Origin of the sequence: Roseburia sp. 499, assembly GCF_001940225.2 — a bacterium.
Lineage (GTDB): Bacteria > Bacillota > Clostridia > Lachnospirales > Lachnospiraceae > Petralouisia.
Window position 1 is genome coordinate 2,133,844 of sequence record NZ_CP135164.1, and the last position, 57,671, is coordinate 2,191,514.

Below are 57,671 nucleotides of genomic sequence, written 5' to 3' on the forward strand. Positions count from 1 at the left end.
TGTATTTAGGAAATCCTGAATCTTTTGTTCATTCTTTTCCTCATACGCTGCAATTATGTAATAGTCTTTTAGTTCTGCCCGGTCAAAATAATTCTCCGTAGCATTTAAGATAGAAACCATGTTGTTGACACTGCTGGAAACAAACATGGATGCCATGGCAATAAATATCAGTAAGATAACATTCATGGTCTTTTTTCGTTTTAAATCTTTTTTCAGTATGTTAAAAAACATTTCTCTACTCCTTTCCTTTGATGGTGCTATTGTATCAAAGGAATTATTAAATAATCATTAAATGTTCTAAAAAATCATGAAAGCTGCCGCACAACCTGTACGACAGCCCTGCTTTATGCAATTTCTTCTGAATTTTTTCTAATCTCACTTATGACTCCCATGATTTGCTTTGCTGTTGCCATATCTTCCGCAAAAAGTGTAGTAATACTTCCAACTGTTCTGAACGGATCCTCCGTGAGTACAGAATTATCCACAATGTTTCCGTTTGTAACGATATAATCAACAATTAACCTTACAAACCGAATTTGATTAATATTCAATCTTTCTTCTGACAGAAATTCACTAAATGCTTCATTCACAGCATTTCTATCAACACCTACAATCTGTCTCACCAATCTTCCGATAGGCGTATCACCGTACTCTTTCTCATAATCCTTTTTAGTTCCTAATTCTTTCCACAATACCCGTTCCAGTTCTTTAAAATCACTTTCTGACAACCTTTTATTATTGCGTAATTTATATATTGCAAGCGAATCCTGATGCTCTTTCAAATAATACTCTACCTTCTTTTTATAATTCTTCAATTCATTTGCATTATAGATAGGCTCGCCTTCCTTTTTTTCCAGAATCGTATCAGTAAAGTTTGTGTAATAAATCTGCTGTTTCTTCTTTTCTATATATTTTAATAAATCTCTTAATGCAATTCGTACCTCATCCAGTTCCAGAATATTTGTATTTTCCCAAAATTCCTCTGTTTGAATCTTGTCAATGATATATTTTTGTGCTTTTACATAAGCATTACTGTTATATAGTTTTGATAAATCCTCCGCTGTTTGAATCACAATCTGAATTGGCTGATTAATATTCCTATTTTGAAGCATTCCCAAATCAATACTATATACCAGATAGTCAAATCTTCTTGCAAGTTCATTTTCCTGTTTCGGCATCACCAGTGGCGCAATATGCTCTTTAATATCTGAAACTTCTACCGATTCGAGTTGATTCCATTGCATTTTGTTTCGGTATTTTTCCACAAAGCGCAAATGCTGTTTCACACGAAAGCTCATATCATTCAGTTCTATTACTACATGATACATATCATCTACAAGTTCCCTGCGATACTGCATCATTTCTTCATCGGCACAATATGGTTTTTCCTGTAATTCTCTTGCTATCATCAACTTTGTGTTAAAAATCTTTTCAGCTAAGGACTGCTGTATTCCGTTTTCTGCTCCGTTTGTATTCACTCTGAAATACTCAAAGTTATTACAGAAATCGAAAATCAGGAATTTTTCTTTATCTGCGCCTACTCCCAATAAGTCAGGACACAATCTTGTTCCTCGTCCAATCATCTGCCAAAATTTACTATAAGAACGTACCTTTTTGAAAAATACCAGATTCAAAATTTCAGGAATATCTATACCGGTATCTAACATATCCACAGAAACTGCTATCTGCGGCAACTTTTCCTTCGTACTGAAATCATCAATTAAAGAATCTCCATATTTGATACTATAATCAATCTGTTTGATAAAATCTTCTCCATACTCCGGATATCGTTTATGAAATCTTTCTACAATAGCTTGTGCATGGTTACTGTTTTTTGCAAAAATAATTGTCTTTCCAAGCTTATCTCCACCATCCACTTTTAAACCTTTTTCCATAAGTTCGCTTAGCACCATATCAATCGTATCACCATTAAACAGCCATGTATTTACAGCTGCACTGGAAATGGTATCATCAATGCTCTCATCATCTCCAAATTTCTCCTCGAACTCCTCTTTCTCTTCTTCTGACAAATCCTGATAATGGATTCCTTCTTCCATGACCTTTGATTTGTACTCCAAGGTACTGTAAGTAACAAGGTATCCTTCTTCCACTGCCTTTTCTAACTCATATGCAAAAGTTGGCACTCCACGTTCTAAATCAAATATTCCATATGTATTCTTATCGATTTCGTTTTTCGGTGTAGCAGTCATTCCAAGGAGTAATGCATCAAAATATTCAAAAATATCCTGATACTTTTTATAGATAGAACGGTGCGATTCGTCTATGATAATCAAGTCAAAATGAGCCGGTGTAAATAATTTCTTTCCATATTTATTCTTTTTTTCATCAATAGCATTCATCATAGTCGCATAAGTTGAAAATATCATTCTGCTTTGCTCCGGATCATCCTTACTATCCAGCAAATTACAAAGTGATAAATCCGGCAACAAATTAGCATAATTTTTCTTTGCCTGTTTTACAAGTGCAACCCGGTCTGCCAAAAATAAAATATTTTTTACATAATTATGTTTTCTAAGAACATCCACAATACTGATACTTACTCGTGTTTTTCCGGAACCGGTTGCCTGAACAATCAGCATCTTTCTTTGCTTTTTCTCAATGGCATCACAAACCGCCGTAACAGCTTCTTTCTGATACGGACGATTCGTAATTTCATCATTTATTTCAATATTCTGTAACGGAATTCTTTGCTTTCTTCGATCTATTTCTAGCTGCATTTCTTCCTGAGTAAAAATCCCGGAAACTCTTCTTCTGGCATATCCCGCCGCATCATTGATATAGTAAATTTCAAATCCATTGGTAATAAAAATAAGCGGTCTCTGACCATACTGATTCTGCAGGCAATCTGCGTATAACTTTGCCTGTTGGCTTCCCACAATGGGATTTACCGCTGCCTTCTTCGCCTCAATTACTGCTAATGGCAAATGATTCTTTCCATATAAAACATAATCTACATATCCTGTACCGGTATTATTTGGCATACCTGTAACTTCAACTTCTTCTAGACAATCACTTCCGATATTCCAACCTGCTTCCTGCAAGTCAAGGTCAATATATTTCTTTCTCGTCTGTGCTTCTGTAAGTTTGTCAACTTCAAATACACGGGTCTTTTCATTGCTGATTCGAACCTTTGCCATCTGTTCCCGAAGCTGCTCATTTTCCTTACAAATTTCTTCTAATTTTCTATCCTTTGCACTTAACTTTTCATATAATCCTTTTAATTCTTCCGGCTTTTCTCTCTTATCCTCACCAAATATAAGAATACTTTCATCAAATGTTTTTTCTGTATATTGTTCTGAATAGCAGTAATCAATCCAATCACAAAATTCAAATAAATTTCGTAATGATAATACTGCATCCTCTTTCTTTATCCTGCTATTTGTATGTACTGCAATATTTCCTAATTTAATTGTATATTTTAACATGGGAAATAAACGAGGCTCTATGATTCTTCGAAATGATTCCTCGTGAATAAGACTTGAGATATTATCCCGATAAGGTAATTTCAGTTCTTTATCATATGCATATACCCAGCGAACCGCTAATTCCAGTGCTCTCCTTGCCAAAATCGCACTGGTGGATGATGAAATTGTTAGACTCTTTTCTGCTTCCATCGCCTGCTCTGCAAATGATTCAAATAATTTGTTCTGTTTTAAGAAATTAAAATTAGTGCTCATTCTATCACCCTATCTTTTGTCTTGTTATTCTGCTCTTAGATTAATTCTTCCATGTAAAACTTCCAGATATACCCATAAAATAATAATAACCTATGTTATGAGACATATGCAATATGCAATTTCTCATTGACAAATCAACATATATAACTTACAATAATCAACAAGAAACGAAGTTTACTACCGTACAGCTAGTATTGCTTATGCGGGCTGCTCGTTTCTTTTTTTGTTCTTACAAAATCATATAGATATCTCTTCCCGTCTGCATCACATCTCACAAGCATTCTGGCAGAAAAAATATTGTATCTCTCAAGTTGGCTATTTTCATCATAAACAGGAATCCCAAATCGAGTATCATATCTGTACCAGCCCCACTTTGCCTTTGATTTATGCTTTTGATTGAAGTCTTCAAATTCTGCTTTGTTACTTGCAATTTGAATCAATTCTCCAATTGCAGGTGTCATATTTGCCTTCGCTTTCTCATTCGCACCTTTTAACCTCGTTTTATCTGTTGAATGACAAAATTCATCTGGAAAATCTGAGCCAATATATATTTTTTCTGATGTTTCGGCAATTTCATAAAATTTACCAATATATTCTTTCAAATATTCTTCAACTTTATCCCATGCAATATTACGCCGTGATTTAAATCTCACATCATTTATGATAACAATACTTTTTCCCTGTTCGTCCTGAATAATATTAACATTTTTGTTATTCTTAATGGAGTTTCCTTCCATTCTGATTCTATATGAAAGAAGTCTTAGCAGATAATCTGGCATTTTTCTCCGGCCTGCCTCCCAATCTTCTACTGTCCGAAGCGGTATTCCATGCGCCTTTGCAAACTCTTTTCTGTTTAATCCAGCCAATTCTCTGAGTTTTTTTAATTTCTTTACTTGATACTCCAAATCTGTTTTATTACCAGACATATGTAACCTCCTTGGATTATTCCACGCAATGCGTGGTTATATAGTATCAAATTAAGTTCGTATTTTCAACACTATCGCCCATTTTTTCTTAAAAAACTCCTTAAGCAACCTCATCATGCAAGTTTAAATTTATTGAGTTCTTAGCTTAGATAATATCCCTTTTACTCTTTATGTCCTCCTGTAATTTCAATAGGATTACCATCAGGATCCATAAATGTAAAATACCAATAAGGTGAAAAAACATTTAAATATCTTATCGGTGTTAAATTAATTCCGATTCCCAAATCGTAAATACGCTGATACTCCTTATCTAAATCTTCTACCCCTAAATTAATAAATACTTTCCTTGAATTAGTAGAATTAGCAATAACGCTCATATTATCGTATTCTGGAAATAAAGGTCCTTTCACTTCTTTCTGCTCCGGATATTGTTCATCATAATATCCGTTCATTAGACAAATATTTACCCCCTCATTATTGAACATTGCAAATCTTTTTCCATTTGTAGCGCTTACTTTCATATCTAAAATCTTTTCATAGAAATCTAATGATTTATCAAAATCTTTTACTACCAAATATATTGATCCATATCTCATATAACCACCTCCATAATTCATTAAATTGGAAGTTATCGTTCAATACGATAATATTTGAAATCCCCATCTTCTCTGACAAGTTTGAATCCTACTTTTTCCAAGACATGCTGGCTTCGGGTATTTTTTATAATGGCATCTGCATTAATCGCAATCATCCCAAGTTCGTCAAAAGCATATTTTACTGCCTTAAGCTCGGCTTGCGTTCCAAAACCTTTCCCTTTAACAGTGTCGTTCTGCATATGAATACTCAAAGTACATTCTGCTTTTTCCCAATCTATCTGCTTTAGCTGCAATTCTCCAATAGGTCTATCACCAAGCATAATAACAAACATAATACGCGAAGACTCATTCTTTAAATCAAAATACCTATTAACAGACGCTTCACTATAGGAAAACGTTTTGAACAGTGACATATCCATGTAAATGGACTCATCATTATTCCAATCCTTATACAATTCATGACAAAGTTCCCTTGTCATTTTCTTTAATTCAATCGTTTCCATCTCCACCTCCACAAATTTCAATTTATAGGATTGGATAAATAAGAATTGACCGAGCTCTTTAGAGCGAGGGATGCTTCTTGTCCGAAGGGCAAGAAGATGGGAGAAAGATTCAGAAAAATAAGAATTTGCAAGAATTTAAGCAATATACTTCCTATGTGAAATCTTCACATTATTTTGATTTACCATAGCATAATGCATGGTGGTATCAATCTGCTGATGTCCTAGTAACTTCTGTACTTGCTCGATTGGCATTCCTTTATCAATGGCTTTTGTCGCCATGGAACGTCGAAATTTATGTGGATGGACTTTTTCAATATTTAATTTTTTACCCAAGTTTCTTAATCTTACTTCAACTCCACTTATTTTTAGCCTTTCAAATGGCTTGTCCAACGAAACAAACAATGCCGAATTACTGTCATTTCTACTCGCTATATAATTTTGCAAGTGCAGTTTTGCTCTTGCATCAAAATACACTCTCCGCTCTTTATTCCCTTTTCCATATACGATGCATTCACGTTCTTCAAAATTTATGTCATCTATATCCAGATTTACCAATTCTCCCACACGCATACCTGTAGAATATAACAAATCAATAATTGCCAAATCTCTTTTTTCAGTACATCCGTCTCTAAGTACCTCGATATTTTCATCTGAAAATGTTTCCTTTACCGTTGTTCCTGTTCTTACTTTATGAATTCTTCTGATTGGACTTTTTATAATATAATCCTCATCTTCCAACCATGAAAAAAAACTTGAAAGATTCCTTCTTATATTGTCAATCGTAACTCTTCCACAATTATTTTCTGCCTGATAGTTGGTCAGATATTCTCTCAAAACTTCTGTTGTAATTTGGCGCACCGGGATATGGACTTTTTGAAACATATTCTCAATTGTAGATTTGTAATATGCAATTGTCCTTTCCGAACATCCCTCTATGCTTTTCGCCGCCACAAACATACTCAAATACTCAAGATTTCCTAACGCTTCCACATCTGTGTTATACTCTAATCTTTTTATCAACACTTCCTGCAGTTTTCGCATCTGCTGAATGTTTAATACCTCTGACATATCTTCCAAAATACTTTTTATTTCTTTTTCCATTTTGACATACTCCTTTTTTCAAAAAGTATATCAAACATTATATTTTTCTGCTATTTTTCAAATATTTCAGGCTACTGCTAAAATCCTCCATTCTGATATGCACGTACAATAAAATATGATGGTTCATAATATGCCCCACAATTATAATCATCCAAAGTATCGCATAATTCGTCATTATACACTCTTATCATGCCGTCAACATAATTTTCATCTGACTGCAATGTATCAACAATTAAGCGCATATATACCTTTCCCATCTGTGTTTCTGTGGGAACTTGTTTTACCAATTCTGTATCTACTTCTGTGATATCGAAGTCGCCCACTTGCAATTCATATTCCTGAATCCATTCCTCTTCTATTTTTTCCGGATTCTCACAGTGCAGTACATCAGCCAGACTAATAAGGCGCATCCACTCTTCTCTTGAAATTTGATTTACCACATACTTATTCCTTTGATGTAACCTTCTTGCAATCCGCTCAATCATATAGCACAAAAAGTATAAGTCATTCTCTGTAATTTCTTCATTTTCAAAGAAAATATTTGTCATATCGAATAGCTCCTTTCATACTGCAACGTACTGATTGCCTTTTCTGTACAAAAAACTATTTGATGCGTAGGATATTTAAACTTTACCAATACCCAGAATGCTTCCCTTGTTATTGTTCCCCTGACATAATCTTCTATGTAATCCCAAATGGTATCATCTGCCATCGGACCTTCTACAATATCATAATTATGTTCAATACCTCTGCGACAAGCTACTATAAAGTCTAGCCACTCTTCTGACATTTCAGGGAATTTCAAAATGTTTAACCCACTATCTTCGGTATATTCAAAAACATTAACTATATGCTTTTGCTTCCTTGTTAATGCCCATTTTTTCGCCTGATGTTCAAAATTTGTGCAGTAAAATCCATATCCAAAATCTTTGTAGTGTCCATTTGATAAAACCCTTGGCTTTTCTACGCAAACATTACTACCGTGATATAGTTCCATAGAATCCCTCCCTCATAAAATTTAATCTCTTAACCAAAATATTTTTGCATGAGACTGTCAAACAATTCCTGTGTTTCATCCAATGATTTTTGTACTGCAAGTTTCAATTTGTCGGTTTGTTCTACAAGACTAATATATTCATCTACCATATCATCTGGCGGACAAATTATAGGAAAATCTTCAATATGATTTTTATTTAACTGACGCTTATCAATTCCACCTACGCAAACACTTCTAATATAGTCTCTATACTCATCCGACACTAAAATTCTAAGAATAAATTTATTATTTACACCTGGTTTTAATCTAATAAAATACACATGACCATTAACATTAGCTGCATCGTCTTCACCCATGTATAACGCAGCTCTTCCTAATGAACTGTTCTCAGTATTAATTCTTCCAGTCTTTGTCATAAGAATATCACCATGCTTCAAGCTACTTCTACTCATACTCGCATGAGTTTCTTCATCGATATAAGCAATATCATCCATTTCAATTCTATCTTTCCAAACATTCTGGCTTCTAAAGAACATAATGCCTTTTTCGACATAAACCTGTTCTCCCCCCTTAGGAGTATTTCCGCTATTTATTTGTACTGACAATTCGCCTAACGGCTTCACCGTCCAACCTTTAGGATTATGAACAGGGTCACCAAAGATTTCTATAAATCGGGATTTGATTAGGTCATTTAGAGCAGTTAATTCCTGCTTTCTTTTTTCAATCACCAACTCTACTTTTTCTAAAACTCTCACAATCTCATCTTGCTCTATCAATGCTGGACATTCTATCTCTAACTTAGATAGGTCTTCTTTATTAAACCCAGCTTGTGCAGCTCTTACACCAACATTCAATATTGCATTTTGAAAATAAGGTGACTTTAAGTAATAATACAAATATCTTTTCTGAACTTTACTTGTATCAGGAATTGTACGCATTATTGCAACATTGTACGCTCCTGCTAACCCCGTTAAAATTTTGCCAATCGAAGCACCATATCTTGCAATTAAGATATCATCTGCTTCGCATGTTTTTGTACTATTGCTTACTTTAATATATTCTGGAACCACTCTTTCACTCTGTGTAAAATCTCGTATTTGAAGCATACGAATATATCCATCCTGTTCTTCAAATGACCACTCCTCTTTTGGTGGTTGTGAACCACCTTGAAAATCACAAATATCTGTTAATTTTACTTTTTCCATCTCATCATCCTCTATATGCTACTCGCTTCGCCATTCGCATTCCGCTTCGCTTCATGCTCATGTTCTGCTGTCGCACAATACATCCAATCCGTTCAAAGCACTTATGTAAACAAGCTTCCAACGTGCTTTTGCCGTCTCGTCTGTACTCTACTCATAGCCCTACAACGCTTTCTTTTTCGACTGGAATATTGACCTTCGAACATTTGTTTGGTACAATATATTTGGTGCTACCCTATTCGGTAGGCGGTTAGCCTTCTCCAGAGAGTTATAGCTCTGTTTACATAGAAATCCACTTGTGGAAATCTAACGAGGAGGTTTGTGCTTATGCTTACAACGGAACTTTTTATAGCCATTATCAGCTTATGTTTAACTTGCTTTGCTCTTGGTTATGCCGTTGGGTCTAAGAGCAATGATAAAACACAAAAATAACCGCCCTGTCCTGAGAAAACTTGGCGGTCATTTTTGACTTAAAATAATATCAGGCTAACCGTCTATCGGTAGCACTCTTTGTTATTATACTAGCATCTAACCGCTTTTATGTCAAACAAATATTCTATTTTCAATCATCCCTACGGGCTACTCGCATCGTCCATTCGCATTCCGCTTCGCTTCATGCTCATGTTCTGCTGTCGCACAATACATCCAATCTGTCCAAAGCACTTATGTAAGCAAGCTTCCAACGTGCCTTTGCCGTCTCGTCTGTACTCTGCTCATAGCCCTACAAATCTGAATTTGTCCAATAATAGTTACTGTTTCAATAACTTCTTTAATTCAGACATTTCCTTTTGAATTTCTGTTTCTAGTTCCTCTATACGCCCAATAATAACCTCTGGCGCATCATACTCTATTTTTTCATACTCAATTTCTTTGTACTTATTGATTGATAAATCATAATCATTTTCAATAATCTCTTCCACTGGTACGAAAAAGCTCTGTTCTGTTCGTCTTCTATCTACTTCATTTTCTAAATGATTATATCGTTCAATAATATCCGGAATATCATTTTCTTTTACTTCCTGCCGCTTATCATCCAGACTATAACCATCCGCTTTCATATCATAGAACCAGACTTTATCTGTTCCACCTGAACCTGTTTTCGTAAATATCAAGATTGCGGTAGATACTCCTGCATATGGCTTAAATACTCCACTTGGCATAGAAATAACTGCTTCCAATTTATTATTGTCTAAAATTTCTTTTCTAATTTGTTTATGAGCCTTACTACTTCCAAATAGCACACCATCCGGTACAATAACTGCAGCACGCCCACCCAATTTCAATATTCTAAGAAATAGTGCAAGGAAAAGAAGTTCTGTCTTTTTGGTTTTCGTCACCTTTAATAAATCTGCTGAAACTCCATCATAATCAAGACTTCCTTTAAACGGCGGATTTGCCAACACCAAGGTATATTTTTCAACATCTGTATTTTGTTCGGATAAACTATCCCGATAGGAAATATTAGGATTATCTACACCATGCAACAACATATTCATCGCACCAATACGAAGCATGGTTCTATCCATATCATTTCCATAAAACATCGTATTATTGAAATGTTCTTTTTGCTTTGCATTTAAAAACAGTTCCTTGTGATTATCCCTCAAATATTGTTGTGCTTCAATTAAGAATCCGGCACTTCCCATGGCTGGATCAATGATATAATCTTCGGGTGTAGGTTTTACTAAGTTCACCATCATTTTTATAATATGTCTCGGAGTTCTGAACTGTCCATTTGTTCCGGCAGTTGCTACTTTAGAAAGCAGATACTCATACAAATCTCCTTTTGTATCGGCATCTCCCAATTGCAATCCATCGATACCATCTACAATTTTTGACAACATAGCAGGAGTGGGAATCTTAAATATAGCATCCCCCATGTATCTTGCATAAGCAGACTCTCCATCCTGATGAAGATTTTTAATAAAAGGAAAAACTCCATTTGCTACAATATCATACATTTCTTCCGCTGAACCAAGGTTTTTAAATTTATTCCAACGATATTTTTGACATTCCTCTGGAAATAATCCTTCGTATGGGATTCCTAAGAAATTAGCTTCATTCTCCTTTGTTGTCTCCACGTCATCTAACTGCTTAATAAACAATAAATATGTAAACTGTTCGATTACATCTAACGGATTCGTGATTCCACCAGTCCAAAACGTTTCCCATATTCTGTCTATTTTATTTCTCAATTCTCCAGTAAGCATGTCTTTCTCCTCTTCCAACATATAATATTTTTTATTGTATCACATATCCACAAGTTTTCACACAAAAAATCCCTTGCATTTTATCATTAATGCAAGAGATTTTTACCTTTCCATCCTCTCAATTATCCTTCCACCATTCTCTTTCAGCCACTTCCTTCGCTCCCTATAATCAGGCTGCACTTTCTCCACCTCATCCCAAAACCGCTTAGAATGATTCATCTCCTTACGGTGACACAATTCATGTACTACTACATAATCCTGTATCTCTGGTGGTGTCAACATTAAAAGACAATTAAAATTCAAATTGCCCTTTGCACTACAACTCCCCCAACGTGTTTTCTGATTTCGAATGGTAATTTTGTCATAAGTAACCCCTATACGTTCTGCATAATAGGCTACGCGCTTCGGGAACACTTCCAGAGCCTGTTCTGCCAGTTCCCTTATCTGCTCTGTGGTCAACTTCTCCTGCATTGGCTCTTTCTGCTGCTTTTCCAACATTTTTTGTATATGCTTCTCTATCCAATCAGACTTTTCATTTACAAATCTCTGAATCTCAAAAAGAGGCATATGGTATGGTGCTCGCACCAAAACTTTTGCACTTTTTGTTATTTCGATTATCATGGTTTTTCGATTACTGCGTCGCACCTCAATCTCCATGTTTCTCGTTTCCTTTCCAAAATGGCACTGCATACATCTGTCGCAATGTCTTTGCCACCTTATCATTCTCTTCTTTTTTTACAATTATATCATATTTATCCGGAATGGAGCCAAAAGTTACCGTTTTTTCAAGTCCAGTCATTTTCTTTAAATAATCAAGCATATTTTCTCTGGATGTATTTTTATTATAAATCTTAATATAAGAATATCCCGGATAATCCTCCGATGCATAAAATAATATTTTTAGAGACTTTCCATATCCTTTTTCCTGTAAAAGTTCATAAAACCGCTGAAGACGTTCTGTCTCTGCCAACAGCATAAAATAGACAACACAAACATTTTCTGGCACATTGGCATTAATATAGTTCCGATAAGGAGACGTATGCATTGTCTCAAATACCTTTTTTTCCACTTCATTTTTGAAATCCTGATAAAAAATCAACAGACAATCATCTATAATAACATTAGCAAAACAATTAAGTCCTTCCGCTTTTATAAGCTCTGATATTTCTTTTGATTTTTCACTGGAAATCACAAAACTTTTCACATATGTATTGCTTGAGAAGTCATATAACACTGCTCCATCCATAGCAATAATCGGTATTTGTAGATGAATGCCGTCTAAAACTTTCATCAATGCTGCCGGCGTTCTCATTGTTGATATAGTAAAATTTGCCCCATCATCAATCATTGCATTCAATTCACGTTTACTATAAGTAGAAATCTGTTCTTGTTTTCCAATCAATGTATCATCTACTCCGGATACAAACAATATATCTCTCCGCTTTCTGGTTGGAAGTCGAAAGGAATTAATTCCAATCCCTACTCCAATACCAATCATAGTATCCAGCACACGCTGCCATACAAATAAAAATGGACTGGCATCCCCAATATGAATTACTACAATGCTCAAAAATACTACACAGGAAAAATACGATGCATTCTGTTGATTTAAAAGCAGTGTGGTCTGAATAATGGGTATAATTGTCAAAGAAACCAGTAGAAAATACCCTAATTCATATTGTATTCCCGGCTGACTTAAAAAGGCCTGCTTTATCATAATTACAATCAATCCATACAATGCTCCCACCAACGTCCCTGTTGTTCTCTGAATAGCCATTTCCAAAGTATTTCCAATATAAGGACGAATACACCAAAGTGCAGCCAGCATGGAATAAAAACAGATTCCCTGATGTCCTCTTAATATATAAATAATATAGCAAAATAAAACACTAAGTGCTGACTTTTGAATTCTAAGCCCAATTCTTGGTATTTTTATGTTGCATAATCTCGATTTCATAATCTCTCTCCCACAAAGTCATTTTTTGACACACAATGTTCCCATTATAATTCTTCCGTTCTAAGTATGCAACACCCTGACGTACCATTTTTTTCTACTACTTTATCCACACTTTTATCCATTTGTGTAACATGTTCTTTTCTAATTAATCTTTTACATCAAAAAGGCTATGTCTGCTGTTTCATTCAGACATAGCCTTTTATGTTAACTTCTTTAAATAATCGTTCCGCCACCTACTACAATATCGCCATCATAAAATACTACAGCTTGTCCCGGTGTTATTGCACGAACAGGCTCATGAAACTGACAGACTACCTTGTCCTCTTCTACCTTTCGTATGGTACATGGGGAACCCTTATGACTATAACGAATCTTACCGATTACTTCCATTTCTCCGTCTAAATCCGGAATAGACATAAAGTTAAGATTTTTTGCATACACTGTGGTTCCGAATACGTCCTCGTTGCTACCAATGACTACCTCATTCGTGTCAGGACGAATTGCTGTTACGAATACCGGTTTTCCAAGGGCTATGCCAAGTCCTTTCCGTTGTCCTATGGTATAATGAGTGATTCCTTTGTGCTTTCCAATCACTGTTCCATCTGCCAACACAAAATTACCGGGTGGTGGTACCTGCCCCTTTGCCTCTCTGTCTATAAATCCTGCATAATCATTATCCGGAATAAAGCAAATTTCCTGACTGTCCGGCTTATTTGCTGTCCGAAGTCCGATTTTTTCTGCAATAGCACGAATCTGGTCCTTAGAATAATCTCCTACCGGCATCAGAGTATGAGAAAGCTGATACTGAGTTAGATTGTAAAGTGCGTAGGTCTGATCCTTTGCTGCTGTTACAGACTTTTGCAGTGCATATCTTCCATTGGAAAGCTCCGTAATCTTTGCATAATGCCCGGTAGCAATATAATCCGCGCCAATTTCCATGCTGCGTTTCAACAAAGATTCCCATTTTACATAACGGTTACATGCAATACATGGATTTGGTGTATGTCCTTTTAAATATTCTGCTACAAAGTAATCCATGACATTTTTCTTAAATTCCGCTTTAAAATTCATAACATAATATGGAATATCAAGACTTGCCGCTACTCTTCTCGCATCTTCTACTGCACTTAAGCCACAGCATCCGCCATTTTCCTCTTGCACGAATTCTTCCTCATCCTGCCAAATCTGCATGGTAACTCCAATTACCTCGTAACCCTGTTCCTTTAAAAGATATGCCGCCACGGAGGAATCTACCCCTCCGGACATACCTACTACAACTTTTTTCTTCTCCATACCTTAGTAGTCTTCTTCCTCTTCTTCTTCACTGATATCTGTCTTAGGCTTCTCTAATCCTTCAATTGTAATTCCATTTTTCTCTGCGTAATCCCACAAAGCTGCATGAATTGCTTCTTCTGCTAAAAGAGAACAGTGTACCTTTACTGGTGGAAGTCCGTCTAAAGCTTCCATAACAGCTTTATTTGTTACCTGTAATGCTTCCTGAATGTTCTTTCCCTTTACCAATTCAGTTGCCATGGAACTAGTAGCAACTGCTGCTCCGCATCCAAACGTCTTAAACTTTACATCCTGAATAATTCCATTATCATCAATATCCAGAAAAATTCTCATAATATCGCCGCATTTTGCATTTCCAACAGTTCCTACACCACTGGCGTTTTCTATCTCCCCCATATTTCTCGGGTTCTGAAAGTGGTCCATTACTTTTTCACTGTACATAATTTTTCCTCCAATTTCCGTAATTCTTAAGCTTGTTTCTTCATGTAATCCTCATACAATGGGGACATTTCTCGCAACTGTGCTACGATTTCCTTTATAGCATCAACGGTATAATCAATATCTTCTTTGGTGGTGTCTGCTCCTAATGTCAAACGAAGGGAACCATGTGCTATCTCATGCGGCAGTCCGATTGCCAATAATACATGGGACGGGTCTAAAGAACCTGACGTACATGCAGATCCGGAAGAACCGCAAATCCCCTTCATATCCAGCATAATCAATAAAGACTCTCCTTCAATAAACTGGAAACAAAGGTTTACATTATTCGGTAAACGATTTTTTCTGTGACCATTTACACGAGTAAAAGGTACTTCTTTCAATACACGCTCTATCAGATAATCACGAAGTTCTGCTTCCTTTTCTGTACGTTCCTTCATACTAGCCACTGCCAATTCTGTAGCTTTTCCAAATCCTACAATTCCCGGAACATTTTCAGTTCCTGCACGACGTTTCCGCTCCTGAGCACCTCCATGTACGAAGGAACGAATCTTTACACCCTTTCTAATATATAAGAAACCAATTCCCTTCGGTCCATTCAGCTTATGTCCACTGGTACTTAACATATCAATATTCATTTCGTCTACATTGATTGGTATCTGTCCGAATGCCTGTACTGCATCGGTATGGAATAAAATATCATGTTCCTTTGCAATCTTTCCAATTTCCGCAATTGGCTCTATGGTTCCAATTTCATTATTGGCAAACATAATACTAATCAAAATGGTATCCGGTCGGATTGCCTTTTTCAACTCTTCTAATTTTACCACACCATTCTCGTCTACGTCCAGATAAGTTACTTCATAACCATTCTGTTCTAACCACTGACAGGTATGAAGAATTGCGTGATGTTCTATCTTACTGGTAATAATATGTTTTCCCTTACTCTTATAAGCCTCTGCTGTTGCCTTGAGTGCCCAGTTATCTGATTCACTTCCACCTGCAGTAAAGTAAATCTCATTATCCTTTGCACCAATCGCATTCGCAATCGTTTCTCTCGCCTTAGAAACTGCCTCCTTACTCTTTCCACCAAATTCATACACGGTAGAAGCATTTCCATAAAACTCCGTAAAATACGGAAGCATTGCCTCTACTACTTCAGGTGCGGTTCTGGTAGTTGCCGCATTATCCAGATATATCATTTTTCCCATTTTATTCACCTCTACTGTTCTTTCTTACTTTCCTTTACTAATTCCCCTATATATATGCTGTCCACGGTATCATTAATACTGTCATTAATCTGTTTCCATACAATCTTACTAACACAATGAGCAGAGCCATTACAATGAGTTGTTGCCTTATTGCTGCCAATTCCTGCACAATCTACTGGAGTAAGGTCACCCTCCAGTGCTCTCAAGACATCTCCTACGGAAATCTCCTCTGCCGGCTTTGCAATGACATATCCACCATTTACACCACGGACACTGTTTACAAGTCCTGACTTTTTCAACTTTGCCATAAGCTGTTCTAAATAACTTATGGATATGCCCTGACGTTCCGCAATACTGGTGAGGGATACCGGTTCTTCCTCTCCCCAGACTGCCAAATCAATAAATGCCCGCAGACCATATCTTCCCTTTGTTGATAACTTCATTGCTATCACCTCATTCTTAATTCCGAGTATTTTAGTCGGGTTTTGTACAATCGCATAGTACCACGCTTTGTTTTTTCTGTCAATAGAAGTTATTGGTATTTAGAAGTATTTTTTTACATACATTAAACAGAATCACTTTTTATTTCGGAGGACTTATGAATTCCAAATCCCTGCAAAGCCACCCTCTGCTTACCGGTACGCTCCTTTTAACAATTGCCGGACTAATTTCCCGAATTATCGGTTTCTTCTATAGAATATTCCTTTCCCAAACCATTGGTGCGGAAGGTGTGGGTATTTATCAGTTAATTTTTCCTCTTTACGCCCTTACCTTTTCTCTGACTGTTTCCGGTATTCAGACCGCTATCTCTCGTTTTACTGCCCAAGCAGTCGCTGCTTCTGACAATACCGGCATTCCTCAAAAAAACACAGGACTATGCAATGACCGATGTTATCTTACTGCCGGTCTTATTCTTTCACTGTTTTTGTCCTTTTTATGCACTATTTTTCTTTATCACTTTGCCGAACCTCTGGCAATCTCTTTTCTGGATGAGCCACGTTGCAAGGTCCTATTAGAAATTCTCTCTCTGACAATTCCTTTTGGTGCTATCCATGCCTGCATCAACGGTTACTATTACGGTTTAAAAAAAACCTTCGTTCCTGCTACCTCCCAGCTAATAGAACAAATTGTCCGCGTAGGATGCGTTTTTGTCCTTTACCAAATTTGTCTGGAACAACACAAAACTGTCACTGTCAGTATTGCTGTTTGGGGATTAGTAGCCGGTGAAATTGGTTCTGTACTCTATTCCATTTCTTTTTTGGGACGCGGGAAAAGTTCTGGCAACAGACTTTTAGGATTGAAACAGATTTTTCTTATGTCTACGCCACTATGTGCCAATCGAGTACTCGTAAATCTATTACAAAGTGTAGAAGCCACCATGATTCCGGGACAACTAAAGCACTATGGTTACTCTGTATCTGAAGCATTAAGTGTTTACGGTGTACTCACAGGAATGGCAATGCCTATGGTTCTCTTTCCCTCTGTTATTACAAATTCTGTATCCGTAATGCTACTCCCTGTCATTGCAGAAGCACAGGAAAAAAAAGAACAGCACTACATCCGTAATGCTGTCCGTAAAACATGCTTTTATTGTCTGGTACTTGGCTTCACCTGTACCTTTGCCTTCCTACTCCTTGGCAAATGGATGGGGCGAGTATTATTCGCTAATGAATTAGCCGGTACTTTTATCGTAACCCTTGGCTGGATGTGTCCATTTTTATATCTTTCTACTACATTAAGCAGTGTCTTAAATGGACTTGGTAAAACAACCATTACCTTTCTCTTAAATATTATTGGCCTTGCTATCCGCATTGCTTCTGTGATATGGGGAATTCCCCTGTTCGGCATAAAAGCATACCTTTGGGGAACCCTTATCAGTCAAATTGTAATGGCAATTTCCTCCATTGCTATCCTCGGTAAAAAAGGTTAGACTTCTTATTCCTCTTCGCCAATTGCTTCTAACAATATCTTTTTCGCATAAGAAATTGCCTTTGCCACACTTCCTTCTTCAAATGGTACGGAAAGATTAGCTACCTTTAACAATTCAAGATAACTCTTGCTTCCACCTGCATTACAAAGATTCAGATAATCTTTCCATGCCTGTTCCTTATCCTCTTCATAACGCTTTTTAAACTCCATGGCTCCCATGGTTGTTAATGTATAGTTGATATAATAGAACGGATACAGGAATATGTGAAGTTTATGATACCAGTAGCCTCCACGCTCCATGAATTCATCATCCTCATATTTTCTCCATGGCATGTATTTTTCTTCCAGCTTGTGCCATTCATAGGTACGTTCCTTTGGAGTCAGTTCCGGATGGGCATACACAATATGCTGGAATTCATCTACTGCTACCCCAAATGGTACAAAAGTAATAGCTTCCTGCAAATGTGCAAAACGATATTTATCTGCATCTTTTCCAAAGAACTGTTCTGCATATGGATACGCAAACTGCTCCATTGACATAGAATGAATCTCCGCAATATCTGTAGATTCACTATAATATGCCATGATAGGCTGATGGCGCATTGCCTGATATCCGGCAAACGCATGTCCCAACTCATGACTTAAAACCTGCATATCAAAAATAGTATGATTAAAGCAAGAGAATACATATGGTGCCTTGTAATCCTGCAGATATGTCATATATCCGGTAGATGCTTTGTTTGCCTTATTCTTCAAATCCATCAAATGATGATCAATCATAAAGTCAATGAATTCTCCTGTTTCCGGGCTCATATCATGATACATTTTTCTTGCCTGCTCAATCATGTAATCATCATCTCCGGCTGGCTCTGCATTTCCATCCGGGAAAACAAATTTCTCATCATAGACTTTGATTTCATCCACTCCGATACGCTTTGTCTGCGCTTTGTATAATTTTTCACAAAGAGGTACTATCTCCTTGCGCACTTGTTCACGGAAAGAAGCGACTTCTTCCTGTCCGTAATCACTTCTTCCTTGCTGCTTATAACCCAATGGAATAAAGTTCTCATCGCCAAGAGCCTTTCCCATTTCATTTCGTACGGTTATCAACTCTGCAAAAATCTCTTCCAATTCTGCTTCATTTCCATGATAAAAATCAGAATATGCCTTGAATGCTTCCTTTCTTGTCTGGCGGTCCGGATGCTCAAAGAACTTTTCTATTCCGTATAGATTGTAAGTTTCCCCGCGGAATGGAATCTGAGCAGTTGCCATCATTTTCTGATATCTTGTTGTCAACTCGCCCTCTTTCTGCATAAATGGTACCAATGCGGGATTGAAACTATCCACTTCACGTTGCATAGAAACCAAAACTTCCTTACCATACTCTGCTTCAATGTCCTTCTTAAAAGAACTTTCCAATATTGCCTTATTATATTCCGTCCCAGTTTCTACAATTGTTGGATAAGTATTCTGAATATATTCAATTTCCTTTTCATAGAATTCATCTGTTGTGTCAAGTGTATTTCTAATGTTACAAATAGTCACCAATGTTTGCAGATGACATTCCATCTCTTCCACGCTTTTCATCGCTTCTTTTACTTCTGCATAGGATTTTGCACTTTTTATCTGTTCCGTTGCCTTTTCCCATACTTTCTTCGCTCCTTCAAAATCCGGGCGAACATATTCTAATTCTTCAAATTTAAATGCTTCCATCTTTTTCCCTCTATTTCTCGTCTAATTTTCGAAATTCATTAATATCCTGCACTAGTTCCTTAATACAACGTATCTGATTGTCAAAGACGCCTGCTTTATACAGATTAATCAGTATCATCCCAATAGGAACTGCTATAATCATTCCAATGATACTGCTAAATTTATATCCAATGTACATAAAAATCAAGGTAGCTAACGGATTCATTCCTATACTGTCTCCTACCATCTTAGGCTGAATCAGCTGACGTACCAATTGTGTCACCAGATACAGTATAATCAGTCCCACTGCCATAGTATAATCTTTGGACAATATTTTCAAAATGGCCCACGGACCTAACACTGTTCCTGTTCCAAAAAAAGGAAGTGCATCTAAAAATGCAATCAGCAGTCCTACTAAAAGCACATAGTCAACCTTCAATATCAAAAGTCCAATCACAAGAATGATATACACCACTCCCATAATTTTGAACTGTGCCTTAAAGTAACCACCTACTACATGCTTCAAATCACTAATCACTGTAGAACACCGCTTCCATATTCCATCCGGTATACTTTTTTCAAGCAAATTCAAAATATTTTCCCGATCTGCCGTAAAAAAGTATGCTGATATAATACACATAATAATTCCTATCAATGTTCCCGGTACATTTTTTGCAAAATTTCCGGCAGCTTCAAAGGTCGGTTCTCCAATTGCCTGCACCGCTCCACTGATATATCCTGAAAGATTTTCTGTCGCATTTGATATGCTTTTCTGCATGCTTTTCGGTAATCTATCGTAAAAAATCTGCAGGTTATCTCCAATTTCCTCAAAATCTTCCTGAAAATTTTCATATATCTGGGGAACACTATCAATCAAATTTATAGCTTCTGAAACCAATTTTGCCCCTGCCAGATATCCTACCAGAATCACTGCTGCCAACACACCAATAATTGTAATCATTGAGCCATGCTTTCTCACTACTTTTAATTTTTTTTCCAAAAAATGCACCAACGGATTAGCAATCATGGAGATAATCCATCCGATTACAAATGGCATAAAAAATACCAATAATTTTGGAACTGCAACACACATTAACAGGATTACTAATAATGCCACTAATAAATTAACCAATATTTTTAAATATTTCGTGGACTTTTTCATCTACTCACCCCTTCTTTCGTTTTTTGCATTACTTAGACATCTTTACGTTCCACACCGTACTTTGTTTCCAATTCCTTTACCTTCGCATCATATACTTCTTTCTGCTTATTCTGGATCAACTGCTGATGAATCTGATCTTTCACCTGTTCAAAAGGAATGACAGAACCTTCTTTCTTATCCTCAACACGAATCAGATGATAACCAAATTGTGTCTGAACCGGTCCGATTACCTTTCCAATTTCTCCTTCGAAGGCTGCCTTTTCAAATTCCGGCACCATCTGTCCTCTGGAAAAATATCCTAAATCTCCACCCTGTTCCTTAGAAGGACAGGTAGAATATTTCTTTGCTGCCTCTTCAAATGCAAGACCATCTGCAATTTCTTTTGCAATATCATTAGCAGAATCCTCTGTCTCCACCAAAATATGTTTTGCACTTACCTGTGGCTTTGCTGCAAACAAATCCGGATTCTCTTCATAAAACGCCTTTTCTTCTGCTTCTTCTACTTTTATTCCTTCAATGACACTGGTAGCTGCCATATGGCTTGCTAACTCCACTTGCATCTTCTCTATCATCTCTTTATATTCTTTTGATTCCGGGATTTTCTCATCAATTGCCATTTTATGAAATAAATGGAATGCAATAATCTGCTCCAATACCTGCTGCTTTGCCTGTGGACTAGACATATAGATCTGCTGTTCCGGTGGATAGTTCTTGATTAAATCATTTACTTCCTTTTCTGTAATTTCATGTCCTGCTGCTACTGCTAAAACTTTTTCACTCATGTTCTTTCTACGCGTACTAAAACGCTTCCTTTCTATTAAATACTTGGGAAATTCTGTTATTTTTCGCCTGTTTCTACTCTAACATATCAAGGTTTGTTCGTAAAGAAAAAAGTACCTTTTCTCTTACTTTTTAAGGAAAAAGATACTTTTACTTAAGAAAAAATTTCATTCATGCTTCCAGTTCGATATCCTGCCAAATCCATAGAAACATAGGTAAACCCATATTCCTTTAATTTATTTACAATTTGTTCCCGACATTCTTTTTCTATCAATTTTGAAAATTCCTCCGGCATAACTTCAATTCGCGCCATCTTATCATGAATTCTCACACGCACCTGGTGAAATCCCAAATCAAGCAACAACTGTTCTGCCTGATCTACCATTTTTAACTTTTCTTCACTAATTGTTTCACCATATACAAAACGTGAAGACAGACAAGCAAAGGACTGTTTATCCCAAGTAGGCAATCCAAGTTTCTGGGATAAGTAACGAATCTCTGCCTTAGAAAGTTCTGCATATCTTAGAGGACTCTTTATGCCAAGTTCTGCAACAGCTTGCAATCCCGGGCGATAATCCCCATTATCATCCATGTTAGAACCTTCTGCAATATTTTCCAAGTCATATTCTTTTGCAATTTCTTGAATCTTTTGAAATAATTCCTTTTTACAAAGATAACATCTATTTTTTGGATTTTGACAGAACCCTTCTATTTCCAATTCCTCTGATTTACAAATAATGTGCTGAATCTGCTCTTTTCGGCAAAACTCCTTTGCCTCATTCAGTTCTCTCTTCGGAAAAGAACAGGATTCTGCTGTTACTGCAATCACTTTATCTCCCAATACGTCATGTGCTACTTTTAGCAAAAAAGTGGAATCTACACCACTGGAAAAGGCTACCGCAACACTATGCAAATTTCTCAGATATTCCTTTAATTTTTCCAGTTTCTCTTCTGCATTTTGCTGTTCTATTACTGAAAAATCGCTCATACTTAACCTACGTTTTCCTCCTTCATACCAAAATCTACTTCACTGCCAAACGATTAATCTGAGCTGCCAGATAACCTGCACCGTAACCATTGTCTATATTGACCGTAGCAATTCCATTGGCACAGGAATTAATCATGGTAAGCAACGCCGAAATGCCATTCATACTTGCTCCATATCCTACGGATGTTGGCACTGCTATAACGGGATTGCTTACTAATCCACCAATGACACTTGCCAATGCTCCCTCCATTCCTGCTACTGCCACAACACAATTGGCTTCCTGAACCACATCCATTTCTGATAATAGACGATGAATTCCACAAACTCCCACATCATAAACACGCTCCACATGAGCTCCAAAATACTCCGCGGTCTGTGCTGCCTCCTCTGCCACAGGTATATCTGCTGTCCCGGCAGAACAAACTGCAATACTGCCAATACGCACTTTATCTGCTTTTTCTATCTTCAAGATATGTGATACCTTATCATAATCAATCTGCGGCAATGCCTCTTTTACTATTTCATACTGATGTTCACTTGCTCGGGTACCAAATACTTCTCCGTGCATTTCAAACATTTTTTGATAAATTGATACCAGGTAATCATCTGTTTTCCCACTACAATAAATTACTTCAGGGAATCCTGTACGAACCTCTCTGTGCACATCTAACTTTGCAAATCCCATTTCTTCATAGGGTTGCTTTTTGAAATATCTTTCAGCCTCCTGTATTGAAATTTCTCCGGAACGAACCTTCTCTAATACTTCTCTGGTCTCCATACATTTCACTTCCCATCCAGTCTCTTAAAATTAGACATATAAGTTCTTAAATGTTATGTTTTCTGCCCCACACATAGGTCACAAAATAAATAATTGAAGCAACAATCACTATCATTGGTCCCGTTGCCACATTGGTATAGTAAGAAATAATCAACCCTGTCACCCCGGAAAACATGGAAAACAATACAGAAAAAAAGTGATATTCTCGCATATTCTCTGAAATATTACGGCTGGCCGCTGCCGGAAGAATTAATAATGCATTGATAATAAGAATTCCTACCCACTTAATGGATACCATAACAATCAATGCCGTTAAAATCGCAAATAAATTTTCCATCAATTTCACTGGAATATGTCTGCTCTTTGCCAACGTCCGATTCAAACTTACTGCTAATAGCTTGTTAAATCCAAATATCCAGAAAGCTAATGTAACCGCAAAAATAACAATCAAATATATAATTTCTTCCGGAGTGATACTCAAAATATCCCCAACCAGAATGCTAGAATACTTACTAAAATTGCCACCTTTCGACAATATCGCAAGACCGATTGCCACACTGCAGGAAGAAAAGACAGATATCACCGTATCGGTAGACGCTACTACCTTGCTGCTCAACTGATTCAATAGTACTGCAAACACGATAGCAAACAAAATCATGGATATATTGGTGTTGCTGACTCCAAGCACCACTCCAATGGCAATTCCTGTCAACGCAGAATGTCCCAATGCATCAGAGAAAAAGGCCATTTTTCGATTTACTATCATCGTTCCCATCATCCCAAATAACGGTGTAATAATTAAAATTGCCACAAAGGCATACTTCATAAAGTCATACTGTAACCAGGAGAAAACTTCCATTTATGCCTCCTCCTTTCCACCAAATACCTCTGCAAACTCTGCGCTAGAGAAAACTTCTTTTACACTTCCCTGCTTCAAAATAGTCTCATCTAACAACACCACTTTATCTGCATACCTTTTTACATATTCCAAATCATGCGAAATAAGAATCACCGCTAAGTCGTAGTTCTCTTTTAAATGGTAAATGGTTTTATAAAAAAGTTCCATACCATTTTGGTCTATTCCAGAGACTGGTTCATCTAGAAGAAGTAGATTAGGTTCGTCCATAATTGCCATGGACAACATTACTCTCTGCAATTCTCCACCAGACAGGTTGCACACCTGCTTATCTATCAGATATTCTGCTTCAAATACTCGCAAATGTTCTAGGATGCGTTCTTTCTGTTTCCGGCTTTTCACAGCAAATACTGGTACATTGCTCTGATATGCTGCAATCATATCATATACACTGACCGGTGTCTGTTTTTCAATATTTAACGCCTGAGGCACATATCCAATTTTTAATTTCTGAATCTTGCCATTTTCACTATCCTTAAATTCAATATTTCCGCTATGTGGAATATCTCCAAGAATTGCTCTTATCAAAGTAGATTTTCCTGCACCATTACGTCCAATAATGGCATTTAAGCTTCCACAGTGAATATGAAGATTGATGTCCTTTAAAATCTCCTGTCCGCCAAGTGTCACGCCAAGATGATTTACTTTTATACAATGCAACCCACAAGGCTTTATAATCTTACGCAAACCTGTCATTCCTTTCCTGCTATCTCTTTCATCAGGTCTATGTTTTCCTGCATAGCATTCAGATAGCTATCCTTTTCATATGTTCCACGCACCAGAGCATCCAGATAATACACCTTACAATCGCCTTCTTTTTCCACGGTATTTCCCATGTCTTTCCCATACAGTTCTTCTGCAAAAATCACCGCCACCTGATTGTCACGAATTTGTTCCATTACTTCCGCAACTTCTCCGGCACTGACCTGACGTTCTTCATCCAAATCCATACAATATGTCACATGCATTCCATACTGCTGTGCAACATACTCATATGCTTCATGAAAAATAATAACATTTTTCCCTGAAAGTACTTCCTTTATCTCATCAATCTGATTTGTCAGTTCCTGAATCTTTTCACAATATACGGCAGCATTCTCCTGATACTCCTGCTTATGCTCCTTGTCAACCGCTGAAAGTCCTTGTGCAATATTTTGCACCATTCCTGCATAAAGCTCCGTATCCATCCATGCATGGGCATTTTCATCTCCATGGTCATGCTCTTCTTCGTGAGCGTGTTCTTCTTCTGAATGCTCCTCTTCATGATCATGTTCTTCCTCTTCTAGAAGTTTCAGCCCATCCGTTGCCTGAATAATGGTAAGCTCCGGATAAGATTCTGCCACTTCCGACAAAAAACTTTCAATTCCACCGCCATTTACAATAAAAACATCTGCCTCAGACAAAAGAATCATATCCTGAGGAGTCAGCTGATAATCATGCATACATCCGGTCTGCGGTTCGCTTAAGTTCTTCAAAATCACATCCGGATTGTCACCTATTACATTCTCTGTTGCAATATAAATCGGATAAAAAGAAGTCACTACCTTGATGCTACCATTTTCTTCTCCCGATTTTTCTAATTTTACATATGCAGTTGTAAAAATACCGCCTGCCATAGCAATGGCAAGCAGCATAATCAATACAAAAATATATTTATTCTTTTTCATTCTTTTCCTCAGAAAATCCAAGCAGTGAATCCATCAAATCCCAAATTTCTTCCCTACCCTGCTTTGTTAATGCAGAATAAGGCATAATTGGTGTTCCCGGCTTCACATTCAATCCTGTCCTTAACATCTTTACATGCTTTTGTATCTGGCTTCGATTAATCTTGTCCAGCTTCGTTGCAATAATAATGGGATCATACCCCTGATAAACAATCCAATCATACATCTGCTTATCATTGGCAGATGGCTCATGGCGAATGTCAATCAGTAAAAATACTGCTTTTAGCTGCTTTGAAGTATGCAGATAATTTTCAATCATCTGTCCCCATTTTTCTTTTTCCTTCTGGGACACCTTTGCATAACCATATCCCGGCAAATCCACCAGATACATTGCATCATTGATATTATAATAGTTAATGGTCTGGGTCTTTCCCGGCTGTGCAGAGGTTCTTGCCAGAGATTTTCGATTCATCAGTCCGTTAATCAAGGAAGATTTCCCTACATTGGACTTTCCTGCAAAAGCCACCTCCGGCTTATCGGTATCTGGCAGCTTACTGGTGATTCCGCAGACAATTTCTAATTCTACTGACTTAATTACCATTGATTTCTCCTATTCCTTTACAAATGCGACCTCCAGCACCTGTTCCATCTTTTCTACAAATACAATTTCCAGTCCCTGCTTAATTTCTTTTGCAATTTCCTGAATATCCGGCTCATTCTTCTTTGGAACACAGACAGTCTTAATTCCGGCATTCTTTGCAGCAAGAATCTTTTCCTTCAATCCACCGATTGGAAGCACTCTTCCACGCAAGGTAATCTCTCCTGTCATTGCAACATCTTTGCGCACCTTACGCTTTGTAATTGCAGAAAGCATCGCTGTTGCCATGGTAATTCCGGCAGAAGGACCATCTTTTGGCACTGCACCCTCCGGAATATGAATATGGATATCATGTTCCTTGAAAAATTCCATGTCTATCTGATACTGTTCACTGACAGAACGAATATAACTGATGCCCGCCTGTGCGGATTCTTTCATGACATCTCCAAGCTGTCCCGTCAATTGGAATTCGCCCTTTCCAGGCATAATATTTACCTCGATTTCAAGAGTGTCGCCACCTACGCTGGTCCATGCCAATCCACGAACAATTCCAATCTCATCTGTCTCGTTAATCAAATCATAACTATACTTTTCTTTTCCAAGAATCTTCTCCAAATTACTTTCCGTAATCTTTACCGTTGTTTTTTCCTTCTTGTAGATTTCTTTTGCTGCTTTTCTGCAAAGCTCACCAATCTTACGCTCTAGGTTACGCACACCGGCTTCTCTGGTATAGCCACGAATTAACTTTTCCAATGCTCTGTCACTGATGGAAAGTTCTCCTTCCTTCAGACCGTTCTTTTTCATCTGTTTTGCAATCAAATGCTCTCTGGCAATGTGGCATTTCTCATTTTCTGTATAACTACTAACTTCAATCACTTCCATACGGTCCAAAAGCGGTCTTGGAATGCTCTGTAAATCGTTGGCCGTAGCGATGAAAAGTACTTCAGATAAATCCAAAGGCAATTCCACATAATGATCCCGAAACTTTGTATTCTGTTCTGAATCTAATACCTCCAACAATGCAGATGCGGTATCACCTTTATAATCACTACTCAACTTGTCAATCTCATCCAATAACATCAATGGATTCTTCACACCTGCATATTTCAATCCATTGGCAATACGTCCCGGCATCGCTCCTACATAAGTCTTACGATGTCCGCGAATTTCTGCTTCATCTCGTACACCTCCGAGACTGATACGCACATACTTCTTATCCAAAGCCCGTGCCACTGACTTAGCAATACTAGTCTTACCGGTTCCCGGTGGTCCCACCAGACAGATAATTGGACTTTCACCCTTCTGAGTAAGATTACGCACTGCTAAAAATTCCAGCATACGTTCTTTCACCTTTTCCATGCCATAATGATCTTCATTCAGAATCTCTTCTGCTTCTTGAAGGTTCTTATTATCCTTAGATTCTTTATTCCATGGCAATTCCAAAATGGTCTCAATATATCCGCGAATCACTCCACTTTCAGAAGAATTGGAAGATATGTTTTTGAAACGATCGATTTCCTTTTTCAGTTTGTCTTTTACTTCTTTTCCAGCCTTCAACTTCTTGGTCTCTTCTAAAAAGTGTTCTGCCTCAGAAACCGTATTATCTTCTCCAAGTTCTTCCCGAATCAATTTCATCTGTTCCCGCAGAATATATTCCTTTTGATTCTTATCAACCTTTTCCTTGACTTTTGTCTGAAATTCTTTTTTTATCTGAATGACATTGATTTCATTCATCAGCAAAAGCATCAGAGTCTCATATCTCGCTTCTAATGTCTCAGCCTCTAAAATCTTCTGCTTTTCTTCATATCCTACCGGTAGATTATTGGCAACATAATCAAGAAGCTTATTAAGCTCCTTGATTTCTCCCATCTGACGTGCTATTTCCTTGCCAGGTTTTGGATTTGCGAGACAATAACGTGTAAAGGTTTCCTGAACTCCACGCTTCATAGCCTCCTGCACATCCGTTGGAAGCTCTTCTTCTTCATTTTTATTTGATATTATTTCAACTTCTGCTTCCAGATATTTTTCATATTGGCTAAATCCAACGATTTTAGCACGTTCCATTCCTTCTACCAGAACACGCACAATATTATTCTGTAACTTAATTACCTGTTTTACAATCGCTATTATTCCAACACTATATAAATCTTCCATTCCAGGTTCTTCCTGTTCCACATCTCTTTGTGCTACCAGAAAGATATTCTGATCCTGAAGCATGGCATTTTCCACCGCTTTAACAGACTTCTCACGACTCACATCAAAGTGTGCTACCATTCCTGGAAGAATCGTCATTCCTCTAAGTGCGACTGCTGGAATTTTCCTTTGTTCTTCCCTCATCTTTTGTTCTCCTTTAAGCGGTTTTACTCTCTTTATACTGAATTTCCGGCTCTTCTTCTTCCTCTACTGCTCCTTTTGTAATATTGCAACGAACAATAGATTCATCTGAAGGTACACGATACATAAGATCCAGCATCACTTTTTCCATAATTGCACGAAGACCTCTTGCTCCGGTCTTTCGTTTCAAAGACTTTTCTGCAATTGCTTCAATTGCATCCTCATCAAAGGTCAACTCTACACCATCTAATTCAAACAGCTTTTCATACTGTTTTACTAACGAATTCTTTGGCTCTTTTAGAATACGCACTAATGCTTCCTGGTCTAAAGCATCCAAAGAAACTGTCACCGGTACACGACCTACGAATTCCGGAATTAATCCAAACTTAACAAAATCCTGCGGTAATGCCTGTTTCAACACAACACCGGGATTTTTCTCTCGCTTATCTGCTATCTGTGCATTAAATCCCATGGACTTCTGATCCATTCTAGTCTCAACAATCTTGTCCAGTCCTTCAAAAGCTCCTCCACAGATAAATAAGATATTTGTGGTATCAATCTGGATTAATTCCTGCTGTGGATGCTTTCTTCCTCCCTGAGGTGGAACACTTGCAACAGTTCCTTCTAAAATCTTTAAAAGTGCCTGCTGTACACCTTCGCCTGATACATCACGAGTAATGGACGGATTTTCAGACTTTCTGGTAATCTTATCAATTTCATCAATATAGATGATTCCCTTTTGTGCACGCTCTATATCATAATCTGCTGCCTGAATAATCTTAAGCAGTATATTTTCTACGTCTTCACCAACATAACCAGCCTCTGTCAATGCAGTAGCATCTGCAATGGCAAATGGCACATTCAATATTCTTGCCATTGTCTGGGCAAGCAAAGTCTTACCGGAACCAGTCGGTCCCAACATTAAAATATTACTCTTCTGTAATTCCACCCCTAAATCCTGCGGAGCCAAAATTCTCTTATAATGATTATAAACTGCCACAGAAAGCACCTTTTTTGCTTCCTCTTGACCAATTACATACTCATCCAAAAATGCCTTCATTTCTTCCGGCTTTAACAAATTAATTTCTTCTTCCTCTACTGCTACTGTTTCTTCGCCTTCTAATTCTTCTTCTATGATTTCTGCACAAATATCTACACACTCATCACATATATAAGCACCATTTGGTCCTGCTATCAGCTTTCGCACCTGTCCATCTGTTTTTCCACAGAAGGAACAGCGGATTCTGTCATCCATTCTTCCTGCCATATTTTCACCTCACTAATTTCATTTTAAACTCTTCTTCTATAATTATTATGATGTAAAAAAGTAATTACATTCAACATAAGGGACAGTGGCAAATGCACGCTGTCCCCTGATTCTTTTTACTGTCTGTTTGTAATCACACGGTCAATCAATCCGTATTCCATTGCCTCTGTTGCAGACATGTAATTATCTCTTTCTGTATCTGCCGCAATAACGTCGTATGGCTTTCCGGTATTTTCCGCTAAAATTGTATTTAACTGTCTCTTGGTCTTTTGAATATTATCTGCAACAATCTGAATATCTGTTGCCTGACCTTTTGCACCGCCGGATGGTTGATGAATCATAATCTCTGCATTTGGCAAAGCAAGACGTTTTCCCTTTGTTCCGCCTGCTAATAAAAATGCTCCCATACTTGCGGCAAGTCCGATACAGGTTGTTTCCACATCGCACTTAATATACTGCATAGTATCATAAATTGCTAATCCTGCGGTAACGACTCCTCCCGGAGAGTTAATGTATAAATGGATATCCTTTCCCGGGTCTTCTGACTCTAAAAAAAGGAGCTGTGCAACTACAAGACTTGCAGTTGTCTCATTTACCTCTTCTCCCAAGAAAATAATTCTATCCTTTAACAGTCTGGAATATATATCGTAGGACCGTTCTCCTCTGCTGGTCTGTTCAATGACATAAGGTACTAAACTCATTAATATTCCTCCTTATTTCTTGCCCTGTTCTTGGGGCATTGATTTGCCAAATTTATTTTTCAGCTTCTGCTGCTTCTGCCTCTTTTTCCTTCTTGCTCTTTGGCTTTGCTCTTTCTTTGATGTTTTCCATGATTAAGTCAACAGCCTTCTGAATTGCCATATCTTTCTTCATGGAATCCTTTTCAGCATCTCCCATGTACTCTTTCAGTTTCTCAACTTCCATTCCGTACATCTCAGCCATCTTCTTTAATTCTTCATCGACTTCTTCATCAGAAACTTCGATGTTTTCTTCCTTTGCAATTGCTTCTAATACCAGGCTAGACTGAATACGTTTCAAAGCTTCCGGTTTCATCTGTTCCATCATCTTCTCTACTGTCATACCGGTAAACTGCATGTACTGCTCCATAGATAATCCCTGCTGTGCAATTCTATTTGCGAAGTCATCTACCATAGAACGAGTCTGTGTATCTACCATTGCATCCGGAATCTCCATCTTGGACTTATCAATAATCTTCTGGATTGCTTCATCTTCCTTAGTACGCTTTGCATCTGCTTCTTTTCTCTCAACTAACTTCTTCTCAACACTTTCTTTGTACTCAGCTAAAGTATCGAATTCAGAAACATCCTGTGCGAACTCGTCATCCAATTCTGGCAATTCTTTTGCTTTGATTTCGTTGATTTTTACTTTGAATACTGCTGGCTTTCCTGCTAATTCCGCTGCATGATATTCTTCTGGGAAAGTAACATTTACTTCCACTTCTTCTCCTGCATTCTTACCAACTAACTGTTCTTCAAAAGTATCGATGAAGGAATGGGAACCAATTACCAATGAATGATTTTCTCCCTTACCACCTTCGAATGCAACACCATCAACAAATCCTTCAAAATCAATTACTGCAGTATCGCCATCAGCTACTGGTCTGTCCTCAACAGTAATCATTCTTGCATTGCTTTCTCTTTCTCTATCAATTTCAGCCATAACTTCTTCTTCTGTTACAGATGTATCAATCTTAGTTACCTGTACACCCATGTACTTTCCAAGAGTTACTTCAGGCTTAACTGCTACTTCTGCTGTAAAAATGAAAGACTTTCCTTTTTCAAGCTGTGTAATATCAATAGTAGGACGAGATACAATATCTACACCAGATTCATCAACAGCTTTTGGATACTCCTGATTAATCAGCATATTTGCAGCATCTTCAAAGAAAATCTCTGCGCCATACATTTTTTCAATCATATGTCTTGGTACTTTTCCCTTACGGAAACCTGGAAGGCTAATCTGGCTCTTCTGTTTCATATATGCAGCCTGAATTGCTTTTTCTAATTCTTCTGCGGAAACCTCGATAGTGAGTTTCGCCATATTCTTTTCTAAATTTTCTACCTGTACGCTCATTACAACTATTTCCTCCTTAATATATATCTTATCCTTTCCCATCCATTTTAAGAATGGTGTGCAGACGTACTTTTCTTTTCATATTAATAGGACACAATGCTAGAGCATAATGTCCTACACTACAGTCATTCTGAAATTATAACACACTGTTTTCTAAAATACTAGTGTTTTTTTGATATTCTTACTTAGAATTTAAACTTCCGCGTCTGCTCATTCAAGTTCTCGCTCAAATTCGATAACAAAGAGGTCTCCTCACGGCACTTATCGATACTTCCAGTAAGCGAATGCATTGTTGTACTGGTTTCTTGCGTAGAAGCTTCATTTTCTTGCGCGATTGCTGCAAGCTGTTCAATCACACTGCTAACATCTGCCTTCAACTCATTAATCTTACTGGTCTGTTCAAAAATATTCTTCGAAGCTTCTGATACTTCTGAAATTTCTACCTTCAAACCTTCAAATGATTGTCGTGTTCCATTCAGCTTTTCATGCTGGCATACTGCATTGTTGCTTAGTTCCTCCATTTTAATCACACTGTCTTGAGAATTGCTCATCAGTTCCATGGCAATGCTGTCAATTTCAGCAGCACTTTGCGCCGAATTCTCTGCAAGCTTGCGAATCTCTTCTGCCACAACCGCAAATCCCTTGCCGGCCTCTCCTGCTCTGGCAGCTTCAATACTTGCATTTAAGGACAGTAAATTCGTCTCTTCTGCAATCCCCTGAATAATTGATACTGCTTTCTTAATTCTTTCAGTAGATTCGTTCGTCAAATTCGCCTGATCCATAACCTGTTTGATATTGCCGGTTGTCTGGTCATTAATCTCTACGAGTTCTGCCAACATCATATCTGACTCATTTGCTAATCTATTCATCCTATCAATGGACTCTTCCAAAACACTCACAGCACTGCTATTTGATTCGATTGCCGCTCCAATATAATTTACCTGATTTCCCGCCGAAGTAGTCTCCTGAGTCTGTGAAGTACTTCCCATGGCAATCTGCTCTACTGCGGTATTGACATGAATAATGTTATCTACAATCTCGGTAAACTCCCGTTCAAACTCTACATTACTATTTGCAAGTTTACTTCCCTGTATTTGAATTGCTTCAATAATTTTGCGCAATTCCACATACAGGTTACTAATTGCTCGACTCATCAGACCGACTTCGTCCTTTCGCTTGTTTAAGGTTCCCTGTCCTCTATTTTCTGTAAAATCAAGCATTGCAACCTTATTCACAATTCCTGTCAACTTATTTAGCGGTGCTATCATTCGTCTGGTCATAATCACGCCAAACACCAATAATACAGCCAAAGTAATCAAACCACTCACCAAAATAATAATGGTCATCTGATGAGTTGATTCGAAAATTTCTGCCGAATCCACAGTGATTACCAAAATAAAATCTCCGGTGGAATTTATATAATAAGAAGCATATTTTTCCGTTCCGCCTTCTTCATATTCCGCACATGACGGCTTACTTATTTCATCATTCTCCATATCCTTTAACAGCCCCGTAACAACCTTATCTTCAACAGGCTGCCCTATCAGTTCCTCTGTCGGATGGTACAACACTGTTCCGTCAGCTGAAACCAGATATGCATAACTGGTAGTGGTATCTTTTATATTAACTTCCTCTAGAATACTTTTTAAAAATAGAGGTTTGTCTAAATTTTTCGGATTCTGTATTACCTGCAAACTCAAAATATAGCCATACGCTTTCACTTCATCTAGCATATAATTCTGTGTTACTCTTTTCATGTTACTGCGGACCCTTGGAAGTGTCGTAACCAGACTAACCACTGTAGATAAAATAATACCAACTATCAAAAGTACCAACATTCTAAATTTCATGGAATGCGTAAGTTTAATTTTTTCTTGCATAAGATTAGGGTGTCAAAAGACACATTAATTAATATCTGATTTTGTTTGTACCTTGAAAATTTAACACGAATTGAGTTGTAGCTTTGCTTTAGACCTGTTTGCCAGCGATTGTACAGATGACTTTCTTTGTTGTTTTTATGCTGTTTTAGTTTTTGGAGCACAATTATCTAAGTTATTGATATAATCCAATAACTTTTGAAAATTTAATGCTGCTATTTTAAATCCAAAATGAAATCTGGTTCGATTCTTGCCGCGCGTTGGAATCTTATCTACGTTATATCTTCTTCGTAGAAGGGATGGAACTGCCTCCACTCCATTTCGAAAGCGAGAGTACCGGCTGAATTCTTCGGTCTTCATGTATTGCAGCTGTTTTGCTCTTCCTACTGCTTTCCATGAAACTTCCTTACGGACTTTTGTTTTCAGAAAGCGTGGTTGACAACGGTCTTTATACGGGCATGAACTGCATTCCTCTGTTTTGAAGTGGGCAACTGAGCGTTCATTTCCAGAGTCATAGGTACATTCCTCTGGTGTACATCCATTGATACATTCAAGTAAAAAATGTCCATCATCGGAAAATTTAAAGTCAGCATATATTTCATCTGGCTTACGACCGGTAAAATTTGTTGTTACCAGCTTGAGATTATGTGATGCAGCTATCCGCGAATTCGTTTCGCCGCTATAAGCACCATCCGCTACCATGAAGGCTCCTTCATCAAAAGTATCCTGTTGTTCCAGATAATCTTTCATAAACTGATTGTCAGCATATATATTTTTCTCGTACGCGTAGTCAGTTATAAGGCTTCCTTTTTCACCAACGGATTCAACAACATTTCCAACGTAGCCTAAGTTCTTTCCACCGGCTTTGTATCGAAAAGTAGCCTCTGGATCAGATGGGTTTAATAAAACTTCAGATGGATTTTCAACTTCTTCCTTTTTCCGAAGACGTCTGGTTCCGTCATCATCAATGATTGTTCTTTCTTTTAAGAGGCGAATGAGAAGCTGGTATTCACTGGTATCATCAAGATTACCTGTTTTATCGCAAAGCTCAATAAGTTTTTCGGCGTCATGCATCACAACAATTGTTCGCTCTGTAGCATCAAGATTTCTTTGGTGATATATGCAGCGATTATAATCATCTTTTTCGATGTAGTGGTATTGTTCCTCCGGAAGAGTGATTTCACGTTGATTCATTATTTTCGCAAGGTTGGCAACACATGTATAAAACAGTTCTAACAAAGAAAGATTTTTTATATTAGCTGCAATCATTAAGCTGTCCATTCGTTGCATGTTTGGAGATATATTCATAAATTCAGCTATCTCTTTTGCCATCTTCACAATGCATTCATGAATCAGATCAACATCATGCTCTGTCTCATATGCTAATACTCTTGCCCTAAATCTGCTTAATGTACGATCACTGAGAGGCTGTTCTTCAAAGCTTGTTGTATGAAGAGCATACTGATAACGAACATCAAACATAAGTGCTTCCACTAATTCATCATCAGTATCACCAAGAGCTTCTTTCAGAATCAGTGCCCCAACAATTACATTTACAGGTGTATTGGGACGAGAAGCTTTATCGCTATATAGAACAGAAAAAATACTTTCATCAATAGCTGGAAAAACTTTTTCTGCAAAAGTATTTGCCCATGATTTTTCCAAAACCCTTTTTTCTCTTTGCGTGAGATTAAAAGTGCTATCTGTCAGAGTTAGTTGTTGATTATCATTAGTAACAAAAGCCATTTGAATCACCTCGATATTTGATATTTATATTTTATCAGATATCGTTATGATTTGATATATCGTGTTAAGTTTTCAAGGTACAAATATATATCAAAGGTCAGTAACCTTTTGACACCCTAATCTGCATAAGGAAATCCTCCCACTTGTGCATATTTCTATATAATTAGCTTTATCATACCATTTTATCGACAATATGTCTAAATATTTTCTACATTTTTTGCATTATTTTGACGTTATATTCTCTTCAAGAAAAAATATTCCGAAAATCCATCTTCTTCATTACAATAACTTCCCACCATTTCATAGGAAAGACTTTGGTAAAAATCTTTTCCCTGCCAGTCAAAAGTATCTAAACGAATCATATTCGCTCCAAGTACCTTGGCTCTTTTCTCCAGTTCTTCTATTAATTTTCTTCCGATTCCCTGACGACGATATTTTTCATCCACAAATACGGTAGATACATATAAAATTTTAAACGCAGTCATGCAGGCATCTAATCCTGCTATTAATTCGCCATCTTTTTCCATTCCAATGCTGATGCTTCCTTCCATTTTGTATGTAATATGTTTTTCATCATAGGCATCCAGTCTTTCTTCTATTTCCGCTATCTGATTTTGATTTAGTTCTATTATTTTCAATGTATCCATATTCATTTTTCCTCTCTATTACCGCACTTTCTCATATCAATCTGGCTTTCTTCTTCACTTGCCTCAAACCCAATACTTTCATACAAATGAATTGCTCCCGCGTTCTGCTCATCTGCTGCAAGAAATCCTCTGGTTGCTCCATGACACTTTCCATAATAAAGTGCCTGATTAATTAATCTTCTGGCACCCCCTTGATTTTTCCTTCTGCATCGCGTTCTATAAATACTGTTCTATTCTGTGCATAATCACCATCCTGACTAAGCCACTCCAAGAACCACTCTTCCGTCTGCCCGGTAAAACCACGGCTCAGTCCTCTACAAGTCATAGTAACTTCTGAAGCTTCTTTACAATCCTTCTTTTCTAATAATTCAGTTTCTATGGCACTTTCTCCAATAGATTCCATTGATTTCAGAAAATACTCGTGCCATGCATTACGAACCACAAATCCTTCTTGTTCCATTTCCGGTACCCAAGCATGTGGTATAAAGGTAACAAGTCCTTCCTTCTTTATATTTTGTATCAAATCTTTTGATTTATTTGCAGCCCAATGATACTCCCTTTCCTTTGCTTCCGGATTGTAACCACTTACTAAAATCATTTCCAGATTCATACAAAGAATTTCATATTCCATGACCTCTTCATATTCTGCATATTCCATAGAGGAATACTGAAAATCTTTTAACTTGCTTTTAATTTCTTCAAATTCTTCTCTTTTCATAATATTCTTTCTCACCTATCAAACTTTTTTAACAACTTATCTTTTTTGTATTTTCTTATGGTCTCTTCGATTTCATTATAATCTCGTTCGAAAAGTTCTCCACTTATCTGCTCTTTCAACTGTTCTTTTTCCACTTTGAGAAGTATCTTTTCAATCACAAATGACTTACTCTTTTCCTTATATTTTGGCAATTGGTTCAATTCCTGTATATGAGCAAGTTCCGGTCTCCACAGCAGACTCATTTTATGACTCCAATTCACTTTAGGATTTTCCTTTGGTTCACGCAAAAGATAAAAGTCCGGTATACCATCTTGTAATTCTACTGTAATGATTCCCCACCATTCCGGTACATGCTCTGCAATGTGACCTGCATGACTTGTCCCTGCCACAATATAATTGTAGTCATAATACTGATTGTAGTCTCTCACCTGCCGGCTTAAACGGGCATAGGTGTCAGCATCACTTTTAATTTCAATACCACATAGAGCAGACGGCATAACCATCACCACGTCTGCCCGAGAGCGTCCCATCTGTTTTTCTTCTATAATTCTGATTTTTCCGTAGGTTTCTTCTAAGAAATCAAAAAGTGGTTCCCGAATGTCTTTATCGTATAGCATGAATTACCTGCTTTCTTTTATAAACCTGGTAAGCTGTTTCTGATTTTTGATAACAATACTCTTTTCACTATATTGTCTCATAATATTCTCAAACTTTTCTTTTTTCTCCTTCGTGCGTCCTTCATGAAGAATCCACCAGATAAACTCCATATCCATCTTTTCTTTACATCCTTCTCCCATGGATTCTCTGGTCGTCCCCCGATATTTGAAATATCGGCGAAATGCACGGAAAAGACAAGAAAAACGATTAAAACTTAAAAAGATAATTCTGTCTGCTTCTTCCATACGTCTTTCATATTCCATATAAGAATAATTTCCATCTATTACCCATGAAACATTGGTATCAAGAAAGTTTTTTACAATATCCGCAGACTCTTCTCTTTTTCTGCCTTTCCAGCCGGGCAACCAAAATACACTGTCTAAATATAGCACCGGAATCTGATATAGCTCGCTTAAATATCCGGCAAGGGTGGATTTTCCACAGCCGCTGTAGCCTATAATCGCTACTTTCATGATTCCTCTTCCATTCCAAATGACTCCGGATATACCTCAATTCCGAGTTTTCTTCCAATTGCCACTGCCCATTTTACAAATCCATATGCTACGGATGTAATGATATTATCAGAAACAATATAGCCTTCCGGAATAGGTGATTTCAAATTATCATCCCAGCCTTGCATTCCAGACATATCCTCCATAGTAAATCCTTCTTCTAGCAAATCTTCTTGATTTGCTCCAATCATAAAACATTTTCCTTTTAGCATTCCGGCTTTCAGCAAAAGAACCGGTGCAATAGAAATTGCTCCTATTATTATATCTTCTCCATCAAATTTTTTCACAAATGAAATGATATCCTCATCCTCTACTGCTTCTCTGATATCCATAGCACCTGTCAGTATCAGGCTATCGTATTCTTCTATTTCTAACTCGTCTATTGTTTTATCCGGAAGTACTCGTAAACCTTCTTCACTTCTTACCGGATTTTTATCTTTTGCAAATATGACAATCGGCTTTTCTGCCATAGCAAACATCTCCAGCGCTACACTAAATTCAAAGTTGCAAAATTGATCATAAATTAATACGGCTGTTTTTTTCATAATTGCACCACTCCTTAAGTTGCTTTTCACTATACCTGAAGAATTTTTAAAGAACACTTTTCCATTGTCATACGATGCGTATCAATGGTTAATTTATATCCTTCTTTTGGAAATAAATACTCATAAGAAGCCTCCACAGAACCCAGACATCTGTTTTTGCGTTCTTTCTCTCTTTGTTTTAATATCTCTAAAGGACATGTTACATGTATCAGATGAATACGGTGGGAACAAAACATTTCTTCCAGTTGGTTAAAAATTCGTTCACTGGTAATCACATGATCAATAATAACACCCTGTCCTGCTTTAAGCACTTCTAATGCCTTTTCACATAGCTTTGATGATACTTCAAATACATCATCTTCATATATTACATCTTCGGTTGTCATTTTCAAGAAATCGTCAATGGAAATAATCTCATATCTCTCATTTCTTTTTTCTTCTATAATTTCCTGCAATGTTTTTGCTAATGTAGACTTTCCGCTACTGGATGGACCATTGAGCAAAATGACAAGCGGTTTCCGAACATCTTTATCGTGTAGCATAAATTACCTACTTTCTTTTATAAACCTGGCAACTTGGGATTCATTTACTTATCCATAAAATGTAATAGTGCATTATATTCTCTTAAATACGCACCTCGTTTCATTTCGTTTTCTCTGGCATAATCTTGATACTTAGAAAATATATCTATTGCTTCCTTTATAGAAATCCATCTTGGCTCAAGTCCTACCTCAACTTCTCTTTCCGTTAATTTTCTTTCTGTTTCACCAATATATTCACATATATAATAGTGACTTACAAAAAGCGTTAGTAAGGATATTCAGGTAATAAGTCTCCCAACAACATAACTTTATCCTCACTAACAAGAACTTCTATGTTCTTTGCGTTGATTCCTGTTTGCATCATAAACTCTCGGCAAGCTCCACAAGGAGGCATAATTGTCCCATCTAAATAAACGGAACAAATCCTGTCAATTTCAAATTCTCCATTTGAAAACATTGTTGATATTGCATTTCTCTCTGCACACATCCCAAGAGAACTACTTGTATCTATACAAATACCTGTAAAAATATTTCCACTTTTGCTTAATACTGCCGCACCGACGCTTCCGACCGATATAGTATCTGATATATCTTTAGGATTCGTTGCTTTCTTTGCTAAATCATATAATTCTTTCCATTTATTATCCATTTTAATATTTTCCTCCTATAAATTAGGATTTACCGAGTTCTTTCATATTCATCATTCATAGTGTTTTCCCATAATCTTTAGATTGGTAGCTGCATACATCCCAAATCCCTTATAAAAATGCATATGGTGTTCATCATTAACACTAGTTAGTTCGATATGTTTGGCTCCATATTCCAATACACGTTTCTCGATTTCATTAAGTAACTGTTTTCCATATCCTTTGTTTTGATAACCTGCAAATATAACAATTTCCTCAAGGTAATAAATAGATATATCATCATATTCTTTAAAATATCCAATAACAAATCCAGTTGTATTGGATTCGTCATCTTTTTGGATTAAGCAAAGTGAATCTTCTATCGTAACCATTTGATGAATTCTTTTACATGCCTTTTCATATTTCCAACATCCATCCTCATTATTGTTGTAGTAGTCCATATATAGCTTGGCTATTTCTTCAACGTCAGACTCATTCATTAATAAATAATTCATTTGTTTCGTCTCTCCTTCATAAATTCTAATTTTCTTTATCTCTGCGCCCATACAATTGTCCAATTCTATAACTTTGGCGTTAGCATACTCTTTTCAAATAAACCATATCAACCAATTGTATACCATCCTCGAACATTAGATGATCATAGTTATCTACAAAAAAATTTTTTACTCTATGTGATTCTGTAAAGCCACAGTTATGATAAAAAGAAAGGGTTGAAGGACAATCTCCTGTTCCTACAAACAACACATTGCAATCTGAAAAATGCTTAACAAGAAATTCTATCAAATATTTTCCATAACCCTTACGCTGATAATTCGGTAATACAGCAATGTTTTTAAGTTCATAAACTCCTTCAGATTCTTTTGTAATAACACATTCCGCCTTTACACCATGGTCATCTAAAACAAACATTTCACCACGCTCAAGATATTTATCAATCATATCCTCTTGTTCATCTGCCAATAACAATAAATCCAAATATTGTTTTTTTTCACCCGTTACTTTTTCTATATTCATAGTTCACCTCTACATCTTCTTATTTGTTTACTTCTACAATTTGAAATTTCAATATTCCTTTTTTATTTCATTCAGCCCATAAATTGCCTTAAATCTTTTCTCATCTTCAGCATCTCTTATCAGCATTACTTCAGTAAAATGTGCATCATCATAATTCTTAAAACCTGCCACCTTTTCAAGAATAAATACAATCAGAAATGCTACAAGAATAACTACACCTACAGGATTATAGGCCTCCATAATATCATATGTTCCTATCTTTACCTCCGACGCAATATCTGAAATCATGCATTGCAATGAACACATGTTCAAAAGGAGCAAAAGGTGTCACCGTTGGCTGCTGATTCCTCTACTTTATTTCGCCAATTTGAATACATTTCTTCATAGGAACCTGAAATAGAATCTTTGGAAGGCTCTTCCAAATCTTTTTCTCGCAAAGTGTAACTTTCCGCATATAAAATAAGTAATTTCATAAGATTCTGTAATTCCGAAACATCTTTGCTTTTGGATATTTTTCGCATATTATCTAAAAATGCTGAGTCTATAGGAAATTGTGAGAGTTCCTCAAAAATTCTTTTTACACCTTTGAAAGCTGTGCATGATGGCAACCTGCATCCCACTGCAATCCATCCCAATTTGTACAGTAGAATAAATTCCTATGAGTGCCAATGAATTAGGACATATTATCTCTGCCTTAGCAATACTGCATCTATTATTTTCTGATTTACACTATTCTAGTGTTAGCATCTAATTAGTACAAAATAAAATGAGATATTCCCTTGAAAATATTATATAATACCAAGAGGAGGTACTCATTATGCCAAGAAAACAACACACTAAGCAGTTCAAGTTGGATGCTGTCAACTATCGTAAGGAACACCCTGATCTCACTCAGGCTGAATGTGCCAAGAATCTCGGAATAGGTGTTAGCACCTTAGCCAGGTGGGAAGCTCAATATAGAGACTCTGATGGCGACATCCCAGTTAGAGGATCCGGAAACTATGCCTCTGACGAAGAAAAGGAAATCGCTCGTCTGAAACGGGAGCTTCGTGATGCTCAGGATGCGCTCGATGTGTTAAAAAAAGCCATCAGCATTCTGGGCAAAGACTGACAGAAGCTATCTATACAGAAGTTTCTGCAAAGGTAGAGGCATCTAAAGTTACTAAACGCCGCGTCTCTACTTCTGGAATGCTGAAATTTTTAGGCGTGTCTCGTTCTGGATACAGAGCCTTTCTAAACCGTAAGCTCTCTCCTACTCGACAGCGAAAAGAATCTGTCAAAAAGGAAATCCAGAAAATCTATGATGATTCTAAACAGAATTACGGCGCTCCTAAAATAACACAGGAACTTCGCAAATCTGGCGAAACCATTGCAGAGCGTACTGTAGGTAAATATATGCGCGAAATGGGTATAAAAGCTCAATGGGTCAAGCCTTGGACCACTACTACCAGAGACTCTGATTTTAGCAGTGAACTCCATAACATCCTGAATGAGCAGTTCAACCCTGAACGTCCTAACGCTGTCTGGTGCACCGATATCACTTATATCTGGACACAGGATGGATTTGTCTATCTTAATTGCGTTATGGACTTATTTGCCAGAAAGATTATTGCATGGACGCTCTCTGACACTATGGAAGTATCTTCCGTAATTGAAACAATCAATAAAGCAAAGGCTGTTCGAAATACCGATTTGCCTTTGATTATACATTCAGACCGTGGCAGCCAGTATGTTTCTAACGCATGGCGTGAAGCCACAGAAAATATGCAGCGTAGTTATTCTCACAAGGGCTACCCTTATGACAATGCCTGCATTGAATCCTTCCATTCCCTGATTAAAAGAGAATGGCTTAACAGATTTCATATTCGAAACTACAAGCATGCTTATTCGCTTGTCTTTGAATACATTGAAACCTTTTATAACACCGTCAGAATACATAGTCACTGTGACTATGTGTCTCCTGATGAATTTGAAAAACTGTATGAGAGGGCGAAATTACTGCCGGCAGCTTAGCTGGCAGAACTTCTCATTTTAATTTGTGCTAAATCTTGACATAGGACCATTCATCCTTTTATATCTCCATCAACCTCTAATTTATAAACATATTCGGGATATACAATCTCTGTTCCACTCTTTTGGAAACTTTCTTCTCTTTCCACATGAAATCCAAGCTTTCTCATAATTCCATTAGACCCCGGATTTTCCTTTGCCACATTTGCAGTAAAAACATGTCCACCATTTTGACGACCATACTCGATTAAAGCTTCTACCATTTCTGTTCCATAACCTTGACGCCAATACCTTTTATGTATACAATATCCCAAATCCCATTCTGTTTTATCTTCACTACATCCTATACTGCATGTTCCAATGAGCTCCCCAGTTTCTCTGGATTCAGCCACAAAATAATACCAGTTTTCCTCTGGTTGCGATTCAGGATTAAACTCAAGATAAGTCTCACTCGCTTTTTCTCTGGGTGGATCTGCCAGATATTTTCCCATTTCAGCATCTAACCAAATACTGAAACAGAAAGGCATATCTACCCCTCTGGTTCTTCGAATAATCAGACGTTCCGTTACAATATTGTTTTCCATTATTTATCAACCTCCGCCGGATTCAAAACCGCATACACATAAGTATCCCAGTAAATCGGCTTTCCGTTCTCATCTGCATAAAAAGTTGCATTTTTTATAAAATGCCCTTCCCGTTTCATTCCGATTTTCTCCATCAGTTTCCAAGATGGCGTATTTTCAGGCGCACACTCTGCATAAATTCTATGTACTCCTTCCTGAAATGCCCATGCAACAACGGCTTTTGCTGCTTCGCTTCCATACTCCTTTCCATGATAATGTTCGTTTAATACATAGCCAAGTTCCTTTCCATGAAACTCTCTTTTCCCCAAGTATACATTTCCAATTACTTTTTGTTCTTCTTTTAGCTCAATGGCAAAAAATTCATCACTTCCACAACGAAATTTGATTTCTTCCTCTGCCTTTTCCTTTGTAAAATCAGGATATGCCTCAAACTTTGCATCTACTCGTTGCAACATGTACTCGCACAAATCCTCTTTATCTGCTAATGTATAATTACGAATTATCAAGTGCTCTGTTTCTATTCTCATATTCTTTCTCCTAATTTTTCAGTTCTCCTTTTTACTTTCCCATTGACCTAGGCGTTTGCGAAACGCCAAAAGCCGCATAAATACAGCATTTTTTTGTTGCCAAAATAAAATATCTCCTCAAGGTTTATGGTAAAATAGAATTGTCGAGAAACTAATCAACCATCCACCTGAAAGGAGATATACTCATATGATAACACATAAGCAGCTCACTTTGGCAGAAGTTTTTGAAGATTGTCAAAATAAATTTGACAATGACAAATATCAGTTTCTAATACTTCTTGATGAAGCCATTAACCTTGATGAAATTGTTCCTGTTTCTTTTGTGTCTCATTTTCACGCTCGTACCGGAAGACCTCGCAAACATCAGCTTTATCCTATGCTCAAAGCTCTTCTGATCCAGCGTATCTTCTCAATCCCGACTGATATGCTTCTGATTGTCTTTCTCAAATACTCTCAGGAATTGCGTGATTTCTGTGGATTTGATGTTGTTCCCGATGCCTCAAAATTCACTCGTTTTAAACAGGATTTCTTACTGGACTTACAATCTATGTTCGACCACTTGGTTGATCTGACCGAACCGATCTGCCAAAAGATTGATTCTGCTCTTGCATCCATGACCATCTTCGATACCTCCGGTATAGAAGCCTGGGTCGCTGAAAATAATCCCAAATATGCTAACCGTATTATCAAACAGCTGAAAGCCTTTAAAAAATCCCATAACCTTGATGATTCTTACGACCCTTATAAGGCTGCCTATGGTTCCATGCCTTCCCATGCTGCTTCTAATCAGGCTATCCAACAAATGTACATTAATGGACATTTCTGTTACGCTTACAAGTTTGGCATTATTACAAATGGGCTTGGCATTGTTCGTGATATCACTTTCTATAACAAAGACTTTCTGAATGCTCATCCTGATATCGTTGTGGAGAAAAAATCGGATTCTCCGGACGAAGATAAGTCACTCGCCGACTCAAAAGCATTACTTCCTGTTTTGATTGATTTCTTCCAGAAACATCCGCTTATTGAGCCAAAGACTTTTCTGGGCGATGCAGCCTTTGATACGATTGAAATCTACAAATCTCTTTTTGAAGAAATCGGATTTCAAAAAGCTTTCATTCCCCTTAGAGTAAAACTCTCCATGGAAGAAAACGGCTGCACATTCAACGAGAACGGCATTCCCTGTTGCCCTCACGATCCTTCACTCCCAATGAAAAGAGAAGGAAGTAAATCTCATTTAAAAAGCAAGATTCCAACCATGAAGTTTGTATGCCCCAAAATGAAATGGGAATACAATCCGGCAGATAAATCCAAACGTCGCGTCTGCCACTGCGATAACCCCTGTACAACTTCTTCCTGCGGACGAATGATCTACATCTATCCGGAGAAAAACCTCCGCGCGTATCCGGGTGTCGAACGCGGTTCCGCCGAATGGGATGAAACTTACAAAATCCGAGTCAATGTAGAGAAATCTATCAATCACTTTAAAGATAGTTTCTGTATTGCCGGACGTAAAACTCAAAATGAGAAAACGCTCCATGCAGATCTTCTTCTCGCCGGTATTACCCAGCTTGTTACTGTGATGGTTGCTGATAAAATACATAAACACCAGTATCTTAGAAGTTTGAAACCTCTCATCGCATAGGGCTTACCAATTCCATAAATCCATGGGATTTATTTCGTGTGCCAAAAAATACCTGGTATCCACTTTTCATACCAAGAATCCTGCATTGCAGGATTCTATCCTTGTATTCAATCAGGATTGCGAACTTGTTTCGCAATTACCTATTCCCATTGACCTTTGCAAACGGAATCCTCTTCTTCTGTTTTAATGTCTGATCAAATACAATATGTTCTCTTTTCTTTTTTCCCATATGATTATACCTCCTTCGTATCTCTATAGTGCTAAAGGCCCTTTTTGATTTCCTCCTCTAATAGCCGAAAAACTTTCGCTACCAGATAACCATCTGCTGCTGCATGATTCATTCTTACACTTACCGGCATCACATACCTTCCATTCTCCTCTTGATATCTGCCCCAATTTACAATAGGCATAAAATGCAGATAACCGTCTGGCAATTCTATATGCAGAGACTCATAGGAAAGCCATGAAATGTAGGATGCATCAAAATAATTTGGGTGATTTACGGAATCCAATCCGTACTCACGAGTCTGCTTTGCCTTCTCGATGTCTAATACACACTGCTGATAAAACTTCTGATAATCTTCCTGAAACTCAGTGTATACCACCGTACAAGTTTCTGTATCCTCATGAAATACATAATGTACCGGATTTACCTTATCAAATATTACCAACTGCTGCTTCTCATACAAATATTGCATCCGATAATCTTCTCTTGAATTCAACACTTTCGACAGTACATAAAGAAAATTCACATAGAACTTTGTGTTTGTTTTTTTTGAAAATTCCACTAACTCTGTCACATCTACCTTGTTTGTAATGGACACAGAGCATTTACAATCTTCCGTAAAATGACGATATACGCCCTTACGGTAATATTTCTCCATATCTACAACTTTATAATTCATGTCTAACCTCCCAATTTAACCCTATCCATTTTTACTGAAAAATTCTCTGCATACACTCTACTACTACTTCAACTTCTTCTTTTCCGGGCATAATACCACACGCTGTCCTTACCAGTTGAAAGCCAAAAGCTTCATAAAGTTTACGCGCTGGTAGATTCCCTTCCAGAACTTGCACATTGAGCGGTCGCTTTGACGCATGCTCAATGACATACTGTGTAAGAATTCTTCCAACTCCTCGTTGTGCATAAGCCGGATCCACATACAACCAAGCTAATTCATCCTCTGTGTATGCAGAAAATCCTACTATTTTTTCTTCCATGCACGCAACACAAATCTCATGTTGAAACAATCTTTCTCTGATGGAATCTTCCTTTAACGAAACAAATGCCTGTTCACATTTTGCCCATCGCAGTTCCTCTTTTCGCGCAGCATCATGAACCTCTATCAGTTGATTCCAATCCTTTTCTTCATAACTTCTTATGGTAATCTTCTCTTTCTCCACTTTTCATTCCTCCATGAGAAAACTACTAAATCATCAATTCCATATTAATAGACTTCTCTGTGAATCCACATTTCTCATACATTCGCTTTGCTGCTGCATTTCTGGCATTTACCTGTAACTCTATTCCGTCACACTTCCTGTTTTTCGCCACCTCTTTCAGATAGTCGAACATTTCTGTACCGATTCCTTTTCCACGATATTCTTCGTCCACTGCCATAGTATCCACAAACAATACTCTTCTTTTCACATGAGTAGAATTCTGATATGTACGCTCCAAAAATACAGAAACTGCACATACCATTCCTTCCTGTTCTGCTACTATGATTGCTTCCGTTTCCATCATTTCACGATACTCTTCCACAGGAAGCACTGTTTCTATGGGCTGATAAATATCTGGTCGCCATGCAACATGAAGATTCTGCACCTGCTGCATAATTCTTTCCACTTCTTGGTAATCTTCCATTCTGGCGTTTCTTATCATCGTACTGCTCCTTTATCTTTCTAGTTTTTCACATAACTTTTCAAAATCATATTCCTTGGCAGGCAAGCAAATACAATTCTCTTTTATTACCTCTTCTATAATCATCTTTTCCAACTTTTCTCTTCTCTTAAAATGCTCTATCAAATCTGAAAATTCCTTACATCCATGTTCTTTCCCATAAGGAGAGGTCGTAAAATAATTCATCATAAGAGGATACCACATTTCGTTTCCCTCTTCGTCAGAACGTTCCTTTTTGATTTTCAAAATATCCTGTTCTATGTCCTTAGAAACAAGATATATCATCCGAAAATGTTCCTGCTCCATTTTTTCATAAGCACCACGATAAAATTCTAAAATTTCTTCATCCGAAAGCTGATAAAATAACATCATATCTTCCATTGTATTTTGTAAAAAAGAACATTCAAACAGGTTTCCTGCTCCTCTAAAATTCTGATATCGCTCATAAATAATCTTACGAAACTCCTCAAAAGTTCTTCTTCCATTGTAAATCTCATACTGCTCCATGTATTCATAGAACCTTCTGTCTTCTGCCAAAATCAAGGTATATGCGGTGATATATCTTTCTCCCTCCTGTACGGTATGGGATTGTATTTCCTGCCTTAAATCCGGAAATTCTTCCAAAGCCTTTCCAAATTCTTCCTCTGTCATGCAACTGCACCAGGCAAGCTCTACGGGTGAAATATCCCCCTCCCGATAAACCTTATAATCCTGATACTTCTGGGACAATTTGGCAAGCAAGGTACTCTTTCCAGAACCTTGTAATCCTTCAATAAAAATATTTTTTTCTTTTGCCATAAAACTTCTACCTCCTGCCTTGTGTACACACCTTGTTAGTATTTTTCTGAAAACATTTCTAAAAATACTGGTATAAATCCTGCCTGAATCGCAACTTTTTGTGATTTGATATGAGATTCTACGGTTCCGTAAAATGGCACTTTTCCCTTCTCTAATACTTTATTTTTTAAAACAGAAACCACATAGGTTCCCACACCTTTTCCTTTTCCGGCTTCCGTTACATTCACTCCGAGTTGCCACATATTTTCAGAATCTGCCGTAGCACCAGCCATTCCCAGAATCTCTTCGCCCTCCATGGCACATACTGCAATCATATCCGGCGTATCTTCCTCAAATAAAAGAGCTTCCCCAAAACGCTCGTCCTCTTCGAACTGCATGATTTCATCACCCTCAAAACATTTTATAGGAAACCGCTCTTCTATTTCAGATTCTCCTACCGGAAGATAATAATGATGTACATCTGCAAGACAATGTCCAAATTCTCTCAATTTTTCATTAATTCCACAAAGAACCTGCGGTTCAGAAACCCAAGCCGCATCGCGTCTCAATAACTTTTCCCTACACCAATCAAGAATTTTTTCATCTGCCATGATTAACAACTTTCCCCCGTAACATACGGCTTTAAACATACAATCATCTTCGCCTATCGGTCTCGCGCCAACATTACGTTTCATTGGCTTAATGATATTCTCATTTCCTTGTACTTCTTCTAATGTACAGTTATAATCGATTGCTAATTGTTGTTCTAATACTAATTTATAATTCATGCTATTTACCTCCAAACTCCGCATTTAAATATTCTTGAACTGCGCCATATATAGATTATAGTAATGTCCCTTCTTTTCCATCAGTTCTGCCGGACTTCCCTGCTCTAAGATGCCTCCCTTATCAATCACAAAAATCCTGTCTGCCTTTTGAATCGTAGACAATCGATGTGCAATAACAAAACTGGTACGTCCTTTTAACAGTGCCTCAATTCCCTGCTGTACTAAAATTTCCGTATGGGTATCAATACTTGAGGTCGCCTCATCCAAAATCAGTATTTTGGGCATGCTTACCATAGTTCTTGCAAAAGCAATTAACTGACGCTGTCCAATGGAAAGCCCTGCACCGCGCTCTTTTAATACAGTGTCATAGCCCTTTTCCATTTTCATGATAAAATCATGGGCATTTACTGCCTTAGCTGCCGCTATGATTTCTTCTTCCGTAGCATCCATTTTTCCATAAGCAATATTTTCTCTTATGGTTCCTTGGAAAATAAAGTTTTCCTGAGTCATGACCCCCATCTGTTGGCGAAGACTCTGAATGGACACTTTTTGCACATCATAACCATCTATGAGAATTCTTCCTTTTTGAATATCATAAAAACGGCTGATTAAATTTACAATGGTACTCTTTCCAGCTCCTGTCGGCCCTACTAATGCAATGGTCTCACCCGGCTGTATCTGAAAACTTACATCTTCTAACACCTTTGTTTCTGCCGGTGTTCCCTCATCATAAGTAAAAGACACATGTTCAAATTCTACCTTTCCCTGAATCTCAGGTAATTCTTCTACTTCTTCGGCATCTGTAATATCCGGCTGCGTATCCAAAATCTCAAAAATACGCTCTGCTGCCGTCAGGTTTGTAATAATCTGATTGTAAAAGTTACTCAGATTCATGACCGGATTCCAGAACATACTAATATAAGTTCCGAATGCCACCAGTGTACCTACACTGACATATTCTGCACCAATCATTTTAATACCTGCCCAATATAAAACCATTGCTCCAATTCCCCAACAAAAATCAATTGCACCACCAAACATATCTGCCAGTCGGACTGCCCCAACAAAAGACTGCTCATGCTCCTTTACCAGACCGGAAAAAACTTCCTTTGTCTCATCCTCTGCACGAAAACTTTGTACTACGCTCATTCCTGCAATACTTTCATGTACATAAGCATTCAGATTAGAACCTTTTTTTCTAAAAATCTGCCAACGTACATGGGAAAATTTCTGTATAAACCAGATTGCCAATATCATCAACGGAATGCTACACAAGGATGCCAGAGCAAGCCGCCAATCCTTTACCACCATAATTAACACCACTCCGCAAACAGTAACAAAATCAGGAATCAATGTTGTCACTGCATTGGTAAGCACTTCCTTTAATGAATTTACATCCCCGATAATTCTTGCCAAAATCTTTCCGGTGGGTCTGCTGTCAAAAAAAGAAAATGACAAAGTCTGAATGTGCTCATACAGTTCCTGTCGAATATCCAACAAAATTTTATTCGATATCCTTGCCATCACATACATTCTTATCTTTACCATGATGATAAAAATACCATTCAACACTATTGTAAATATTGCAAGTCTCATAAGTCCTGCCATATCACTTTTTGAAATATATACGTCAATCGCTCTTTCAATGATAAGAGGATTTACCAAAGATATCACTACGGTAATCAACATACAGACTAATACACCAATAACCGCCGTTTTATATTTAAAGAGATACGAAAACAGTCGTTTGAGGGTTTCTTTTTTTCCCATTCCTTCTAACTGTTCATCTTCTCGAAATGAATTAACTGCCACTCTTACACCTACTTTCTCTTTTCAAACTCAAAAAAATGCTTTACATTTTCCTCATTGGCACCCTATCCATACTGTGCCTGATAAGTATCATAATACAGCCCTTTTTGTGCCATCAATTCTTCATGTGTTCCACGTTCTTTTATTTTTCCGTCCTCTAGGAAAATGATTTCATCTGCCCTACGCACCGCAGAAATACGGTGAGCAATAATAATTTTTGTAGTATCTTTCAAAGAATCCAACGCCTTTTGTATTTCATATTCTGTCTCCATATCAAGAGCAGATGTAGAATCATCTAATACTAAAATTGGATTATGTTTTGCTATTGCTCTGGCAATACTAATACGCTGCTTCTGTCCTCCTGACAGACCAACACCACGCTCTCCGATAATGGTATCGTATTCCGAGGGCATCTCCTCAATAAATCCCTTTGCCTGCGCCAGTTCTGTTGCATGCACCATAACAGGATTTTCCATGGTCTCTCGCTGTCCCATCTTGATGTTCTCTTCGATGGTATCGGAAAACAGAAATACATCCTGCATTACGGTAGAAATATTACTGCGAATCTGCTGCAAGCCTAATTCTTTCACATCTACACCGTCCAGTTTGACACTTCCTGCATTTACGTCAAAGAAACGCATTAAAAGATTTACAATAGATGTCTTTCCTGCTCCCGTTGCCCCCATAATTCCAAGGGTCTTTCCTGCCGGAAGTGTAAAGGAAACATCCTCTAAAATTTTCTGATTTCCACGTTCAAAAGAGACATGTTCAAAAGCAACTGTTCCAGTAACTTCTGATAATTTTACCGTTTTTTCTGCTTCCTTGATGGTAGATTCCTGCTGATAAATCTTGTTGATTTTCTTACAGGAAGCAATGGCAGAAGACAAATCATTGGTAAGCCATCCCAACATCTCCATTGGCCACACAATATTGCGGCAATACTCTGAAAATGCTACCAGACTTCCTAATGACATCTTTCCATCAATCACCTGCATACCTCCTATAATAACCATAACAACCGGAAGCAGCTTTCCGGTAAACTGGAAAATAGGATAATACCGCACCAACATTTTGGACTGCTGCATGTTCAAGTCATAATATCGCTTGTTGTGTGACAAAAACTTATCAATCTCAAATTTTTCTCTGGCAAATGCCTTTACGGTACGAACACCTGCAAGATTTTCTTCTGCAATGGTGGTAAGCACTGCGTTTTCCTCGCTGATAGACTCATATACTTTATCCAATTTCCGCTCCATATAAATAGCAGTAAATCCCATAAGAATCATAGCCCCTAACGGAATAAAGGCTAGTTTCCAGTTCAAAGTAAACATACAATACAGCACAATGGATACATGAATAACAACCTCAATAATCAACATTCCCACATATCCAAGGGCGTTCCAGATATGATCTACATCATCTTTTACTCGTGCCATCAACTCTCCTGTATTGGTATCATCAAAATAATCCATAGAAAGACTCTCGATGTGAGCAAACAAATCCTTTCTCAATCTGGATGCTATCTTAACGCTGACACAATCAAAGGTAAATTCCTTAAAATATCCACCCAATGCCCTTCCAATTCCAATTACAAAAATGGTTACAAGCAAACCACCCAGTAATTCTATTTTTCCGTCTATGATAACATCATCCACAATACTTTTTGTAATCATTGGATACAGCATATCCAAAATAATTGCGGTTACCATACATGCGATAGCAAATACATAGGCATACCAGTATTTTGCTATGTATTTCAATATCTTCTTCATGTCTTTTCTTCTCCTTCTGCAACATTTTAAAATCTTTCTCTCATTTGCAGCATCTCCTGTACAGAATTTCTATTTCTTTCAAATTTATTCCACACTGTCTGCTGTTCTAACATATTCTCCATAGTATTTTCATAATATGTTTTCTTTCTCTTCACTCTTTTCACTTTTCTTATCACACCTTCAATTTGAAAAGGTTTGATAAAAAAATGTATACATACGGTATCTCCATACTGTCTAGTTTCCATACTTTTTCCTCCTGTGTCGCTTCCCCGATGATGTTTCTGCTTAATCACGCAAAAAACCCCGCAGTAGATAAATCTACCACGGGGTTTCATTCCGTAAGAATCCAATTCACAAATTTTCATGTAAATTGACACATATTCTATTTTCTTCGCAACTCAACTAAAAATAAAATATGCTATCTCCGTTCTACAACCATCGAGGTAAATTTCTGATTATTGTTTATTAAGTTTGCTGTTGTGTACGCTAAATTAATCATGTTTTTTACCTCGCTTTCTTTTATATTTTTAATTCAGTTTACTAACTCAGTAAATCATATCTGCTAAAATTTGTCAACACATTTTTTTCCAACATACAAAAAATGTTGACTCATGCCGTAAAGTTTTTCGTCTTCTGCTAATGCCATTCCAAGCTCCAACCACTTCTTTTGTTCTTCTTCCGAACGCTTTAAAATTTCTTGTTCTTTACATCCCAACAGATTCTCTACTCCTGCAAATGCCAGTTCCTTCAATCCATACTCATTCATAAGGCTTCTTGCTTCTTCCACACTGGTAAAATAAGCTGTAGTAAATCCAGAACCGTCCTTATTTTCACCATTTTTCAGATAATGCAACAACTCATTTATCTCCCCCTCGTAACCCTCAAAATCAAGATAAGCAAAGCAGTCCTGAATAGGCGCATACTGAGAAATAAATGCAGCCACCAAAATACCATCCTTTTTCAAAAGTTTCAATGCACCTTCTAAAGCTTTCTTCCTGTCCACTTCCTTCGTTAGATGATAAAGCGGTCCCATTCCTCATATTCGTTGTCATACCAGTTTTCAATTTCGTTCATACTCATCCTCTATTCTCCCTTTATTCCATACTCTTTATAAAACTCTTTTACAATCTCCTTCATAATCTCAAGACTTCTTAACACATCTTGCGTATCCTCCATGGAATGTCCCACTCCCTCGAACTGTCGATAAGAAATTCCATGTTCTTCACAATAACTCTGTAATTCTTCTGCCGCTAGATATTTATCTTTTGTCCCTGCAATTACTTTGCATTTTCCCCCTTTAAAAAATGGCAAAGTCTGAGGCAAAGGAGTCAGAAAAATATCTTTATCGTATTTTTCCCACTCTACCTGTGCCAACTCTGATAATACTTTCTTTTTGATATTTTCTCGCCGTTCCTCAATGGAATAACGCTCGTCCTGTGCCAAATTGTCATAAGAAAACAACGTTTTCTCCTGTCCATATCCCCACCGGGAAATAATACAGCTAACTTTTTCATTATTTTTCCTCTCCCGCAAGAAAAATAATAGATTTTTTCAAGCTTTCCGCCTTCTGCTCTGAAACAAGATACGCTGTCAGTCTTAATGCAAATGGAATTGCAGTTCCCATTCCGCGGCTGGTAATCACATTTCCAGCTTCTGCCACTTCTTCAAAAGTTACTTCTGCTCCCAAAAGCTTTTCTTCAAATCCCGGATAGCATGCTGCCTTTTTCCCTTTTAAAATTCCATTTTCGCCCAAAACACTTGGTGCAGCACAAATTGCCGCAACCAATTTTCCTTGTTCTGCAAATGCAACAATTTGCTCCTTCACACCTTCATGTGCACCGAGATTGGTAGTTCCGGGCATTCCTCCCGGAAGCACTACACCATCTAATTCGTCGAAGGCTACCTCTTCATATAATGCATCTGCCAATACGGTAATCTGATGTGCTCCGTGAATCTCTTTTCTTCCCATAATAGAAATAGTATTTACCTCCACACCTGCCCGACGCAAAATGTCTACTACCGTAAGACCTTCAATTTCTTCAAATCCATCTGCTAAAAAAACTCCTATTTTTGCCATAATTCCCTCCTAAAAGCTAAAATCTATCTATAGATTATCACTTTAAGTCGTTCATGTCCATAACCCCAGCGCAGTAATATTTCCTATGCCTTTAGCTTATTTATTATTTCCATATCCGGCCAATATCCCCAAGACTCTGTTACCTTTCCGTCTATCAGTTTAAAATGTTCCAGCGCTTCAAAAGCAATTTCTTTCCCGGTAGGTGCAATCCCTGCAAATTCTCCAACATGTATTCCCCGAAACAGCAGTCTGACTGCAACCATTCCCTCTTCTTCAAATAAATCCAATACCTCTACCCGCATGTTTTCAAAAGTTTTTGCTGCTCCCTTTAGTATTTCCACTGCATCTTTATTGCTTTTCGCCCCTGCTGGACTATGATCTAAATAGTCCTCTGAAAAATATTCCATTACAAAATCATAATCCTGTTCTTCGTATGCCTTTTGAAAAAATCCTTTTACAATTTCCTTATTTGTCATTTTTCTTCCTCCTAATCTTACTCACACTCTAATACAATCACTTCACAGCTTACCAATTTCAGCGTCTGCTCCGGCTTCTGCATTTTTTCCTTTGCTGCGCTCTCCTGATTCGATAACACAACGCGCTTAACCGGATATTCCAACTTTACCTCTGCTACTTCTTTTCCAAAGTTTGCAGCTACCAACATCCTCTTATTTTCGTCCACACGGTAGTATGCCATAATCGTCTCCGTATTCTCATATGCCGGAGCAAATTCGCCATAGGTAAATACTTCTCTATATTCCGCAGATTTACGCAACGCTACCAGCTTACGGTAATAATTCAATACAGAATCCGCATCTTTTTCCTGACTTTCCACATTGATTTCTTTATAGTTGGAATTTACCTTAAGCCATGGCGTTCCGGTAGTAAATCCTGCATTTTCCTTATCACTCCACTGTACCGGAGTTCGGGCATTATCTCGACTCATTCTGCCACAAACTTCTAATGCCTCCTCATCAGAAAGCCCTGCTTCTCTTGCAATATGATACTGATCCTTGGTACTAATGTCATCATATTCCTCAATACTATTCCATACTGCGTTCTGCATTCCGATTTCTTGTCCCTGATAGATAAATGGGATTCCTCGAAGCAGGATACTTACAGTTCCAAGCATTTTAGTTCCGGCTGGAGTTCTGGCATATTCCGGTAAAAATCGGGACGCCCCTCTCGGCTCATCATGATTCTCAATAATGTTTGCTTCAAATCCACTTTTTTGTACTTCAAGCTGAGAGTTTAATACTGTTTCCCGCCACTTCTTAAAATCCACCTGTGGCGCATCATACCATCCATGTTCTCCATCGCTTAAAGAATGAGCACTGAAATCAAAAATCGTAGAAAAATGTCCATCTTCTCCAATAAACTGTGGAAGTTCTCCCTCCTTCATGTTAAATACCTCTGCTACGGTAAAGGCATCATGTTTCTGGAAAGTATTTTTCTTTAAATCCTCTAAAAACTCTCCTACACCATCCACACTTTCTACCATTTTCCAGCAACCAGCCATTCCATCCGTTCCATCCGGCTCAAAATCAGGAAATTCCAGATTCTTCTTAATATTGATAATAGCATCAATACGGAACCCAGCCAATCCCTTTTCCAACCACCAGTTCACCATGTTGTAAAGTTCTTGTCGCAGTTTCGGATTCTCCCAATTCAAATCCGGCTGTTCCTTTGCAAACATATGAAAATAATATTTGTCAGTTCCCGGCACCGGCTCCCAACAACTACCGCCAAAGTAAGAACGATAATTACTTGGAGGATTTCCATTTTTTCCTTTTCTGAAATAAAAATAATCCGCATATTCTCCGTCCGGGTCTGCCAATGCCTTCCGGAACCATTCATGCTTATCGGAACAGTGATTGATAACCAAGTCCATGATAATGTACATATTCCGCTTTTTTGCTTCTGCCAGCAATTCATCAAATTCTTCCATGGTTCCGAATTCTTCTGCTATGGCATAATAATCTGCAATGTCATAGCCCTGGTCTACAAAAGGAGATTTGTAGATTGGGGAAAGCCAGATAATATCAACTCCCAATTCTTTTAAATAATCCAACTTTGAAATAATTCCCCGCAAATCTCCGATACCGTCTCCGTTGGTATCTAAAAAGCTCTTTGGATAAATTTGATATGCTACTTTGTCATGCCACCATTTTCTTTTCATTTTTCATACCTCTCTTCTCATTTTTCATAAAAATTTTTTTCACGCTTTATTCTCTGTTGAGATATTATGTTCTTTGTATTATACTGCTATTATAGATTGTATTTTTCACTTTTTCTTGCAATATATTTGCCTATTATAACACGATACTGCTCTATTGGATTTTTTAGAAAAAAGGAGAAAACTATGAAAAAACTACATTCACTTGCCTTAGAACAAAAGGAAGATGCCAAACACGGAGAATCTTTTTTCCCAGTGCAAAAATACCTTACCCGACTAGCTTCTGATTATCCGGTAGTCACTACCCATTGGCATGAGGAAGCAGAACTTACCCTAATTACAAAAGGCAACTGTTTTTATC

The 57,671-nt window shown here is 37.5% G+C and carries 61 protein-coding genes and 1 pseudogene (2 of these 62 only partly in view); 5 read left to right on the forward strand and 57 right to left on the reverse strand.

From position 1 onward, the window contains the following. The 16 genes from BIV20_RS10485 to BIV20_RS10560 form a co-directional block, all read right to left on the reverse strand. Positions 1-231, reverse strand: the beginning of a protein-coding gene (locus tag BIV20_RS10485; RefSeq protein ID WP_075720687.1) for an ABC transporter permease. Its footprint begins 2,139 nt before the window's first position; only the first 231 of its 2,370 coding nucleotides appear in the window; its start codon is at positions 229-231; its stop codon lies off the left edge, out of view. Between the two features lie 113 nt (positions 232-344). Then, entirely contained in the window at positions 345-3,698 is a 3,354-nt protein-coding gene (locus tag BIV20_RS10490) for a DEAD/DEAH box helicase family protein (protein WP_075720688.1), read from the reverse strand. 188 nt (positions 3,699-3,886) lie between these two features. Beyond that, on the reverse strand, positions 3,887-4,624 hold the full coding sequence (locus tag BIV20_RS10495; RefSeq protein WP_075720689.1) for a helix-turn-helix domain-containing protein: 738 nt from the start codon (positions 4,622-4,624) through the stop codon (positions 3,887-3,889). Between the two features lie 161 nt (positions 4,625-4,785). Further along, on the reverse strand, positions 4,786-5,220 hold the full coding sequence (locus BIV20_RS10500) for a VOC family protein (RefSeq protein WP_075720369.1): 435 nt from the start codon (positions 5,218-5,220) through the stop codon (positions 4,786-4,788). A 32-nt stretch (positions 5,221-5,252) separates the two neighbouring features. Continuing rightward, a complete protein-coding gene (locus tag BIV20_RS10505; protein ID WP_075720691.1) occupies positions 5,253-5,723 on the reverse strand; it encodes a GNAT family N-acetyltransferase in 471 nt (156 codons plus the stop codon). 135 nt (positions 5,724-5,858) lie between these two features. Next, positions 5,859-6,824: a site-specific tyrosine recombinase/integron integrase gene (gene xerA, locus BIV20_RS10510; RefSeq protein ID WP_075720692.1), complete on the reverse strand. Its 966-nt coding sequence runs from the start codon at positions 6,822-6,824 to the stop codon at positions 5,859-5,861. A 77-nt stretch (positions 6,825-6,901) separates the two neighbouring features. After that, a complete protein-coding gene (locus BIV20_RS10515; protein ID WP_075720693.1) occupies positions 6,902-7,372 on the reverse strand; it encodes a hypothetical protein in 471 nt (156 codons plus the stop codon). Further along, positions 7,369-7,821 (reverse strand): DUF3990 domain-containing protein, encoded by a 453-nt coding sequence (locus BIV20_RS10520; protein ID WP_075720694.1) that lies wholly within the window; start codon positions 7,819-7,821, stop codon positions 7,369-7,371. Before BIV20_RS10520 ends, BIV20_RS10515 begins: the two co-directional genes overlap by 4 nt. 29 nt (positions 7,822-7,850) lie before the next feature. After that, positions 7,851-9,026 carry a restriction endonuclease subunit S gene (locus BIV20_RS10525; RefSeq protein ID WP_083655185.1) on the reverse strand — a complete coding sequence of 392 codons (1,176 nt, stop codon included), beginning with the start codon at positions 9,024-9,026 and terminating at the stop codon, positions 7,851-7,853. Between the two features lie 746 nt (positions 9,027-9,772). Then, complete coding sequence (locus BIV20_RS10530) at positions 9,773-11,233, reverse strand: type I restriction-modification system subunit M (RefSeq protein WP_075720695.1); 1,461 nt, start codon at positions 11,231-11,233, stop codon at positions 9,773-9,775. Positions 11,234-11,335: 102 nt separating this feature from the next. Further along, positions 11,336-11,890, reverse strand: coding sequence for a M48 family metallopeptidase (locus BIV20_RS10535; RefSeq protein WP_083655186.1), 555 nt, complete (start codon positions 11,888-11,890; stop codon positions 11,336-11,338). Next, the gene (locus BIV20_RS10540; RefSeq protein ID WP_075720697.1) at positions 11,880-13,190 is read right to left on the reverse strand and encodes an HAD hydrolase family protein; all 1,311 of its coding nucleotides are present in this window, start codon (positions 13,188-13,190) and stop codon (positions 11,880-11,882) included. The genes BIV20_RS10535 and BIV20_RS10540 overlap by 11 nt, the downstream gene beginning before the upstream one ends. Before the next feature lie 213 nt (positions 13,191-13,403). Further along, positions 13,404-14,483 carry a tRNA 2-thiouridine(34) synthase MnmA gene (gene mnmA / locus BIV20_RS10545; protein ID WP_075720698.1) on the reverse strand — a complete coding sequence of 360 codons (1,080 nt, stop codon included), beginning with the start codon at positions 14,481-14,483 and terminating at the stop codon, positions 13,404-13,406. A 3-nt stretch (positions 14,484-14,486) separates the two neighbouring features. Then, entirely contained in the window at positions 14,487-14,924 is a 438-nt protein-coding gene (nifU, locus tag BIV20_RS10550; protein ID WP_075720699.1) for a Fe-S cluster assembly scaffold protein NifU, read from the reverse strand. Between the two features lie 26 nt (positions 14,925-14,950). Beyond that, entirely contained in the window at positions 14,951-16,132 is a 1,182-nt protein-coding gene (nifS, locus tag BIV20_RS10555; protein ID WP_075720700.1) for a cysteine desulfurase NifS, read from the reverse strand. Positions 16,133-16,143: 11 nt separating this feature from the next. Beyond that, positions 16,144-16,575, reverse strand: coding sequence for an RrF2 family transcriptional regulator (locus tag BIV20_RS10560; RefSeq protein ID WP_075720701.1), 432 nt, complete (start codon positions 16,573-16,575; stop codon positions 16,144-16,146). A 155-nt stretch (positions 16,576-16,730) separates the two neighbouring features. On the opposite strand from BIV20_RS10560, the gene BIV20_RS10565 reads away from it, so the two are divergent. Beyond that, a complete protein-coding gene (locus BIV20_RS10565) occupies positions 16,731-18,062 on the forward strand; it encodes a polysaccharide biosynthesis protein (RefSeq protein ID WP_075720702.1) in 1,332 nt (443 codons plus the stop codon). A 5-nt stretch (positions 18,063-18,067) separates the two neighbouring features. On the opposite strand, the gene BIV20_RS10570 is transcribed toward BIV20_RS10565, so the two are convergent. The 26 genes from BIV20_RS10570 to BIV20_RS10690 form a co-directional block, all read right to left on the reverse strand. Next, positions 18,068-19,774 (reverse strand): M3 family oligoendopeptidase, encoded by a 1,707-nt coding sequence (locus tag BIV20_RS10570; protein ID WP_075720703.1) that lies wholly within the window; start codon positions 19,772-19,774, stop codon positions 18,068-18,070. Between the two features lie 10 nt (positions 19,775-19,784). Then, on the reverse strand, positions 19,785-20,915 hold the full coding sequence (gene ytvI, locus BIV20_RS10575) for a sporulation integral membrane protein YtvI (RefSeq protein WP_075720704.1): 1,131 nt from the start codon (positions 20,913-20,915) through the stop codon (positions 19,785-19,787). A 32-nt stretch (positions 20,916-20,947) separates the two neighbouring features. After that, positions 20,948-21,697: a peptidylprolyl isomerase gene (locus BIV20_RS10580; RefSeq protein WP_075720705.1), complete on the reverse strand. Its 750-nt coding sequence runs from the start codon at positions 21,695-21,697 to the stop codon at positions 20,948-20,950. 152 nt (positions 21,698-21,849) lie between these two features. After that, positions 21,850-22,683, reverse strand: a complete 834-nt coding sequence (gene larE / locus BIV20_RS10585; protein WP_075720706.1) for an ATP-dependent sacrificial sulfur transferase LarE — start codon at positions 22,681-22,683, stop codon at positions 21,850-21,852. A gap of 34 nt (positions 22,684-22,717) precedes the next feature. Then, positions 22,718-23,461, reverse strand: coding sequence for a nickel pincer cofactor biosynthesis protein LarB (gene larB / locus BIV20_RS10590; protein ID WP_075720707.1), 744 nt, complete (start codon positions 23,459-23,461; stop codon positions 22,718-22,720). A 46-nt stretch (positions 23,462-23,507) separates the two neighbouring features. Further along, the gene (locus BIV20_RS10595; protein WP_075720708.1) at positions 23,508-24,320 is read right to left on the reverse strand and encodes a metal ABC transporter permease; all 813 of its coding nucleotides are present in this window, start codon (positions 24,318-24,320) and stop codon (positions 23,508-23,510) included. Continuing rightward, positions 24,321-25,073: a metal ABC transporter ATP-binding protein gene (locus tag BIV20_RS10600; protein ID WP_242939822.1), complete on the reverse strand. Its 753-nt coding sequence runs from the start codon at positions 25,071-25,073 to the stop codon at positions 24,321-24,323. After that, the gene (locus BIV20_RS10605) at positions 25,070-26,044 is read right to left on the reverse strand and encodes a metal ABC transporter substrate-binding protein (protein ID WP_075720709.1); all 975 of its coding nucleotides are present in this window, start codon (positions 26,042-26,044) and stop codon (positions 25,070-25,072) included. The genes BIV20_RS10600 and BIV20_RS10605 overlap by 4 nt, the downstream gene beginning before the upstream one ends. Next, positions 26,031-26,642 carry a ribosome biogenesis GTP-binding protein YihA/YsxC gene (gene yihA / locus BIV20_RS10610; protein WP_075720710.1) on the reverse strand — a complete coding sequence of 204 codons (612 nt, stop codon included), beginning with the start codon at positions 26,640-26,642 and terminating at the stop codon, positions 26,031-26,033. Before yihA ends, BIV20_RS10605 begins: the two co-directional genes overlap by 14 nt. A 9-nt stretch (positions 26,643-26,651) precedes the next feature. Beyond that, positions 26,652-28,976, reverse strand: coding sequence for an endopeptidase La (gene lon / locus BIV20_RS10615; protein ID WP_075720711.1), 2,325 nt, complete (start codon positions 28,974-28,976; stop codon positions 26,652-26,654). Between the two features lie 13 nt (positions 28,977-28,989). Then, the gene (gene clpX / locus BIV20_RS10620) at positions 28,990-30,240 is read right to left on the reverse strand and encodes an ATP-dependent Clp protease ATP-binding subunit ClpX (RefSeq protein ID WP_075720712.1); all 1,251 of its coding nucleotides are present in this window, start codon (positions 30,238-30,240) and stop codon (positions 28,990-28,992) included. A gap of 116 nt (positions 30,241-30,356) precedes the next feature. Continuing rightward, complete coding sequence (gene clpP, locus BIV20_RS10625; RefSeq protein ID WP_075720713.1) at positions 30,357-30,941, reverse strand: ATP-dependent Clp endopeptidase proteolytic subunit ClpP; 585 nt, start codon at positions 30,939-30,941, stop codon at positions 30,357-30,359. Between the two features lie 52 nt (positions 30,942-30,993). Beyond that, complete coding sequence (tig, locus tag BIV20_RS10630) at positions 30,994-32,334, reverse strand: trigger factor (RefSeq protein WP_075720714.1); 1,341 nt, start codon at positions 32,332-32,334, stop codon at positions 30,994-30,996. Between the two features lie 185 nt (positions 32,335-32,519). Then, positions 32,520-34,091: a methyl-accepting chemotaxis protein gene (locus BIV20_RS10635; RefSeq protein ID WP_330554292.1), complete on the reverse strand. Its 1,572-nt coding sequence runs from the start codon at positions 34,089-34,091 to the stop codon at positions 32,520-32,522. Positions 34,092-34,349: 258 nt separating this feature from the next. Continuing rightward, positions 34,350-35,957 (reverse strand): transposase, encoded by a 1,608-nt coding sequence (locus BIV20_RS10640; RefSeq protein WP_075720716.1) that lies wholly within the window; start codon positions 35,955-35,957, stop codon positions 34,350-34,352. A gap of 233 nt (positions 35,958-36,190) precedes the next feature. After that, positions 36,191-36,604, reverse strand: a complete 414-nt coding sequence (locus tag BIV20_RS10645) for a GNAT family N-acetyltransferase (protein ID WP_083655187.1) — start codon at positions 36,602-36,604, stop codon at positions 36,191-36,193. A gap of 2 nt (positions 36,605-36,606) precedes the next feature. Beyond that, positions 36,607-36,828, reverse strand: coding sequence for a GNAT family N-acetyltransferase (locus BIV20_RS16750; protein WP_083655188.1), 222 nt, complete (start codon positions 36,826-36,828; stop codon positions 36,607-36,609). Beyond that, positions 36,777-37,322, reverse strand: coding sequence for a hypothetical protein (locus tag BIV20_RS10650; RefSeq protein ID WP_075720717.1), 546 nt, complete (start codon positions 37,320-37,322; stop codon positions 36,777-36,779). Before BIV20_RS10650 ends, BIV20_RS16750 begins: the two co-directional genes overlap by 52 nt. An 11-nt stretch (positions 37,323-37,333) precedes the next feature. After that, complete coding sequence (locus BIV20_RS10655) at positions 37,334-37,939, reverse strand: sce7726 family protein (RefSeq protein ID WP_075720718.1); 606 nt, start codon at positions 37,937-37,939, stop codon at positions 37,334-37,336. A gap of 3 nt (positions 37,940-37,942) precedes the next feature. Next, complete coding sequence (locus BIV20_RS10660; RefSeq protein WP_075720719.1) at positions 37,943-38,452, reverse strand: DNA topology modulation protein; 510 nt, start codon at positions 38,450-38,452, stop codon at positions 37,943-37,945. Beyond that, entirely contained in the window at positions 38,449-39,036 is a 588-nt protein-coding gene (locus BIV20_RS10665) for a DJ-1/PfpI family protein (protein ID WP_075720720.1), read from the reverse strand. Before BIV20_RS10665 ends, BIV20_RS10660 begins: the two co-directional genes overlap by 4 nt. A 29-nt stretch (positions 39,037-39,065) precedes the next feature. After that, positions 39,066-39,578, reverse strand: coding sequence for a phosphotransferase-like protein (locus BIV20_RS10670; RefSeq protein ID WP_075720721.1), 513 nt, complete (start codon positions 39,576-39,578; stop codon positions 39,066-39,068). Between the two features lie 265 nt (positions 39,579-39,843). Beyond that, entirely contained in the window at positions 39,844-40,227 is a 384-nt protein-coding gene (locus tag BIV20_RS10675; protein WP_075720722.1) for a cytidine deaminase family protein, read from the reverse strand. Between the two features lie 51 nt (positions 40,228-40,278). Continuing rightward, positions 40,279-40,770 (reverse strand): GNAT family N-acetyltransferase, encoded by a 492-nt coding sequence (locus BIV20_RS10680; RefSeq protein WP_083655189.1) that lies wholly within the window; start codon positions 40,768-40,770, stop codon positions 40,279-40,281. Positions 40,771-40,798: 28 nt separating this feature from the next. Beyond that, positions 40,799-41,239 carry a GNAT family N-acetyltransferase gene (locus BIV20_RS10685; protein ID WP_075720723.1) on the reverse strand — a complete coding sequence of 147 codons (441 nt, stop codon included), beginning with the start codon at positions 41,237-41,239 and terminating at the stop codon, positions 40,799-40,801. 48 nt (positions 41,240-41,287) lie between these two features. Then, a complete protein-coding gene (locus BIV20_RS10690; protein ID WP_143524535.1) occupies positions 41,288-41,527 on the reverse strand; it encodes a hypothetical protein in 240 nt (79 codons plus the stop codon). A 529-nt stretch (positions 41,528-42,056) separates the two neighbouring features. Here BIV20_RS10690 and BIV20_RS10695 point away from each other — a divergent pair. Beyond that, positions 42,057-42,350 (forward strand): transposase, encoded by a 294-nt coding sequence (locus tag BIV20_RS10695; RefSeq protein ID WP_075720726.1) that lies wholly within the window; start codon positions 42,057-42,059, stop codon positions 42,348-42,350. Between the two features lie 8 nt (positions 42,351-42,358). Then, positions 42,359-43,252, forward strand: a complete 894-nt coding sequence (locus tag BIV20_RS10700) for an IS3 family transposase (RefSeq protein WP_192848870.1) — start codon at positions 42,359-42,361, stop codon at positions 43,250-43,252. 50 nt (positions 43,253-43,302) lie between these two features. Here the strand turns inward: BIV20_RS10700 and BIV20_RS10705 are convergent, their stop codons facing one another. Both BIV20_RS10705 and BIV20_RS10710 read right to left on the reverse strand, forming a co-directional pair. Continuing rightward, complete coding sequence (locus BIV20_RS10705) at positions 43,303-43,833, reverse strand: GNAT family N-acetyltransferase (RefSeq protein WP_075720727.1); 531 nt, start codon at positions 43,831-43,833, stop codon at positions 43,303-43,305. After that, positions 43,833-44,360, reverse strand: coding sequence for a GNAT family N-acetyltransferase (locus tag BIV20_RS10710; protein WP_075720728.1), 528 nt, complete (start codon positions 44,358-44,360; stop codon positions 43,833-43,835). The genes BIV20_RS10705 and BIV20_RS10710 overlap by 1 nt, the downstream gene beginning before the upstream one ends. A 187-nt stretch (positions 44,361-44,547) precedes the next feature. Here BIV20_RS10710 and BIV20_RS10715 point away from each other — a divergent pair. Then, positions 44,548-45,943: pseudogene (locus tag BIV20_RS10715) on the forward strand (transposase). 322 nt (positions 45,944-46,265) lie between these two features. Here BIV20_RS10715 and BIV20_RS10720 read toward each other — a convergent pair. From BIV20_RS10720 to BIV20_RS10780, 13 genes are all read right to left on the reverse strand, one after another. Then, a complete protein-coding gene (locus BIV20_RS10720) occupies positions 46,266-46,910 on the reverse strand; it encodes a CatA-like O-acetyltransferase, family 3 (RefSeq protein WP_075720729.1) in 645 nt (214 codons plus the stop codon). 31 nt (positions 46,911-46,941) lie between these two features. Then, positions 46,942-47,412 (reverse strand): GNAT family N-acetyltransferase, encoded by a 471-nt coding sequence (locus BIV20_RS10725; RefSeq protein WP_083655190.1) that lies wholly within the window; start codon positions 47,410-47,412, stop codon positions 46,942-46,944. Between the two features lie 25 nt (positions 47,413-47,437). Further along, complete coding sequence (locus tag BIV20_RS10730) at positions 47,438-47,893, reverse strand: GNAT family N-acetyltransferase (protein ID WP_075720730.1); 456 nt, start codon at positions 47,891-47,893, stop codon at positions 47,438-47,440. A 12-nt stretch (positions 47,894-47,905) separates the two neighbouring features. After that, entirely contained in the window at positions 47,906-48,709 is an 804-nt protein-coding gene (locus tag BIV20_RS10735) for a hypothetical protein (RefSeq protein WP_075720731.1), read from the reverse strand. A 35-nt stretch (positions 48,710-48,744) separates the two neighbouring features. After that, positions 48,745-49,476 carry a GNAT family N-acetyltransferase gene (locus BIV20_RS10740; RefSeq protein ID WP_083655191.1) on the reverse strand — a complete coding sequence of 244 codons (732 nt, stop codon included), beginning with the start codon at positions 49,474-49,476 and terminating at the stop codon, positions 48,745-48,747. A gap of 24 nt (positions 49,477-49,500) precedes the next feature. Then, the gene (locus tag BIV20_RS10745) at positions 49,501-51,288 is read right to left on the reverse strand and encodes an ABC transporter ATP-binding protein (protein WP_075720733.1); all 1,788 of its coding nucleotides are present in this window, start codon (positions 51,286-51,288) and stop codon (positions 49,501-49,503) included. 62 nt (positions 51,289-51,350) lie between these two features. Then, positions 51,351-53,057, reverse strand: coding sequence for an ABC transporter ATP-binding protein (locus BIV20_RS10750; protein ID WP_075720734.1), 1,707 nt, complete (start codon positions 53,055-53,057; stop codon positions 51,351-51,353). A 26-nt stretch (positions 53,058-53,083) separates the two neighbouring features. After that, the gene (locus tag BIV20_RS10755) at positions 53,084-53,302 is read right to left on the reverse strand and encodes a hypothetical protein (RefSeq protein WP_075720735.1); all 219 of its coding nucleotides are present in this window, start codon (positions 53,300-53,302) and stop codon (positions 53,084-53,086) included. Positions 53,303-53,619: 317 nt separating this feature from the next. Further along, positions 53,620-54,090, reverse strand: a complete 471-nt coding sequence (locus BIV20_RS10760) for a hypothetical protein (RefSeq protein ID WP_075720736.1) — start codon at positions 54,088-54,090, stop codon at positions 53,620-53,622. 50 nt (positions 54,091-54,140) lie between these two features. After that, positions 54,141-54,518 carry a hypothetical protein gene (locus tag BIV20_RS10765; protein WP_075720737.1) on the reverse strand — a complete coding sequence of 126 codons (378 nt, stop codon included), beginning with the start codon at positions 54,516-54,518 and terminating at the stop codon, positions 54,141-54,143. Positions 54,519-54,570: 52 nt separating this feature from the next. Further along, positions 54,571-55,134 (reverse strand): DJ-1 family glyoxalase III, encoded by a 564-nt coding sequence (locus tag BIV20_RS10770; RefSeq protein ID WP_075720738.1) that lies wholly within the window; start codon positions 55,132-55,134, stop codon positions 54,571-54,573. An 83-nt stretch (positions 55,135-55,217) separates the two neighbouring features. After that, a complete protein-coding gene (locus BIV20_RS10775) occupies positions 55,218-55,610 on the reverse strand; it encodes an ester cyclase (RefSeq protein WP_075720739.1) in 393 nt (130 codons plus the stop codon). 17 nt (positions 55,611-55,627) lie between these two features. Then, on the reverse strand, positions 55,628-57,313 hold the full coding sequence (locus BIV20_RS10780) for an alpha-glucosidase (protein WP_075720740.1): 1,686 nt from the start codon (positions 57,311-57,313) through the stop codon (positions 55,628-55,630). 183 nt (positions 57,314-57,496) lie between these two features. Between BIV20_RS10780 and BIV20_RS10785 the strand changes: the two genes are divergently transcribed. Beyond that, positions 57,497-57,671, forward strand: partial view of an AraC family transcriptional regulator gene (locus BIV20_RS10785; RefSeq protein ID WP_075720741.1) — the 5' end (the start) only. Its footprint extends 710 nt past the window's final position; only the first 175 of its 885 coding nucleotides appear in the window; the start codon lies at positions 57,497-57,499; the stop codon falls past the right edge of the window.

Bases quoted from the DNA above. Each gene is read 5' to 3' on its own strand.
- clpX (WP_075720712.1), bottom strand. From the start codon at position 30,240: ATGGCAGGAAGAATGGATGACAGAATCCGCTGTTCCTTCTGTGGAAAA.
- BIV20_RS10505 (WP_075720691.1), bottom strand. From the start codon at position 5,723: ATGGAAACGATTGAATTAAAGAAAATGACAAGGGAACTTTGTCATGAA.
- clpP (WP_075720713.1), bottom strand. From the start codon at position 30,941: ATGAGTTTAGTACCTTATGTCATTGAACAGACCAGCAGAGGAGAACGG.
- BIV20_RS10760 (WP_075720736.1), bottom strand. From the start codon at position 54,090: ATGGGACCGCTTTATCATCTAACGAAGGAAGTGGACAGGAAGAAAGCT.
- BIV20_RS10540 (WP_075720697.1), bottom strand. From the start codon at position 13,190: ATGAAATCGAGATTATGCAACATAAAAATACCAAGAATTGGGCTTAGA.
- lon (WP_075720711.1), bottom strand. From the start codon at position 28,976: ATGAGGGAAGAACAAAGGAAAATTCCAGCAGTCGCACTTAGAGGAATG.
- BIV20_RS10720 (WP_075720729.1), bottom strand. From the start codon at position 46,910: ATGAATTATAAAGTTGTAGATATGGAGAAATATTACCGTAAGGGCGTA.
- BIV20_RS10710 (WP_075720728.1), bottom strand. From the start codon at position 44,360: ATGAGAATAGAAACAGAGCACTTGATAATTCGTAATTATACATTAGCA.
- BIV20_RS10600 (WP_242939822.1), bottom strand. From the start codon at position 25,073: ATGACAGGTTTGCGTAAGATTATAAAGCCTTGTGGGTTGCATTGTATA.
- BIV20_RS10680 (WP_083655189.1), bottom strand. From the start codon at position 40,770: ATGGGCGCAGAGATAAAGAAAATTAGAATTTATGAAGGAGAGACGAAA.
- BIV20_RS10570 (WP_075720703.1), bottom strand. From the start codon at position 19,774: ATGGAAGCATTTAAATTTGAAGAATTAGAATATGTTCGCCCGGATTTT.
- nifU (WP_075720699.1), bottom strand. From the start codon at position 14,924: ATGTACAGTGAAAAAGTAATGGACCACTTTCAGAACCCGAGAAATATG.
- BIV20_RS10755 (WP_075720735.1), bottom strand. From the start codon at position 53,302: ATGGAAACTAGACAGTATGGAGATACCGTATGTATACATTTTTTTATC.
- BIV20_RS10705 (WP_075720727.1), bottom strand. From the start codon at position 43,833: ATGGAAAACAATATTGTAACGGAACGTCTGATTATTCGAAGAACCAGA.
- BIV20_RS10560 (WP_075720701.1), bottom strand. From the start codon at position 16,575: ATGAAGTTATCAACAAAGGGAAGATATGGTCTGCGGGCATTTATTGAT.
- BIV20_RS10640 (WP_075720716.1), bottom strand. From the start codon at position 35,957: ATGGCTTTTGTTACTAATGATAATCAACAACTAACTCTGACAGATAGC.
- BIV20_RS10740 (WP_083655191.1), bottom strand. From the start codon at position 49,476: ATGAATTATAAATTAGTATTAGAACAACAATTAGCAATCGATTATAAC.
- BIV20_RS10670 (WP_075720721.1), bottom strand. From the start codon at position 39,578: ATGCTACACGATAAAGATGTTCGGAAACCGCTTGTCATTTTGCTCAAT.
- tig (WP_075720714.1), bottom strand. From the start codon at position 32,334: ATGAGCGTACAGGTAGAAAATTTAGAAAAGAATATGGCGAAACTCACT.
- BIV20_RS10535 (WP_083655186.1), bottom strand. From the start codon at position 11,890: ATGGAGATTGAGGTGCGACGCAGTAATCGAAAAACCATGATAATCGAA.
- ytvI (WP_075720704.1), bottom strand. From the start codon at position 20,915: ATGAAAAAGTCCACGAAATATTTAAAAATATTGGTTAATTTATTAGTG.
- BIV20_RS10690 (WP_143524535.1), bottom strand. From the start codon at position 41,527: ATGATTTCAGATATTGCGTCGGAGGTAAAGATAGGAACATATGATATT.
- BIV20_RS10695 (WP_075720726.1), top strand. From the start codon at position 42,057: ATGCCAAGAAAACAACACACTAAGCAGTTCAAGTTGGATGCTGTCAAC.
- BIV20_RS10775 (WP_075720739.1), bottom strand. From the start codon at position 55,610: ATGACAAATAAGGAAATTGTAAAAGGATTTTTTCAAAAGGCATACGAA.
- BIV20_RS10635 (WP_330554292.1), bottom strand. From the start codon at position 34,091: ATGAAAAGAGTAACACAGAATTATATGCTAGATGAAGTGAAAGCGTAT.
- BIV20_RS10685 (WP_075720723.1), bottom strand. From the start codon at position 41,239: ATGAATATAGAAAAAGTAACGGGTGAAAAAAAACAATATTTGGATTTA.
- mnmA (WP_075720698.1), bottom strand. From the start codon at position 14,483: ATGGAGAAGAAAAAAGTTGTAGTAGGTATGTCCGGAGGGGTAGATTCC.
- BIV20_RS10660 (WP_075720719.1), bottom strand. From the start codon at position 38,452: ATGAAAGTAGCGATTATAGGCTACAGCGGCTGTGGAAAATCCACCCTT.
- BIV20_RS10565 (WP_075720702.1), top strand. From the start codon at position 16,731: ATGAATTCCAAATCCCTGCAAAGCCACCCTCTGCTTACCGGTACGCTC.
- BIV20_RS10495 (WP_075720689.1), bottom strand. From the start codon at position 4,624: ATGTCTGGTAATAAAACAGATTTGGAGTATCAAGTAAAGAAATTAAAA.
- BIV20_RS10490 (WP_075720688.1), bottom strand. From the start codon at position 3,698: ATGAGCACTAATTTTAATTTCTTAAAACAGAACAAATTATTTGAATCA.
- nifS (WP_075720700.1), bottom strand. From the start codon at position 16,132: ATGGGAAAAATGATATATCTGGATAATGCGGCAACTACCAGAACCGCA.
- BIV20_RS10515 (WP_075720693.1), bottom strand. From the start codon at position 7,372: ATGACAAATATTTTCTTTGAAAATGAAGAAATTACAGAGAATGACTTA.
- BIV20_RS10595 (WP_075720708.1), bottom strand. From the start codon at position 24,320: ATGGAAGTTTTCTCCTGGTTACAGTATGACTTTATGAAGTATGCCTTT.
- yihA (WP_075720710.1), bottom strand. From the start codon at position 26,642: ATGGTAATTAAGTCAGTAGAATTAGAAATTGTCTGCGGAATCACCAGT.
- BIV20_RS10780 (WP_075720740.1), bottom strand. From the start codon at position 57,313: ATGAAAAGAAAATGGTGGCATGACAAAGTAGCATATCAAATTTATCCA.
- BIV20_RS10735 (WP_075720731.1), bottom strand. From the start codon at position 48,709: ATGGCAAAAGAAAAAAATATTTTTATTGAAGGATTACAAGGTTCTGGA.
- BIV20_RS10770 (WP_075720738.1), bottom strand. From the start codon at position 55,134: ATGGCAAAAATAGGAGTTTTTTTAGCAGATGGATTTGAAGAAATTGAA.
- BIV20_RS10665 (WP_075720720.1), bottom strand. From the start codon at position 39,036: ATGAAAAAAACAGCCGTATTAATTTATGATCAATTTTGCAACTTTGAA.
- xerA (WP_075720692.1), bottom strand. From the start codon at position 6,824: ATGGAAAAAGAAATAAAAAGTATTTTGGAAGATATGTCAGAGGTATTA.
- BIV20_RS10500 (WP_075720369.1), bottom strand. From the start codon at position 5,220: ATGAGATATGGATCAATATATTTGGTAGTAAAAGATTTTGATAAATCA.
- larB (WP_075720707.1), bottom strand. From the start codon at position 23,461: ATGGAGACCAGAGAAGTATTAGAGAAGGTTCGTTCCGGAGAAATTTCA.
- BIV20_RS10650 (WP_075720717.1), bottom strand. From the start codon at position 37,322: ATGAAAAGAGAAGAATTTGAAGAAATTAAAAGCAAGTTAAAAGATTTT.
- BIV20_RS10530 (WP_075720695.1), bottom strand. From the start codon at position 11,233: ATGCTTACTGGAGAATTGAGAAATAAAATAGACAGAATATGGGAAACG.
- BIV20_RS10750 (WP_075720734.1), bottom strand. From the start codon at position 53,057: ATGAAGAAGATATTGAAATACATAGCAAAATACTGGTATGCCTATGTA.
- BIV20_RS10525 (WP_083655185.1), bottom strand. From the start codon at position 9,026: ATGGAAAAAGTAAAATTAACAGATATTTGTGATTTTCAAGGTGGTTCA.
- BIV20_RS10520 (WP_075720694.1), bottom strand. From the start codon at position 7,821: ATGGAACTATATCACGGTAGTAATGTTTGCGTAGAAAAGCCAAGGGTT.
- BIV20_RS10580 (WP_075720705.1), bottom strand. From the start codon at position 21,697: ATGAGTGAAAAAGTTTTAGCAGTAGCAGCAGGACATGAAATTACAGAA.
- BIV20_RS10730 (WP_075720730.1), bottom strand. From the start codon at position 47,893: ATGATAAGAAACGCCAGAATGGAAGATTACCAAGAAGTGGAAAGAATT.
- BIV20_RS10675 (WP_075720722.1), bottom strand. From the start codon at position 40,227: ATGGATAATAAATGGAAAGAATTATATGATTTAGCAAAGAAAGCAACG.
- BIV20_RS10605 (WP_075720709.1), bottom strand. From the start codon at position 26,044: ATGAAAAAGAATAAATATATTTTTGTATTGATTATGCTGCTTGCCATT.
- BIV20_RS10645 (WP_083655187.1), bottom strand. From the start codon at position 36,604: ATGGATACATTGAAAATAATAGAACTAAATCAAAATCAGATAGCGGAA.
- larE (WP_075720706.1), bottom strand. From the start codon at position 22,683: ATGAGCGATTTTTCAGTAATAGAACAGCAAAATGCAGAAGAGAAACTG.
- BIV20_RS10655 (WP_075720718.1), bottom strand. From the start codon at position 37,939: ATGCTATACGATAAAGACATTCGGGAACCACTTTTTGATTTCTTAGAA.